This window comes from Kitasatospora sp. NPDC058218 (genome assembly GCF_042882445.1).
Classification (GTDB): Bacteria; Actinomycetota; Actinomycetes; order Streptomycetales; family Streptomycetaceae; genus Kitasatospora.
Window position 1 is genome coordinate 1 of record NZ_JBHVWC010000001.1, and the last position, 57,671, is coordinate 57,671.

Annotated in this window: 46 protein-coding genes (1 of these 46 running past the window's edge); 19 read left to right on the forward strand and 27 right to left on the reverse strand. The window is 73.8% G+C overall.

What is annotated here, in order from left to right; translation table 11 throughout:
• Window positions 1–38 precede the first annotated feature (38 nt).
• The 3 genes from ACFVYI_RS00005 to ACFVYI_RS00015 form a co-directional block, all read right to left on the reverse strand.
• Complete coding sequence (locus ACFVYI_RS00005; protein WP_387879536.1) at window positions 39–542, reverse strand: ATP-binding protein; 504 nt, start codon at window positions 540–542, stop codon at window positions 39–41.
• Window positions 543–794: 252 nt separating this feature from the next.
• Window positions 795–2,444, reverse strand: coding sequence for a CehA/McbA family metallohydrolase (locus tag ACFVYI_RS00010; RefSeq protein WP_387879539.1), 1,650 nt, complete (start codon window positions 2,442–2,444; stop codon window positions 795–797).
• A 117-nt stretch (window positions 2,445–2,561) separates the two neighbouring features.
• Window positions 2,562–3,443 carry an SMP-30/gluconolactonase/LRE family protein gene (locus ACFVYI_RS00015; RefSeq protein ID WP_387879542.1) on the reverse strand — a complete coding sequence of 294 codons (882 nt, stop codon included), beginning with the start codon at window positions 3,441–3,443 and terminating at the stop codon, window positions 2,562–2,564.
• A gap of 221 nt (window positions 3,444–3,664) precedes the next feature.
• Between ACFVYI_RS00015 and ACFVYI_RS00020 the strand changes: the two genes are divergently transcribed.
• Together ACFVYI_RS00020 and ACFVYI_RS00025 are read left to right on the forward strand one after the other, a co-directional pair.
• Window positions 3,665–4,618 carry a polysaccharide deacetylase family protein gene (locus tag ACFVYI_RS00020; RefSeq protein WP_387879545.1) on the forward strand — a complete coding sequence of 318 codons (954 nt, stop codon included), beginning with the start codon at window positions 3,665–3,667 and terminating at the stop codon, window positions 4,616–4,618.
• A gap of 334 nt (window positions 4,619–4,952) precedes the next feature.
• Window positions 4,953–5,180, forward strand: a complete 228-nt coding sequence (locus ACFVYI_RS00025) for a hypothetical protein (protein ID WP_387879548.1) — start codon at window positions 4,953–4,955, stop codon at window positions 5,178–5,180.
• An 81-nt stretch (window positions 5,181–5,261) separates the two neighbouring features.
• On the opposite strand, the gene ACFVYI_RS00030 is transcribed toward ACFVYI_RS00025, so the two are convergent.
• From ACFVYI_RS00030 to ACFVYI_RS00065, 8 genes are all read right to left on the reverse strand, one after another.
• Window positions 5,262–5,927 (reverse strand): 4'-phosphopantetheinyl transferase, encoded by a 666-nt coding sequence (locus tag ACFVYI_RS00030; protein ID WP_387880018.1) that lies wholly within the window; start codon window positions 5,925–5,927, stop codon window positions 5,262–5,264.
• 131 nt (window positions 5,928–6,058) lie between these two features.
• Window positions 6,059–8,434 carry an arylsulfatase gene (locus ACFVYI_RS00035; RefSeq protein ID WP_387879551.1) on the reverse strand — a complete coding sequence of 792 codons (2,376 nt, stop codon included), beginning with the start codon at window positions 8,432–8,434 and terminating at the stop codon, window positions 6,059–6,061.
• Window positions 8,431–10,032 carry a dipeptide ABC transporter ATP-binding protein gene (locus tag ACFVYI_RS00040; protein WP_387879554.1) on the reverse strand — a complete coding sequence of 534 codons (1,602 nt, stop codon included), beginning with the start codon at window positions 10,030–10,032 and terminating at the stop codon, window positions 8,431–8,433. Before ACFVYI_RS00040 ends, ACFVYI_RS00035 begins: the two co-directional genes overlap by 4 nt.
• Window positions 10,029–10,895 carry an ABC transporter permease gene (locus ACFVYI_RS00045; protein WP_387879557.1) on the reverse strand — a complete coding sequence of 289 codons (867 nt, stop codon included), beginning with the start codon at window positions 10,893–10,895 and terminating at the stop codon, window positions 10,029–10,031. The genes ACFVYI_RS00040 and ACFVYI_RS00045 overlap by 4 nt, the downstream gene beginning before the upstream one ends.
• Window positions 10,896–10,898: 3 nt before the next feature.
• Entirely contained in the window at window positions 10,899–11,843 is a 945-nt protein-coding gene (locus ACFVYI_RS00050) for an ABC transporter permease (RefSeq protein WP_387879560.1), read from the reverse strand.
• Between the two features lie 3 nt (window positions 11,844–11,846).
• Window positions 11,847–13,433: an ABC transporter substrate-binding protein gene (locus ACFVYI_RS00055; protein ID WP_387879563.1), complete on the reverse strand. Its 1,587-nt coding sequence runs from the start codon at window positions 13,431–13,433 to the stop codon at window positions 11,847–11,849.
• 69 nt (window positions 13,434–13,502) lie between these two features.
• On the reverse strand, window positions 13,503–14,744 hold the full coding sequence (locus ACFVYI_RS00060) for an ROK family protein (protein ID WP_387879566.1): 1,242 nt from the start codon (window positions 14,742–14,744) through the stop codon (window positions 13,503–13,505).
• A 70-nt stretch (window positions 14,745–14,814) separates the two neighbouring features.
• Window positions 14,815–15,774 (reverse strand): TauD/TfdA dioxygenase family protein, encoded by a 960-nt coding sequence (locus tag ACFVYI_RS00065; RefSeq protein WP_387879569.1) that lies wholly within the window; start codon window positions 15,772–15,774, stop codon window positions 14,815–14,817.
• A 566-nt stretch (window positions 15,775–16,340) separates the two neighbouring features.
• Between ACFVYI_RS00065 and ACFVYI_RS00070 the strand changes: the two genes are divergently transcribed.
• Both ACFVYI_RS00070 and ACFVYI_RS00075 read left to right on the forward strand, forming a co-directional pair.
• Entirely contained in the window at window positions 16,341–17,486 is a 1,146-nt protein-coding gene (locus tag ACFVYI_RS00070; RefSeq protein WP_387879572.1) for a winged helix DNA-binding domain-containing protein, read from the forward strand.
• A 104-nt stretch (window positions 17,487–17,590) separates the two neighbouring features.
• On the forward strand, window positions 17,591–18,421 hold the full coding sequence (locus ACFVYI_RS00075) for an SMP-30/gluconolactonase/LRE family protein (protein ID WP_387879575.1): 831 nt from the start codon (window positions 17,591–17,593) through the stop codon (window positions 18,419–18,421).
• A gap of 79 nt (window positions 18,422–18,500) precedes the next feature.
• On the opposite strand, the gene ACFVYI_RS00080 is transcribed toward ACFVYI_RS00075, so the two are convergent.
• Complete coding sequence (locus ACFVYI_RS00080; protein WP_387879578.1) at window positions 18,501–18,740, reverse strand: hypothetical protein; 240 nt, start codon at window positions 18,738–18,740, stop codon at window positions 18,501–18,503.
• A gap of 291 nt (window positions 18,741–19,031) precedes the next feature.
• Between ACFVYI_RS00080 and ACFVYI_RS00085 the strand changes: the two genes are divergently transcribed.
• Complete coding sequence (locus ACFVYI_RS00085) at window positions 19,032–19,529, forward strand: cysteine/serine endopeptidase inhibitor (RefSeq protein WP_387879581.1); 498 nt, start codon at window positions 19,032–19,034, stop codon at window positions 19,527–19,529.
• Window positions 19,530–19,650: 121 nt separating this feature from the next.
• Here the strand turns inward: ACFVYI_RS00085 and ACFVYI_RS00090 are convergent, their stop codons facing one another.
• Window positions 19,651–20,211 (reverse strand): hypothetical protein, encoded by a 561-nt coding sequence (locus ACFVYI_RS00090; protein WP_387879584.1) that lies wholly within the window; start codon window positions 20,209–20,211, stop codon window positions 19,651–19,653.
• A 213-nt stretch (window positions 20,212–20,424) separates the two neighbouring features.
• Between ACFVYI_RS00090 and ACFVYI_RS00095 the strand changes: the two genes are divergently transcribed.
• The 4 genes from ACFVYI_RS00095 (at window position 20,425) to ACFVYI_RS00110 (ending at window position 24,020) form a co-directional block, all read left to right on the forward strand.
• Window positions 20,425–21,837, forward strand: a complete 1,413-nt coding sequence (locus ACFVYI_RS00095) for an NAD(P)/FAD-dependent oxidoreductase (RefSeq protein WP_387879587.1) — start codon at window positions 20,425–20,427, stop codon at window positions 21,835–21,837.
• Between the two features lie 133 nt (window positions 21,838–21,970).
• A complete protein-coding gene (locus ACFVYI_RS00100; protein WP_387879590.1) occupies window positions 21,971–22,927 on the forward strand; it encodes a DUF6528 family protein in 957 nt (318 codons plus the stop codon).
• Between the two features lie 230 nt (window positions 22,928–23,157).
• Window positions 23,158–23,481, forward strand: coding sequence for a hypothetical protein (locus ACFVYI_RS00105; protein WP_387879593.1), 324 nt, complete (start codon window positions 23,158–23,160; stop codon window positions 23,479–23,481).
• Window positions 23,478–24,020, forward strand: coding sequence for an acyl-CoA thioesterase (locus tag ACFVYI_RS00110; protein WP_387879596.1), 543 nt, complete (start codon window positions 23,478–23,480; stop codon window positions 24,018–24,020). The genes ACFVYI_RS00105 and ACFVYI_RS00110 overlap by 4 nt, the downstream gene beginning before the upstream one ends.
• Before the next feature lie 415 nt (window positions 24,021–24,435).
• Here ACFVYI_RS00110 and manA read toward each other — a convergent pair whose 3' ends face one another.
• The 7 genes from manA to ACFVYI_RS00145 form a co-directional block, all read right to left on the reverse strand.
• Window positions 24,436–25,725, reverse strand: coding sequence for a mannose-6-phosphate isomerase, class I (gene manA, locus ACFVYI_RS00115; protein WP_387879599.1), 1,290 nt, complete (start codon window positions 25,723–25,725; stop codon window positions 24,436–24,438).
• Between the two features lie 81 nt (window positions 25,726–25,806).
• On the reverse strand, window positions 25,807–26,775 hold the full coding sequence (locus ACFVYI_RS00120) for an ROK family protein (RefSeq protein WP_387879602.1): 969 nt from the start codon (window positions 26,773–26,775) through the stop codon (window positions 25,807–25,809).
• Window positions 26,776–26,893: 118 nt separating this feature from the next.
• On the reverse strand, window positions 26,894–29,944 hold the full coding sequence (locus ACFVYI_RS00125) for an alpha-mannosidase (RefSeq protein ID WP_387879604.1): 3,051 nt from the start codon (window positions 29,942–29,944) through the stop codon (window positions 26,894–26,896).
• Window positions 29,945–30,022: 78 nt separating this feature from the next.
• Complete coding sequence (locus tag ACFVYI_RS00130) at window positions 30,023–31,300, reverse strand: glycosyl hydrolase (RefSeq protein ID WP_387880020.1); 1,278 nt, start codon at window positions 31,298–31,300, stop codon at window positions 30,023–30,025.
• A gap of 104 nt (window positions 31,301–31,404) precedes the next feature.
• Entirely contained in the window at window positions 31,405–32,307 is a 903-nt protein-coding gene (locus ACFVYI_RS00135; protein ID WP_387879607.1) for a carbohydrate ABC transporter permease, read from the reverse strand.
• A 4-nt stretch (window positions 32,308–32,311) separates the two neighbouring features.
• Window positions 32,312–33,184, reverse strand: a complete 873-nt coding sequence (locus ACFVYI_RS00140) for a carbohydrate ABC transporter permease (RefSeq protein ID WP_387879610.1) — start codon at window positions 33,182–33,184, stop codon at window positions 32,312–32,314.
• Window positions 33,185–33,399: 215 nt separating this feature from the next.
• Complete coding sequence (locus ACFVYI_RS00145) at window positions 33,400–34,686, reverse strand: ABC transporter substrate-binding protein (protein WP_387879613.1); 1,287 nt, start codon at window positions 34,684–34,686, stop codon at window positions 33,400–33,402.
• A gap of 131 nt (window positions 34,687–34,817) precedes the next feature.
• Between ACFVYI_RS00145 and ACFVYI_RS00150 the strand changes: the two genes are divergently transcribed.
• The 5 genes from ACFVYI_RS00150 (at window position 34,818) to ACFVYI_RS00170 (ending at window position 45,587) form a co-directional block, all read left to right on the forward strand.
• A complete protein-coding gene (locus ACFVYI_RS00150) occupies window positions 34,818–35,894 on the forward strand; it encodes a LacI family DNA-binding transcriptional regulator (protein WP_387879615.1) in 1,077 nt (358 codons plus the stop codon).
• 423 nt (window positions 35,895–36,317) lie between these two features.
• Window positions 36,318–38,759, forward strand: a complete 2,442-nt coding sequence (locus ACFVYI_RS00155) for a discoidin domain-containing protein (RefSeq protein WP_387879617.1) — start codon at window positions 36,318–36,320, stop codon at window positions 38,757–38,759.
• A gap of 33 nt (window positions 38,760–38,792) precedes the next feature.
• On the forward strand, window positions 38,793–43,025 hold the full coding sequence (locus ACFVYI_RS00160) for an NEW3 domain-containing protein (RefSeq protein ID WP_387879620.1): 4,233 nt from the start codon (window positions 38,793–38,795) through the stop codon (window positions 43,023–43,025).
• Window positions 43,022–43,735 (forward strand): hypothetical protein, encoded by a 714-nt coding sequence (locus ACFVYI_RS00165; protein WP_387879623.1) that lies wholly within the window; start codon window positions 43,022–43,024, stop codon window positions 43,733–43,735. Before ACFVYI_RS00160 ends, ACFVYI_RS00165 begins: the two co-directional genes overlap by 4 nt.
• Window positions 43,736–44,018: 283 nt before the next feature.
• Window positions 44,019–45,587, forward strand: coding sequence for an APC family permease (locus ACFVYI_RS00170; RefSeq protein ID WP_387879625.1), 1,569 nt, complete (start codon window positions 44,019–44,021; stop codon window positions 45,585–45,587).
• Between the two features lie 31 nt (window positions 45,588–45,618).
• Here the strand turns inward: ACFVYI_RS00170 and ACFVYI_RS00175 are convergent, their stop codons facing one another.
• On the reverse strand, window positions 45,619–46,074 hold the full coding sequence (locus ACFVYI_RS00175; RefSeq protein ID WP_387879628.1) for a MarR family winged helix-turn-helix transcriptional regulator: 456 nt from the start codon (window positions 46,072–46,074) through the stop codon (window positions 45,619–45,621).
• Between the two features lie 108 nt (window positions 46,075–46,182).
• On the opposite strand from ACFVYI_RS00175, the gene ACFVYI_RS00180 reads away from it, so the two are divergent.
• Entirely contained in the window at window positions 46,183–47,160 is a 978-nt protein-coding gene (locus tag ACFVYI_RS00180) for a zinc-binding alcohol dehydrogenase family protein (protein ID WP_387879631.1), read from the forward strand.
• 12 nt (window positions 47,161–47,172) lie between these two features.
• Here the strand turns inward: ACFVYI_RS00180 and ACFVYI_RS00185 are convergent, their stop codons facing one another.
• Together ACFVYI_RS00185 and ACFVYI_RS00190 are read right to left on the reverse strand one after the other, a co-directional pair.
• Window positions 47,173–47,586, reverse strand: coding sequence for a MarR family winged helix-turn-helix transcriptional regulator (locus tag ACFVYI_RS00185; protein ID WP_387879633.1), 414 nt, complete (start codon window positions 47,584–47,586; stop codon window positions 47,173–47,175).
• Window positions 47,587–47,636: 50 nt separating this feature from the next.
• The gene (locus ACFVYI_RS00190; protein ID WP_387879635.1) at window positions 47,637–48,485 is read right to left on the reverse strand and encodes an NAD(P)H-binding protein; all 849 of its coding nucleotides are present in this window, start codon (window positions 48,483–48,485) and stop codon (window positions 47,637–47,639) included.
• Window positions 48,486–48,585: 100 nt separating this feature from the next.
• Here ACFVYI_RS00190 and ACFVYI_RS00195 point away from each other — a divergent pair, with 100 nt between their 5' ends.
• On the forward strand, window positions 48,586–49,080 hold the full coding sequence (locus ACFVYI_RS00195) for a MarR family winged helix-turn-helix transcriptional regulator (RefSeq protein ID WP_387879638.1): 495 nt from the start codon (window positions 48,586–48,588) through the stop codon (window positions 49,078–49,080).
• Between the two features lie 106 nt (window positions 49,081–49,186).
• Window positions 49,187–49,447, forward strand: coding sequence for a GlsB/YeaQ/YmgE family stress response membrane protein (locus ACFVYI_RS00200; RefSeq protein ID WP_387879640.1), 261 nt, complete (start codon window positions 49,187–49,189; stop codon window positions 49,445–49,447).
• A gap of 73 nt (window positions 49,448–49,520) precedes the next feature.
• Here ACFVYI_RS00200 and ACFVYI_RS00205 read toward each other — a convergent pair whose 3' ends face one another.
• From ACFVYI_RS00205 to ACFVYI_RS00220, 4 genes are read right to left on the reverse strand one after another with little or no spacing between them, the layout of a single operon-like run.
• Window positions 49,521–50,861 carry a GH1 family beta-glucosidase gene (locus tag ACFVYI_RS00205; RefSeq protein ID WP_387879643.1) on the reverse strand — a complete coding sequence of 447 codons (1,341 nt, stop codon included), beginning with the start codon at window positions 50,859–50,861 and terminating at the stop codon, window positions 49,521–49,523.
• Window positions 50,862–50,914: 53 nt separating this feature from the next.
• Window positions 50,915–51,757: a carbohydrate ABC transporter permease gene (locus ACFVYI_RS00210; protein ID WP_387879646.1), complete on the reverse strand. Its 843-nt coding sequence runs from the start codon at window positions 51,755–51,757 to the stop codon at window positions 50,915–50,917.
• Window positions 51,754–52,674, reverse strand: a complete 921-nt coding sequence (locus ACFVYI_RS00215) for a carbohydrate ABC transporter permease (RefSeq protein ID WP_387879648.1) — start codon at window positions 52,672–52,674, stop codon at window positions 51,754–51,756. Before ACFVYI_RS00215 ends, ACFVYI_RS00210 begins: the two co-directional genes overlap by 4 nt.
• 1 nt (window position 52,675) lies before the next feature.
• Complete coding sequence (locus ACFVYI_RS00220; RefSeq protein ID WP_387879651.1) at window positions 52,676–53,989, reverse strand: ABC transporter substrate-binding protein; 1,314 nt, start codon at window positions 53,987–53,989, stop codon at window positions 52,676–52,678.
• A gap of 147 nt (window positions 53,990–54,136) precedes the next feature.
• Here ACFVYI_RS00220 and ACFVYI_RS00225 point away from each other — a divergent pair, with 147 nt between their 5' ends.
• Together ACFVYI_RS00225 and ACFVYI_RS00230 are read left to right on the forward strand one after the other, a co-directional pair.
• Window positions 54,137–55,393: an ROK family protein gene (locus tag ACFVYI_RS00225; protein WP_387879654.1), complete on the forward strand. Its 1,257-nt coding sequence runs from the start codon at window positions 54,137–54,139 to the stop codon at window positions 55,391–55,393.
• A gap of 295 nt (window positions 55,394–55,688) precedes the next feature.
• Window positions 55,689–57,671, forward strand: the 5' portion of a protein-coding gene (locus tag ACFVYI_RS00230; protein ID WP_387879656.1) for a discoidin domain-containing protein. 585 nt of this gene lie beyond the right edge of the window; the window shows 1,983 of its 2,568 coding nt (coding positions 1–1,983); the start codon lies at window positions 55,689–55,691; its stop codon lies off the right edge, out of view.

The following is a 57,671-nucleotide window of genomic DNA, read 5'->3' on the forward strand; positions in this document are numbered from 1 at the left end:
CCGGTCCACCGGGGTGCCGAGGGCCGCGTCCGTCGGGTTCACCAGCCGAGCAGGAAGGCCCCCCGGGCCAGGCCGGTGAGCACGGCCCCGGCCGTCGCCGCGGTGTCCACCGCGGTGTCCACCGCGTGCCGGTCCGGCGGGCCCGGCACCTCGGGGTCGGCGGCCGGCCGCAGTACCACGTAGTGCAGGGGCGCCCCGGTCGTGCGGCTCTCGCGGCGCAGCATGTCCAGGGCCTGCGGAGCGAGCGTGGCCTCCAGCACCACCTGGTAGCCGCCGGTGGCGAAGGCGAACGCGGCCTGGGTGGCGGCCGCCAGGGCCGTCTCGTTCTGCCGGCGCGCCTGCGGCAGGTGCGCCGCGACGAACCCCTGCCGGATGGCCTTGCGGAAGTCGTCCGCCCGCAGGTGCACGCTCGGGTGCAGCGCCTTCGCCAGCAGGGGCGCGACCGTGCCGCTCCCGGCCCCGTCCGGGTCGGCGAGGACGACGACGCCGCCGGCGCCCCGGCCGCCCCCGAGCTCCGTCCCACCTACGGTCGTACGGTTCACAGCTGCTGATCCCTTCGCGGGCCGGGGACGGACGAGGTGCCGGGGGAGGGGCGGCGGCCGCAACGCTCGGGCCGGCCGGAAACGTACGGGCGGCCGGACCCGGGTACGGCAGCCGGACCAGGGTACGGACAGCCGACCGCCTCGTCCCCACGACTGACTGCTGTCAGAGATCAACCTAGTCCACGTCGGTGCCCCGAGTCCTCCCCCCGTCGGTCCTCGGACCGCTCCCCGGCCGGTCCCCCGCCGGTCCTCCTAGCGGTCCTCGGGCCGCTTCGGCGACCGCAGCACGATCGGGTTGGTCAGCGCCGCCATCGGACCCCATGGGAGGTCCGGCCCCATCGCGTTGCCCCGGCCCGGCGTCCCGTCCGCCCGGGGGTGGCGGACCTCGGCCCGGACGTACGCGGCGAGCGAGGCGGTGGTGCGCCAGATCACCGTGCCGGTGCCGTCGGCGGGCAGGGACTCCTGGTGCAGCTGGCCTTCGTCGGTCAGGAGTCGGACGGTGCCGCCCGGCACACCGGACACCGTGAGCCGCACGTCCACCGGCGCGTCCGCCGGGACGGTCAGCTGCTCGCCGATGCCCGCCTGGCGGCCCTGCCCGGTGGCGGTGAGGTCCAGCTGGACGGCGGCCGATTCGGCCAGCCAGCTGCGGCCGGTCCGCAGGCCGTCGAGGATCGCGTCCCGGGTGAGGTCCTCGGCCCGGACGACGGTGTGCGGGGAGCCGATGACCTGCGGGGCGCTGTGCGCGTCGCTGTTGCCGACGGCGGGCAGCCAGGGCCGCCCCTCGCGCAGCGCGACGGCGAGCTGCGCGTCCCAGGTGTCCACCGCCGACTCGTCGTCGTACGTCCAGGGCCCGTTCCAGACCTCCACCGCGTCGGCGTCCTGGTAGCCGAACTTCCACTGGCAGGCGACGTAGGGGCAGTACGGGTGCGCGGGCACCACCAGGCCGCCCTGGCGGCGGACCTGCCGGGCGAACCGCGGGAAGGCCTCGTCGCGCGCGCGGTAGCGCCAGTCGACGAACTGCCCGGGCTCCAGGCCCAGCGCCAGCCAGTGGCCGTTGCGGGTGGTGACCTCCTCGCCGAGCACGATCAGCAGGTCGGGGCCGGCCAGCGGCCCCCAGACACCGTGCGAGGAGGTGGTGTTGTGGTCGGTCGAGACGATGAAGTCCAGCCCGGCCGCCCGGGCGCCCGCCGCCACCTCGGCCGGGAGCCGGCGCCCGTCGGAGTGCACGGTGTGCAGGTGGGAGTCGCCCCGGTACCAGGCGCGCCCCCGCCCGCGAGCCCGCTCCGGCGGGTAGGACGGGGTGAACTCCGGCCCCGGCGCGCCGAACCGGAGCGTGACCTGGACGCGGTAGTCGAGGCCCTGCGGCGCCACCTGGTAGGGGCCGAGCACGACGTGCCACCGACCGGGGCGGATCGGGCCAGGCAGGTAGCCGGGGGTCGCTCGGTCGCGGGCGACGGTGAACTCGGTGCGGAGCCCGCCCGACCAGCCGCGGAAGCCGCGCCCGCCGAGTTCGGTGCCGCGCTCGTCGAAGAGGCCGATGTCGCAGGAGTTGCCGGGCGTCCCGGCGGGGACGGTCGGCCGGTCGTAGCCGTAGGAGACGGCGATCTCCCGGACCCCGGCCGGGACGTCGAACGGCAGGAGGACGAAGTCCGGGGCGCCGGTGGGGAGATGGCCGGCGAGGACGGTCGTCCGGTCGGGTGTCGCGTCGGCTGCCCCGGCGGGGGTGGCGGCCGCCAGACCGAGGGCGGTGACGGCGCCGGTGGCCAGGCCGGTCCGGATCAGGCCCCGCCGGTCGAGCCCGGGCCGGCCGGCCTGCGCCTCGTCAGCCTGCGGTGCGTCGGGCCGGGAGGGCTCGGTGGCCTCGGTGGCCTCGGCGGGGTGGTCGGTGTCGCGGTCGGTCATCGGAGCCTCCGGTCTCGGGCGGACACCGGCGGCGGGCGGACACCCGGCCGGTACGCCCGCCCCCCTACCCCCGCCGGTGAACCCCCGGTGAGCCGGGCCCCACCGGGGTGGGGCGGGTCAGTGAAGGTGCCCCGGGACGTCGACCTCGACGGCCAGCAGCCGGCCGGTGCGGGTGCCCTGCGGTGGCGGCCATCGGGCGGCGGTCAGGAAGAGGGTCCGGCCGTCCGGGCCGCCGAGGGCGCAGGAGAAGCAGCCGCGGTCGAGCTCGATCCGCCGGAGCACCTCGCCGCCCTCGCGGACCCGGACGCAGCAGCGGCCGGGGACGTCGGCGAACCAGACCGCGCCCTCCGCGTCCAGGCAGATGCCGTCCGGTGCCGAGCCGGCCACCTCGGCCCAGATCCGGCGGTCGGTCAGCCCGCCGTCGGGAGCGATGGTGAAGGCGGTGAGCCGGCTCGCGTACGACTCGGCGACGATGAGCGTCGAGCCGTCGGGGGTGACGGCCATGCCGTTGGGGAAGGCCAGGTCGTCGGCCACCCGGCGGACCGAGCCGTCCGGGGTGACCAGGGCGAGCAGCCCCGGGGCGGGGGCCTCGCCGCCCATCAGGTCGAACCCGATGCCGTTGACGTAGGCGTTGCCGCGCCCGTCCACGGCCACCTCGTTCCACGGCCGGTCGGAGAGCGGCCGCAGGTCCGCGTACGGGGCCAGGGTGCCGTCCGCCTCGCGGCGCAGCAGGTGCCGGTCGCCGCCGGCGACGACCAGCAGGCGGCCGTCCGGCTCGGGCAGCCAGTCGATGCAGAACGGGAACGAGGGGACGGTGGCGGCGACGTCGGCCCGGCCGTCGCTCCCGACCGTGATCAGCTCCTGCGCGCCCCAGTCGCAGAGCCAGAGCCGGCCGTCGTGCCAGCGGGGCGACTCGCCGAGGGCGAGCCCGGTCAGAACGGTGCGGACGGTGCGGACGGGGTCGGCGCCGGGCTCGGCGGCCGTGTGCGGTTCGGGCATCGGTGCTCCTCGGTGGGCGGCCCGGGCGGCCGGGCCGCTGGGCTGTCCGGCGTAGGACGTCGGACCGGCCGACTTCCTGTTCCACCCGCGGCCGGGGCTCGCTCCCGGCCGGGGGAGCCGCGCTGGGGCCGGGGTGTGGAGTTGCGGGTGGTGGCCGATCGGTATTCATAGAAGCAGACGGGTGGTTTGTCTGACTTTATGACGAATGCGGAGGCATGGGCATGGGGCTGAGTCGTCGGGCGGTCCTGGTGCTGGCGGCGGGCGGCGCGCTGGCGGGGTGTCAGCCGCTCGCCGGGGCCGGACGCGGGCCGCAGGGCGTCGCCACGGCGGCGGCGTCCGCCGCCTCGGCGGTCGCCGCCGGGCCCACCGCCACCGAGCCCGCCTCCGCACCACCCTCCGTGCCGCCCGCTTCGGCCCCTCCGGTCGTCGCCGAGCCGCCCGCCGCGCCGGAGCGGCTGCCCGCTCCCGCCGTCGGCCGGACCGCGGTGGTGGCCCGGTACGGGGACGCCGCGCCGGAGGACTGGGGCCTGGAGGTGCCCGGAGTGATCACCGCGCTGCCGGACGGGGAGCGGGCCACGGCGCTCACCTTCGACGCCTGCGGGGGGCCCGGCGGCTCCGGCTACGACGCGGACCTGATCGACCTCCTCCGGGCGAACGGCGTCCCCGCGACGCTCTTCCTCAACGCCCGCTGGATCGACGCCAACCCCGCCGAGTTCGAGAGCCTCGCCGGCGATCCGCTGTTCGAGATCGCCAACCACGGGACGGCGCACCGCCCGCTCTCGGTCGCCGGCCGCTCCGCCTACGGGATCAGGGGCACCCGGGACGCGGGCGAGGTGTACGACGAGGTCGCGGGCAACGCGGCGAAGCTGGCCGCACTGCTCGGCCGGCCGCCGCGCTTCTTCCGCTCCGGCACCGCCCACTACGACGACGTCGCCACCCGGATCGTCACCGGACTGGGCGAACGCGTCGCCGGTTTCACCGTCAACGGCGACGGCGGCGCCACCCTCGGCGCCGCGCAGGTCCGGCGCGAGGTGGCGGCCGCGCCGCCCGGCGCGATCGTGATCGCCCACATGAATCACCCGGGCGGCGGGACGGCTCCCGGCTTCGCGGCGGCCCTGCCGACCATGCTGGCGGCGGGCCGCCGCTTCGTCCGCCTCGGTGACGCCCTGGCCTGAGCCGGCGGGCGCGGCTCGCCCGGACGCCGCACCGTCCGGCGCCCGGTTTGTCAAGCGACCGTCCGAACTCTCCCACCCCGTACCGGAAGCGCTCCGGGGGGCAGGGCCGACGACGGCGGCCGCCCCGACGGGGCCGCCCGGAGGCGGGGAGAGGACGGGAACGGCACCGGAACAGGGCCGGAACGCAGCGGGAACGCCATCGGAACGGGGAGCGCCGCTGCCCGCTCCGCCCCCGGCGCCGGTCGGTGCCGTGCGGCCGGGCGGCCCGCCCGGATCCTGGAATTCGGTGACCTGGTGCGGCCCGGGACCGCGAACTGGGCGCATACTTCCAGGGATGACGAAATCACCTGCGCCGAGACGCCACCTGCCCACCAGTCCCTTCCGAACCGAGGTTCCACCGCCGCTCAAGGAGTTCGCCGCCGGTGACCGCGTGACCCACGACCAGTACGGTCTGGGCCGCATCATCAGCACCGAGACGGCCGGCCAGGGCGCGGTCCTGGTCGACTTCGGCTCGCACCAGGTGCGAGTCGTTCAGCCCTACGACAAGCTGTTCAAACTCTGAGCCGGGCCGGCCGCCGGAACCCCAGGCGGCCGATCCGGCCCTTCCCGACCCAGCCGCCCCGGCGGCCCGGGCCGCCGTGCGCTACCCGCGTGCGCCCGGCAGAACGGTGATCGCGGTGGCGAGCAGGCCGTCGCGCACGGCCCACCGCCCGTCGAACCCGGAGAGGCGGTGTCCCTCCACCACCGGGCCCGGGACCAGCAGGACGGCGTGGAAGGTGCCGTCCGGACGCAGCGTGATGTCCGCCTCCGAGAAGTCCAGGAAGATGCCGGTGAGCGGGAACCACGCCTTGTAGACGGCCTCCTTGGCGCTGAACAGCAGCCGGTCCCAGGGCAGCCCCGGGTGGTCCGCGAGCAGCTTGCCGTTCCGCTCCTGCTCGGCGGGGAGCGCGATGGTGCCGAGCACGCCCTCCGGCAGGGCCTCGGCCGGTTCGGCGTCGATGCCGATCGAGACGACCTCGCCCGCGCGGGCGACGGCCGCGCCCCGGAAGCCGGCGCAGTGCGTCAGGCTGCCGACCACCCCGTCGGGCCAGCTCGGTGCGCCGCGCAGGCCGGGCACCAGCGGCCGGTACGGGACGCCGAGCCGGCCGAGCGCGAGGCGGGCGCAGTGCCGGACGGTGGTGAATTCCCGTCGCCTGGTCTCGACGGCGCGGGCGATGACCGCCTCCTCGGCCGGCTCCAGCCGCGCCTGCGGCGGGTCGTCGTAGGCCGTCTCCACCACGACCGATGCGGGAAGCAGTTCGCCGATCACAGGTCCCCCCTGAATGTGTGGCATGCGTACGACGGTGAGCTTAACCCGGCCGGCCCGTCCCGGAGGAGGGCCAGCCGGTGGCCGAAGGCCGCCGTGACGACCCGCCGCAGCGACCCGAGGACCCGCCGCGGCTACTCGAAGGCCGCCGCGGCCTCGCGCAGGGCCCGGGCGACCGTCTCGGGGTCGTACGGCGCCGGGTCGCCCGGCCGGTAGGTGACCGCGCGGAGGCCGCCGGTGTAGCGGAACGAGCGGTGCCGCTCGTACACCGGCCAGGAGACCGGGGACTTGCGGTCCACCCCGACGCTGATGCCCTGGAACGGCGCCATGCCGATCAGTTGGTGGACCGGCCCGAGCCGCCCGCCCTCGGCGCCGTCGACCAGCAGGCGGAACTCCCACCGGAGGTCCGCCACCGCCGTGGCCTCGACGGTGATCAGGTGCGCGCCCGGCGCGAGCGGGCCGCCGTCGGCCTCGATCAGCTCGCCGTACTGGTTGTAGGCGAACCGCAGTCGGCCGTGCTCGACGTACAGGCTGTAGCCGCCGCCCTGGTCGCCGTGCGACACCAGCACGCCCTGGTCGCCGGCGCCGTGCGCGGTCAGCTCGACCTCGATGCGGAAGGAGCGGAAGGAGATCAGCCGGGACGAGCGGTACCGCTCCAGCTCGGGGGTGCCCGCGAGCAGGGTGACCGGCCGCCGCAGCCGCTCGGCCTCCGGGCCGCGCAGGGCGAGCGCGCCGCTGCCGTCGGCCAGCGGGAAGACGCCGTTGCGCCAGGCGGCGGCCTCCCAGGCGGCGGACAACTCCTTGACCAGGTCGGGGTGTTCGGCGGCCACGTCGTGGATCTCGGTCGGGTCGGTGCGCAGGTCGTGGAGCGCCCACTCGCCGTCGTCGTAGGGCGCGCCGAAGCGGTGCAGGGTGACCAGCTTCCAGCCGTCCCGGTAGTAGCTGCGGTTGCCGGTCATCTCGCAGTACTGCTCGGGGTGGGTGGACGCGGCCGCCGGGTCGCGCAGGACCGGCGCGAAGCTGATCCCGTCCAGGGACTGCACCGGCTGCCCGGCGCGCTCCGACGGCCGTTCCACCCCGGCGAGTTCGAGCAGCGTGGGCAGGATGTCGGTGACGTACTGGTACTGCGGCCTGACCCCGGGGTCGTGCTCGGCGCGCGGCAGGCCGGCCGGCCAGGAGAGGACGAAGGGCACCCGCACGCCGCCCGCGTAGGTCTGGCCCTTGTAGAAGCGGAAGGGCGTGTTGGAGGCCATGCCCCAGCCGCGCGGGTAGTGCACCAGGCTCTGCGGGCCGCCGATCAGCTCGATCTCCCGCTCGACGTCGGGGTTCCAGTCGGCCGGCAGGCTCGGGTGGTGGACGAAGCGGCTGAAGTAGCTGCGGGTGCCCTCGGCGCCGCCCTCGCCGGTGCCGCCGTTGTCGGAGGTGAACACGATGATGGTGTTGTCGAGCTCGCCGAGCGCGGCGAGGGTGTCGGTGAGCCGGCCGAGGTTCTGGTCGACGTTGTCGACCATCGCCGCGTACACCTCCATGTAGCGGGCGTACAACTTCTTCCGGACGTCGGCGAGTTCGGACCAGGGGCCGACGTCGTAGCCGGCCTCGGCGTTGCGGTCGGGCAGCTCGGTGCCGGCGGGGAAGTGGCCGGCGGCGAGCTGGCGGGCGAAGCGGGCGGCGCGCAGCTCGTCCCAGCCCTCGTCGTAGCGGCCCCGGTGCCGGGCGAGGTCGGCGGGCTTGGCCTGGAGCGGGCCGTGCACCGCGTTGTGCGCGAGGTAGAGGAAGAACGGCTTGTCGGCGTCGTGCGCGCGCAGCGACTTCACCATGGCGATGGCCCGGTCGGTGATGTCGTCCGTGTAGTAGTAGTCGTCGGGGAACTCGTCGATGTCCAACGGGCTGTTGTCGCGGACGAGTTGGTGCGGGTGGAAGAGGCTGGTCAGGCCTTCGAGGACGCCGTAGTACTGGTCGAAGCCCTTCTGCAACGGCCAGTTGGCGCGGTTGTCGGCGGCGTTGGAGGCGGAGTCGCGGGTCAGGTGCCACTTGCCGACGGCGTAGGTGGCGTAGCCGTTGTCGTGCAGCGTCTCGGCCAGCGTCGGGATGTCCGCGGCCACCTCCATGCCGTAGCCGGGGAAGCCGGGGTCGGCGTTGGCGACGAAGGAGTAGCCGACCCGGTGCGGGTTGAGGCCGGTGAGCAGCGCCGCGCGGGCGGGCGAGCAGAGCGGCATGGTGTGGTAGTTGGCCAGCTTGACGCCGCCGGCCGCGAGCCGGTCCAGGGTGGGTGTGGGGATCTCGGCGCCGAAGGGCCCGATGTCGCTGTAGCCCATGTCGTCGACGAGCACGACGACGATGTTGGGCGCCCCCTCGCGCGGGCGGACCGGCTGCGGCCAGGCGGGGGTGGACGCGTCGAAGGTCCGTCCGACGGTGCCGGCGAATCCGGCGTACGGGTCACGGCGCCCGGGATCGTGCGCGGGCTCGGACCCGGGGGCGGGTTCGTGGCCGGGCTCGGGGGTGGTGCTCATGCGGTGCTCCTGAGGGTGGGGCCGACGGTGTCCAGGCGCGGTACGGCGGCCAGGAGTTCGACGGTGTACGGGTGCTCGGGCGCGGTGACCACCCGGTCGGCCGGGCCGGTCTCGACGATCCGGCCGCGGTGCATCACGGCGATCCGGTGGCTGACCTGGCGGACGACGGCGAGGTCGTGGGCGATGAACAGGACGGCGAGGCCGAGTTCGCGCTGGAGCCGGGCGAGCAGCTCGATCACCTGGGCCTGGACCGACACGTCCAGGGCGGAGACCGGCTCGTCGCAGATCAGCACGCTCGGCCGGGGTGCCAACGCGCGGGCGATGCCGATCCGTTGGCGCTGGCCGCCGGAGAAGGCGCGCGGGTGGCGGTCCGCCGACTCCGGCTCCAGGCCGACCTGTCGGAGCAGTTCGGCGACCCGTGCGGCCCGCTCGGCCGCGGTGCCTAGACCGTGCGCGATCAGCGGCTCCTCGATGATCCGGCCCGCCGTCATCCGCGGGTTGAGCGAGGAGTACGGGTCCTGGAAGACCATCTGCAGCTCCCGGCGGGCGGCCCGGCCGCCGTCGCGCCCGAGCTCCTCGCCCCGGAACCGGATGGTGCCCGACGACGGCGCGTGCACCTGGACGAGTGCGCGCGCCAGCGTGGACTTCCCGGAGCCGGACTCGCCGACCAGTCCGAGCGTCTCGCCGGGGTGCAGCTCCAGGTCGACGCCGTCCAGCGCGGTGACCCGCCGCCGGCGGGGGCCGTACGTCTTGCGCAGGCCGCGGACGGTCAGCAGCGGTTCGGGGCCCGGGAGGCTGTTGGCGGCGGCCTCGGAGGGTGCCTCCAGGCGCGGGACGGCGGCCAGCAGCTGCTTGGTGTACGGGTGCCGGGGCGCGGCGAGCACCTCGTCGGTGTCGCCCCGCTCGACCACCCGGCCGTCGCGCAGCACCAGGATCCGCCGGCAGGTCTGCGCGATCACGCCGAGGTCGTGGCTGATCACCACCAGGGCGGTGCCGGTCTCCCGGTTGATCCGGGAGAGCAGGCGCAGGATCTGCTGCTGGACGGTCGGGTCGAGTGCGGTGGTCGGCTCGTCGGCGACCAGCACCTCGGCGTCGTTGGCCAGGGCGAGCGCGATCATGATGCGCTGGCGCTGACCGCCGGAGAACTGGTGCGGGTGGTCGCCCAGCCGCTCGGCGGCGCCGGGGATGCCGACCAGGTCGAGCAACTCGACGGCCCGGGCGGCGCGTTCGGCCCGGCCGGCCCCGCTGTGGGCGCGCAGGGCCTCGTCGAGCTGCTTGCCCACGGTGAGGACCGGGTTGAGCGAGGACATCGGGTCCTGGAAGATCATCGCGATCCGCCGCCCGCGCAGGCCGCGCAGCGCGGCCTCGGGCAGCGCGGAGAGGTCCTGTCCGTCCAGCTCGACCGAACCGGCGGTGATCCGGCCGCCGGCCGGCAGCATGCGCAGCAGCGCCAGCGCGGTGGTCGACTTCCCGGAGCCGGACTCGCCGACCAGTCCGAGCGTGTCGCCGGCGGACAGCTCGAAGCCGACTCCGTCGACGGCCCTGGTGGCGTCGAACTCGACGGTGAGATCGCGTACCTGAAGGACTGGGCGGCTCAACGGCGGATCCCCCTGTTCAGAGCCTCGGCGATCAGTGTGAAGCCGAGCACCAGCGCGGTGGTCGCGGCGAGCGGGGCGGCCGCGAAGGTGGGGTGGGTGGAGAGGTAGGCGACGGACTGGCTGAGGATGGAGCCGAGGGTGGGCTCCGGCGGGCGGACGCCCAGCCCCAGGAAGCTCATCGCGCCCTCGATGAAGACGCCGATGGAGAGGGCGACGGCGGTCTGCACGATCAGCGGGTCGGCGGCGTTGGGGACGACGTGGCGCAGCAGCACCCGGAGCCGGGACGCCCCGCCGACCCGGGCGGCCAGGGCGTACTCGCGCTCCCGCTGGACCAGGATGCCTGCCCTCAACTGGCGCCCGAAGCCGGGTATTTCGGCGAGTGCGATGACGATGAGCACCGGCCAGCGGCCGGGGCCCAGCACGGCCGTCACGGCGAGCGCCAGGATGATGCCGGGGAAGGCGAGCAGCAGGTCGAAGGCGCGCTGGACGGTGACGTCCGCCCACCGGGAGGAGGCCGCGAGCAGGGCGAAGGAGCAGCCGAGCAGGGCGCCGACCGGGACGGCGCTGAAGGTGATCGCGAGATCGGTGCCGATGCCGTGCAGCACCCGGCTGAAGAGGTCACGGCCCAGGTCGTCGGTGCCGAAGGGGTGGTCGGCGCTGGGGCCGGCGAGCGCGAGGGCGCTCTGTGCGTCGGGGTCGAGGTCGGTGAGCAGCGGCGCGAACAGGCCGGCCAGCGCGATCACGCCGACCAGGGTCAGGCCGGTGAGGCCGCGCCCGGTGAGCAGACCGGCCAGGTAGCGGTTGCGGTGGGCGCGGGCGGTGCGCCTCGGCGCCTCGGCGCTCGGGGTGGTCAGGGCGGTCATCGGTCACTCCCACCGGATCCGGGGGTCCAGCCACGCGTACACCAGGTCGGTGAGCAGCTGGACGGCGACATGGACGGCGACGATCAGCAGCAGGAGGTCCTGCACGACCGGGTAGTCGCGGCGGATCACCCCCTGTTCGATCAGCTGGCCGAGGCCCGGCCAGGCGAAGATCCGCTCCACCAGTACGGCCCCGGCGATGAGTTGGCCGATCTGCAGGCCGAGTACGGTGATCGTGGACGGCAGTGCGTTGGGCAGTGCGTGCTGCCAGACGATCCGCCGGCGGGAGACGCCGAGGGCGGTGGCGGTGCGGACGTAGTCCTCGGCGAGGGCCCGTTCCAGGCCGTCCTTGAGGTAGCGGGCGAGGACGGCGGCGCTCGGCAGGGCCAGGCAGACGGCCGGCATCAGCAGGTACTGCACGGCGAGGTCGGGCTGGTCGAGCAGGGACTCGTGGCCGCCGGCCGGCAGCAGTCCGAGGGTGACCGCGAAGAGCAGCACCAGCAGCACGCCGGTGACGAACGGCGGCACCGCCAGGACGGCGGTGGTGAAGGCGCGCACGGCCGCGGCGACCGGCCGGCGGCGGGTGGTGGCGCCGAGCACGCCGAGCGGCAGAGCGATCACGATCACCAGCAGCAGGGCGCCGAGGGTGAGTTGGGCGGTGGCGCCGATCCCGTTGCCGATCAGGTCGGAGATCCGGCCGCCGATCGCGTAGCTGGGCCCGAGGTTTCCGGTGAGCAGGTCGCCGATCCAGCGGACGTACTGCGTGAGCAGCGGCTGGTCGAGGCCGAGGCGGCCGCGGATCGCGGCGACGGCCTCCGGCCCGGCGTCGGGCCCGGCCAGCGAGGTGGCCGGGTCGCCGGGGATCAGCCGGAGGATGAGGAAGACCAGGAAGGAGGCGAGGAGGAGGACGAGCAGCCCGGAGGGGAGCCGCTTGAGCAGGAAGGAGCGCATCGGTCAGGCCGTCAGGTAGGCGTCGTCGAGGTTGAGGTAGCCGAACTTGTTGAGGTCGGTGCCCCGGGCCTTCTGGCCGGCCACCTCCACCAGGCCGGCGATGGCGAGGTCGATCACGAACTCCTCGTCCAGCAGCACGTCGGTGATCTGCTGGTGGAGCGCCTTGGCCTCCGGGCTGTCGCTGTCCGAGCGGTGCCACGCCTTCTGGACGAGGTCGGTGTAGGCGGGCGAGCTGAAGTGCGAGCTGTTCCTGGCCTCGTTGAACGGGTACGCGCTGACCGTGAGGGTGGCGGGCTGGAGCTGGGCGAACCCGTGGCTGAGCGTCCAGAGGGCCGGCATGGACTGCGCGATGAGCTGCTTCTGCATGGTGGGGGAGTCGGTGGGCTGGAGCACCGTCTCGATGCCGACCTGCTGGAGGTCGTACTGCAGGATCTGGGCGATCGCGGTGTTGCCCGGGTCGTTGGAGTGCGCGAACGGCAGGGTGATCGGGCCGACGCCGGCCTCCTTGAGCAACTGCCGCGCCTTGTCGGGGTCGTGGCGGTAGCGGTTGGCGTTGGCCTCGCTGTACGCGGGCGAGGACTTGGGCCACGGCACGGCCGAGACGGTGCCGTAGCCGCCGAGCGCCTGCTGCACCAGCCGGTCGCGGTCCACCGCCCAGGCGATGGCCTGCCGGACCCGCTTGTCGCTCACGTGCTCGGCGGTGAGGTTGGCGCCGATGTAGTAGGCGCCGGAGCCGGTGTCGTACTGCTTGACCCGGAACTGCGGGTCGCCCTTGAGGGTGGCCACGTCCTTGCCCCGGATGGCGTAGGAGAGGTGGGTCTGGCCGGTCCTGAGCGAGGAGAGCAGCGACTCCGCCTGCGGGACGATCCGGATCTCGACCCCGTCCAGGTAGGGGCGGCCCGGGTTCCAGTACTTGTCGTTGCGGGCGAACGTGATCGAGCTGCCGGGCTTGCGCTCGGTGAAGGTGAACGGGCCGGTGCCGATCAGCCTGGTGCCGGCGACGGCGTCCTCGATGCTGGCCGAGTCGGGGATGATCATGAACTCGAAGAGGTCGAAGAGGTTGCTGACCGGGTGGGCGAGGACGAGGGTCAGCTCGAAGTCGCCGTTCTTGCGGAAGTCGGTGACGGCGGCGGCGGTGGAGCGCAGCTGGGCCGAACGGGCGGGGTTCTGCAGGTTCTTGACGGCGAACACCACGTCGTCGGCGGTGAACCGGCGACCGCTGTGGAAGAGCACGTCCTCGCGCAGCTTGAGGGTGACGCTGGTGCCGTCCGCGCCGAGCTGCCAGGAGGTGGCCAGTTCGGGCTGCGGGCGGAGCTGGTCGTCGTAGCGGGTCAGGGTGTTGAAGACCAGGCGCTGGACGAGGGTGTTGGCGCTCTGGGCGAAGAGCAGGCTCGGGGTGAAGTCGATCCCGGTGCCCACGGTGAGGACGCCGCCGCGCCGCGGGGTCGCCGAACCGCTCGCGGCGGAGGAGGCGGTGTCCGCGGCCGAGCGGCAGGCCGCCAGCGTCAGCAGGCCGGCCCCGGCGAGGCTCCCGCGCAGCAGGGCGCGCCGGGAGAGGCCGGAGGGGGAGGGGGAGGTGAACGCGGTCATGGCGGGTCCTTCGGGAGGGCGGGCGATCGGGAGGAGGGGTGGCGGCGGGAGCGGTCGGTCGGCGGTGGGCTACCGCAGCAGGCCCCGCCCGCTCGGCGGCGTCCGGGCGGCCGCCGCCGTCGCCTGCAGCGGCCGGGCGTACAGCACGCCCAGCACCGCGGCCCCGGCGGCCACGGCCAGCGCGTCCGGGCCGCGCTGTTGGGCGATCACCAGGTCCGCGTCCCGCCGCAGGTGCGAGCGGCGGGCGAACTCGGCGCGCACCACGTCCAGATAGGCCGGGTCGAGCAGGGTGAAGGTCTCGGTCAGCACCACCAGGTCGGGGTTGACCACGTCCGCCAGCAGTGCCAGCGCGCGGCCGATCACCTCGGAGCGCCGGCGGACCAGTCGGTCGGCGCGCGGGTCGCCGACCCGCACCGCGGCCATCAGCTCGGCCCGGTCCGGCCGTTCGGTGACCCCGGCCGCGGCGGCCGCCTCGAACAGCGTGGTGTCCGAGGCGGCCGCCGCCAGACAGCCCAGCCGGCCGCAGTGGCAGAGCGCGTCGCTGTCGGGGACGGGCAGGTGCGCGACGTCCCCGGTGGCCGAGGCCGGCCCGAGGTGGACCACACCGGCCACCGCCAGCGCCGCGTCGACCACATGGCCGACGAAGAGCTGGACCATGCTGCGGCGCGCCGCCGGGTGGCCGAAGAGGATCTCCGCCTGGGTGAGTGCCCGGGCGTGGTTGTCCACCTGGACGGGGAGCCCGCTGGCCCGCGCCAGCAGCTCGCCGAGCGGCATGTCCTGCCAGTCCAAGGGGTCGTGACGGACCGTCATGCCGCGTTCCGGGTCCACCGTGCCGCCGGTGACCGCGCCGAGGGCGATCACCCTGCGGCCGCCGGGCACGGTGGCCAGCAGCCGGGGCAGCCGCTCCAGCAGGGGCTTGAGCACCGCGTACCCGGTACGGCCGCGGTTGCTCGACTCCTGCCGGTACAACACGTTCCCGCGCAGGTCCAGGAGCGCGAAGGTGGTGTACGGCACCCCGATGTGCAGCCCGGCGACGGCGAGCCGGTCGGTGTCGATGTCGACCGGCTGCTGCGGCCGGCCCACCGACCCCACCCCGCCACCGGTCAACTCCGGCCGCTCGCCGAGCAGTCCGAGCCGCAGGAGGTCCACCACCTGCCGGGACACCGCGGAGGCGCTGAGGCCGGTGAGCGCGGCGACCCGGCTGCGCGCGATCGGCCCGTGGTCGAGCACGGTCCGCAGCACGGCGGCGGCGTTGACGTCCCGCCGTTCGTCCCCGATCCGCAGGACGGGGCGCGGGTGCGTGTCCGACATCGACGGGCCTTTCGCAGGTGGTGTGGTGTGGTGTGGTGGGGATGCGGGTCGGCAGGAGCCGGCGGGAGGGTCAGCCCTGGAGGGCCGCGGCCTCCAGCTCCGCCGCCGGCACCAGCCCGGCCACCTTCGGGGGCTCGGTCGGCTCCAGCAGCCGGCTCGGGGTGCCGTCCACGCCCACCGGCAGGTCGCCGTCCAGGGTGATCCGGCGGACCAGGCGCGGCTCGTCGCCGTAGTCGTTGACGGCGTAGTGCTGGGTCGCCCGGTTGTCCCAGATCGCCACGTCGCCGACCTGCCAGTCCCAGCGCACGGTGTTCTCCAGCCGCTCCACGTACCGCTGGAACAGCTCGATCAGGGCCCGGCTGTCGGCCCCCGAGACGCCCTGGACGCGCTGCGCGAACGCGCCCAGCAGCAGGGTCTTCTCACCGGTCACCGGGTGGACGCGGACCACCGGGTGCTCGGTCTTGAAGGCGGTGGAGACGAACACCCGGCGGAAGAGCGCGGCGACCTCGGCGTTGTCGGCCAGCTCGGGCCGCAGGGCCAGGCTCGCCGCGTAGTCGTAGTCGTTGGTGTGAACCGCGCGCAGGCTCTCGGCCAGCACCTTCAGCGGCTCCGGGAGGTCCTGGTAGGCGGCGACGGTGTTCGCCCACACCGTGCTGCCACCGGCCGGCGGCAGCTCCAGCGCGCGGAGGATGGACGCCTTCGGGTAGGACGGCACGAAGGTGACGTCGGTGTGCCAGTTGTTGGCGCGCACACCCTTGGTGGCGTCCAGCTCGAAGATGAACCGGCCGTCGGCGCTGGGCACGGTCGGGTGGCCGACCGGCTGGCCCAACAGCCGGGCGAACGCCTCGTGTTCGGCGTCGTCCAGGTGCTGCTGGCCACGGAAGAAGAGCACCTTGTGGCGGTACAGCGCGGCCTCGACGGCGGCGACGGTCTCGGCGGTCAGGTCGCCGCCGAGGCGGACGTCGTGGACGATCGCACCGATCCGGCCGGCGGCCGGGGTGATGCGGAGGTCGGTGAGGGCAGCGGTCATGGCGGATCCTCGGCTTTCACGGGGCACGGGAAGGGGAGGTGGAACGGGCGGGGAGCGGGGAGGGCGGCCGCCGGGCGCACGGGTCCGTGGCAGGGCGGCGCCGCGGCGCGGGATGCGCGGTGGGCGGCCGGCACGGGACATGCGGGCACGGCGGGCCGTGCGAGGGGGGCTGGTCCGGCCTGCCGGATCAGCTGGTGAGCGCTCCGCGACAACAACGGCGGAGGGCGCCGCAGAAGCGGGAACAGGCAGGGCTCTGGACACGGGGAACGGTGGTCATCGGCCCTCCTTCCGGCGTGCTGCGAGTGGGCTCGGCGCTCATCGTGCTGAAGTCCGAGGCCTGCTGTCAATCACCGTTCTGCCTGCTGGGAACGGGTGTTGCGGCAGGATGAAGCCCCGTTGCGGCCGATGTCCGGGTGATGTCCGGCGCGCTTCCCGACCGTATTCGACCTTGTCGCGGGCGTGTCGCAGTTATTAACTCTCGGAGCGCAAGAAACCCGGCCCGGCCGCCGGGGCCCTCAGGAACCGCCGGGTTCCGGGGGGATCGCACCGGGCGCGACAATCTCCGCATGATGATCACTGCGCGTGCGCTCAACCGTGCCACGCTCGCCCGACAACTGCTCCTCGGCCGCGAGTCGCTCGACGTCGTCGACGCGGTACGACGTGTGGTCGCCCTCCAGGCACAGCAGCCCGCCTCGCCGTACCTCGCGCTGTGGAACCGGCTGAGCGACTTCGACCCGGCCGGTCTCGACGCGGCGCAGGCCGACTTCCGGACGGCCCGGACGACCCTGATGCGGGTCACGCTGCACACGGTCCACGCCGAGGACTACCCGGCCCTCCGTGCGGCCATGGAGCCGGTCCTGCGGGCCTCCAGGCTCGGCGACTCCCGTTTCACGGCGTCCGGACTCACCGCCGACGACGCCCGGGCACTGCTCCCGGACCTCCTGGACTTCGCCGACCGGCCACGGACCAACGCCGAGTTCGGGGACTGGCTGGAGAACCGGCTGGGCGGCCCGCTGGAGCCGGCGGCGTGGCGGATGCTGCGCCAGTACGCCCCGCTGTGGCACGTGCCCACCGCGCGGCCCTGGTCGTTCGACAGCCGGCCGCCGTACGTCGCGGCGAGCCCCCGGCCGGCGCCGGCGGACCCCGACGCCGCGTCCGAGGGCCTCAAGACCCTGATCCGCCGCTACCTGGAGGGCTTCGGCCCGGCGTCGGTGGCGGACATGGCGCGGTTCGCGCTGGTCGGACGGGCTCGGGTCAGGGCGGCGGTGCAGGCGCTCGGCGACGCGCTCGAACAGCTGGAAGGGCCCGACGCCACCGTGCTGTACGACATCCCCGGCGCCCCCCGGCCGGCCGAGGAGACACCCGCTCCGCCCAGGCTGATGGCGATGTGGGACAGCGTCCTGCTCGCCCACGACGACCGGAGCCGCGTCGTCCCGCCCCCCTACCGCAAGCACGTGACCCGCGTGAACGGCGACGTGCTGCCCACGCTGCTCGTCGACGGCCACGTCGCGGGCGTCTGGCGCGCCGTCGACGGAGGCATCGAGGCCGGCGCCTTCCACCCCCTGCCCGACCACGTCTGGAACGGCCTGGCCGCGGAGGCCGCGGCACTCACGGCGTTCCTCGCCGACCGCGACCCCGGGGTCTACCGCCGCTACGACCACTGGTGGGCCAAGCACTTGCCGGCCGCCGAGACACGGCTGCTTCCGGGGTGAGCAGCCGCGGCCCGGGGCGGAGGGGGCGTGTCCCGCGGGGGAGTGCGATGCTTCCCCGGAGTCCTGTCGTGTCGACCCCGTCGCCCAGACCCGAGGAGAAGCCCGTGCGTGCCGAACCCGTTGCCGACACCCCCTGTCTCGCCCTGGGCGAAGGTCCGGTCTGGGACGGGGCCGCCCAGTGCCTGCACTGGATCGGTATCCCGGACCGCCGGGTGCTCACGCTGCACCGGCCGAGCGGCCGGGTCACGGTGCTCGAACTGGACGTCACCCCGGGCACGTTGATGCCGGCCCCGCAGGGGCGGCCGGTCCTCGCGACCGAGCGTGGCTTCGAGGCGCTGGACACCGCCACCGGCCGGACGGAGTTGCTCGCCGCCGTCGAGGCCGACCGCCCGGAGCGCCGGATGAACGACGGCAAGCGGGATCCGTACGGCCGGCCGGTCGCCGGCACCATGCAGCGCACCGAGCCCCGGCAGCCCGGGTCGCTGTACCGGCTGGAGCCCGACGGGTCGGTGCGGCCGATCCTGGACGGCCTGTCCATCCCCAACGGACTGGCCTGGCCCGAGCCGGACCGCCTCTGGCACATCGACACCCCGACCCGGCGGATCGAGCTCCACGAGTACCCCGAACACGGCCCGGTCGGCCGTCGGATCCGCTCGCTGGACGTCTCCCACCTGCCGGGGATGCCCGACGGCATGACGCTGGACGAGGCCGGGAACCTCTGGGTGGCGTTCTGGGACGGCGGGGCCGTGCACTGCCTCTCGCCCGAGGGCCGCCTGCTGGACACCGTGGAGGTCCCGGTGCCGCGCTCGACCAGCTGCGCCTTCGGCGGGCCGGAGCTGGACACGCTGTACGTCACCACCGCCCGCAGCGAGGAGCACCAGCTCTCCGGGGCGTTGTTCGCGCTCGCCGTGCCGGGGGTGCGCGGCCGGGCCTGAGGGTGCGCGGCCGGGTCTGGGGGTGCTCGGCCGCAGCAGTGGTCGGCTGCTGCGGCGGTGGCGCCTCAGGCCTGCGGGCTCACTGGCCGAGCAGGCGGGCGAAGTCCAGCCCGAGGGTGCCGAGCACGGGCAGGGCGCCGAGGTCGGTGACCGCGCCGACCGGGATGCTGTAGCCCTGGTTCACCTCCCGCGGCGCGGGGGCGGGCGTGGCGGCGGCCGTGGTCGCGGTGGTGGCGGTCAGCACGGCGGCGCCGAGCAGGACGGCGCCGAGGGCGGTGCGGAGCGGGGCGTGGATCGCGGTGCGGATCGGGGTGCGCAAGGGGGCCTCCGGGGAGTGAACGCGTGACCTGACAACGCGTCACCCCCTGCCGCGGTCACGTATCGTCCTGCCTTCGGCCGCTTTCGTAAAGCTTCCTGCCTTGTGTCCATGACAACACATCAAAGGTATGGACCTCGCCTCGGGGTGAGGCATACCGTCCTTCCCTGGGCGGGCCGGACGTGCCCGAACTCCACGGCAGCGCAGCCGATTCGGCCTGCTCGGAGGGCTCCCGCAGGTCGTCGCCCCGCCCGTACTCGGTCATGCCGTCCGCACCGACAACCGGAGGGAAACATGCGAGTCGTCAAGAACATCAGGATCCTGGCCGGCGCTCCGCTCGCCGCCGCCGCCCTGATCGCCCTGACCGCGGGCTCCGCCAGTGCCGCGATCCCGATCAACAAGCCGATGACAGGCAAGGCGACGTACTACAACGACGCCGGCTACGGGGCCTGCGGCACCCAGATCAACGCCGGGAACCAGCTGCTGGTGGCGGTCTCGCACACCTGGTGGACCAGTGCGAACCCCAACAACGACCCGCTCTGCAAGGGTATATCGGTCAAGGTGACCTACCAGGGCAAGACGGTCACCGTCCCCGTCAGGGACAAGTGTCCGTCCTGCGACTCCACCCACATCGACCTCAGTCAGCCGGCCTTCGCCAGGCTGGCCCCGTTGGGTCAGGGGGTGATCAACGGCCTGACCTGGCAGTTCGTCAAGACCGGTTTCGCGGGGGAGAGCATCCCGCTGTCCGCGCCCGTCGAGGGCTCGACGATCGGCGCGAGCGCGTCCCGCTGACGTGCGGTGGGACCGGCCGGTGGTGCCGGCCGGTCCCACCCGTGGCGACGGCGCGCCGGCCCGCGCCGGCCCGTGTCGGCCCGTGTCGGCCCGGCGCGCCGTCGGTGGCGCTGCGGCCGGATCAGTCGGCGACCGGTGCGGCGGGAGTCCGGCCCGCCTTCGTGGAGTGCTCCCTCAGGAAGGCTCCCGCGTGGGCGGCGGCCTCCTCCTTCCGGGCGAGAAGGGGGGCGTCCTCCTCCGCGCTGTGTGCCCCGTCGGCGCCCCGGGCGCTCCAGCGCCAGCCGCCCGAGGTCGCGTCGGCGAACAACTCGGCCGTGCCGCCGAACAGGTCCAGGACGCTGCCGTCCCGGCGCGCGGCCGCCTGCCCGTCGACGGCGTCGGGCCACTTCCTGCGGGCGCCCTGCCGGGTGAGGCCCCAGGCCGCGCCGAGCCGTTCGTAGCCCGCGCCGTAGGAGGCGGCGGTCCGGGCGGCCATCGCCGTCAGCCGCTCGACCTCCTGGTCAACCACCTTCCAGGTGCCGAGGACGGCCAGCGCCACCTCGGCGGGGTCCGCCGCCCACATGCGGTCCGCGGAGTACCCGGTCGCCCGGGCGCGCATGGCCGAGGCGAGCGGGTCGAGGGCGTCGAGGAGGATCCGGTCGAGCGCCGTCCGCTCGGTGGTGGTGACGTCAGGTGTCGGCATGGTGGTAACTATAGTTGTCGAAATGCCATTGGGTAACAGTGGTTGTCGATTGGCATATGCCGGATCCGCGTGGGGAGCCGGACCGCCCCGGGCCGCCCGGCGGCTCTGACACTGTGCAGGGCCGGGTGCACGGATCCTGGCACCGTGTCGGTGGCCCGGGCGGTGCGCCGCGGCATAGCGTCCGGGGAGATCACCGAGCGAAGGCAGGTTCCCGTGGGCCGCAGCGGCGACCAATCCCCGGCCGTCAACGGCGGCGTCTCCTTCTGGTACGCGCAGACCGGGCTGCCCGAGCCCCGGCCCGCGCTGCCGGGCGACGCCGACGCCGACGTGTGCATCGTCGGCGGTGGATACACCGGGCTCTGGACGGCGTACCACCTCAAGAAGGCCGACCCCGGTCTGCGGATCACCCTGCTGGAGCGCCGGTTCTGCGGCTACGGCGCCTCGGGGCGCAACGGCGGGTGGCTCTACAACGGGTTCGCCGGGCGCGCGGCCTTCGCCCGCCGGTACGGGCACGGACCGGCCGCCGCGATGCAGCGGGTGATGGACGCGGCGGTCGGCGAGGTGGCCGACACCGTCGCCGCCGAGGGCATCGAGGCGGACCTCGTCCGGGGCGGTGTCCTGGAGGTCGCCCGCACCCCCGCCCAGCTGGCCCGGCTGCGGGCCTTCGCGGAGGCCGAGCGCTCCTACGGCGCGGACCGCATCCACCTGCTGACCGCCGGCGAGACCGGCGAGCGCGTCCGGATCGCGGGCACCCTCGGCGGCACCTGGACGCCCTACGGTGCCCGCGTCCAGCCCGCGAAGCTGGCCCGCGGGCTCGCCGCGGTGGTGGCGGGCCTGGGCGTCCGCATCCACGAGCAGACCCCGGTCACCGCCGTCGAACCGGCCGCCGCCGGCTCCCGCGCCCGCGCCGTCACCCCGCACGGCACCGTCACGGCCGACCACGTGCTGCGCGCCACCGAGGGCTTCACCGCAGGGCTGCGCGGCGAGCGGCGCACCTGGCTGCCGATGAACTCCGCGATGATCGCCACCGAACCGCTGCCGCCGTCCTTCTGGGCCGAGGCCGGCTGGACCGGGCGCGAGGTCCTCGGCGACTTCGCCCACGCCTACATGTACGCGCAGCGCACCGCGGACGACCGGATCGCCCTCGGCGGGCGCGGCGTCCCCTACCGGTACGGCTCGCGCACCGACTCGGACGGGACCACCCAGCCGGCCACCGTCCGCCAGCTGCGCGAGATCCTCGACAGCTTCTTCCCGGCCGCCGCCGACGCCCGGATCGACCACGCCTGGGCCGGGGTGCTCGGCGTCCCGCGCGACTGGTGCGCCACGGTGGACCTCGACCGCGCCACCGGCCTCGGCTGGGCCGGCGGCTACGTGGGCAGCGGCGTCACCACCGCCGACCTCGCCGGCCGCACCCTGCGCGACCTCGTCCTCGGCCGCGACACCGAGCTCACCCGGCTGCCCTGGGTCGGCCACGGCGTGCGCCGCTGGGAGCCCGAGCCGCTGCGCTGGCTCGGCGTCCACGCCCTCTACGCCGCGTACCACGCCGCCGACCGGCAGGAAGCGACCGGCCGCCCCACCAGCTCACCCCTCGCCCGCCTGGCGGACGTGATCTCCGGGCGGCACTGAGCGGGGGCGCGGTGGCTCCCGGACGGCCCGGCGGCCGTTCGGGCGTGCCGCGGTGGCAGCGGCGGTCGCCGCGACGCACGGTGGTCCCGGGGTCGGAGACGGCGGAGGGACGGCGCGGGTGCGCAGATGGCGAGTGGGACTTGTCGGGCTGGCGGTGGCACTGGGGCTCGGTGCGCCGACGGCCTCGGCCGCGCCCGTGCGGCCCGGGTGGGCGGTCGTGGCGGTGGACCAGGAGTCGCGCAGCGTGCTTCTCCTGCAGAGCGCCGAGGAGCTGATGGCCTATCGGCGGCCGGACCGGCTGCCGGTGGTGTGGTCGTGGAGCGCGGACCGCGCGCCGGACCTCGCCGACCTCGCTCCGGCGCACAGCTGGTCGATGCCGGACGAGGCGAAGAGCCGGGTCCGGAACGGGCGCCGCTACCTGCTGACCGCCGCCTCCGGCGGGTTGGTGGCGGCCGTCGACACCGCGACCGGTGGCACGTACTGGGCCGCCGACACCGGCGCCGCCAACCCGCACAGCCTGGAGCTGCTGCCGGACGGGAACGTCGCCGTGGCGGCCAGCGAGGGCGGGTGGGTCCGGCTCTACGCGGCTTCGCAGGGGTCGCGCAGTACCGCCCACGCGGCGTACCCGCTCCCGGGCGCGCACGCGGTGCACTGGGACGGGCGCACCCGACAGCTCTGGGCGGTGGGCACCGACACGCTCACCGCGCTGCGGGTGGGCGGCACGCCGGCCGCGCCCGTGCTCACCGCCGTCCGCAGCGTCGCGCTGCCGGAGCGGGGCGGGCACGACCTCGCGCCGGTGCTCGCCGCGCCGGGCCGGTTCTGGGTGAGCACCGCCGCGCACCTGTGGCAGTACGACCCGGCCGGCGGCCGCTTCACCCGGGTGCGGCTCGGTGACGAGGCCGCGGAGCGCGACATCAAGAGCGTCGGCGACGAACCCGGTACCGGGCGGCTGCTCACCGCCGCCCCGGACCACGCCGGGGCCTGCTCCTGGTGCACCTCCGTCCTGCGGCTCCACCGTCCGGACGGCGTCCGGACGTTGCGCGGTACGCAGGTGTACAAGGCCCGCTGGTGGGCCAGTTGGGGCGGCTGACCGTCGCTCAGGGTGACCACCCGGGGTGGCATTCGGCTGATGCGGCAGATTTTATGCCCCGGCAAACTACTCCAATGGTGGGCAGTTTCCCGTAGGTCAGCGCAAACCTCGGATGCGGTGCCCGCCCTGGGATAGCGTCCAGTCCACCGGGGGGTGCGTGACTGCGTGAGTGCCGCTCCGGTCCGTTCGAACGCATCCGACAAATGCTCTGACTAATTCGGGAGAAACTCGTGGGTAATAGCCTTTCGGAAATCCGGCCGGTCGCCGTGGACGAGCTGCGGCTCGCCGTGGACTCCCTCGCGGCCTTCCCCGCCCGGGGCGGGACCGGGGGCGCCGACGTCCCCGAGCGCTTCGCGGCGGTGGCCGAGCTCTGCCGCGCCGTCGACGGGGTGCTGGACAGCCTGGTCGTCCAGGCCGCCGCCGAGGCCGCCGAGGAGGGGTGGACGGCCGCCCGGATGGCGTCCGAACACGCCGTTTACTACGCCCGGTTGCGGCGGGCGCTGCTGCCCGTCGGGGCGGGCGGCCAGGGCGATGCCGGGCTGAAGAAGCCGTGAGCGCGCCGCACTCCAACGCGCACGTCCTGACCTGCCCCACCCGGTGGAGTGACGTGGACGAGAACGGGCACATCAACAACGCCCGGCTGGTCTCCTACGTCCAGGAGGGGATTTACGACCTCTTCTGCCACCACAAGGTCGCCGTCCGGGAATCCCTCTTTCCCTCCGGATTCCTGATCGCACGGCACGAGATCGATTACCTGGAGCAGTTGCACCACCAGCCGGAGCCATTGCTGGTACGGCTGACGGTGGAGCAGCTGGGCCGTAGTTCCGCCCATGTGGTGGTGAATGTCTGCCGCGATCCGCTCACGTATATGCGGGCGCGCACCGTGGTGGTCGCGCGGGACCGGGAATCGGGCCGTTCCCGCAAACTCAGCCAGTCCGAGCGGCGTTTCCTCTCGGCGTTCGTACCGGGCGAGGCCCCGTTCGAGCCGCTGGCCTCGGCGCCGTCGCAGCGGGTACCGGTGAAGGCGTCGCGCGGCCCGCTGCCGGGCTCGGCGCACCGCGCCCGACGACGCTGTCGCGCCTCGGCGCGCTGACGGCGGCGATGCCGGCACCGATGGCGCTGCCGGCATCAAGGGCGAGGCAGGACCCGCAGGACGCGCAGGAACCGCGAAGCCCGCGGGCACGGAAGGGACGCACCGCCCGCTGGACGGCAGGGCCCGTAGGCCCGTAGAGCCCGCGACGGCCGTGATCGCTGTGGCGGCGTCAGGGGCGACACAGGGATGGCAGGGATGGCAGCGGCGGCAATGGCGCCGCCGACTGCAACGCATCCGCCCGGTGCACGGGCTCGCCGACCGCGACCCCGTTCGCACCCCGGACGCACCTCGAAGGCGGCGGCCGGCGGCATCCGGAGGCGTGCGGGCCACCCGGTGGTCCCCGGCCCGGCGGAGCCCCGCCGGCCCGAAGGGGCCCCCGCCCGCCCCCCGGCTCGCGCGCCGGCCGCCGGCCGCCTCAGCCGGTGGTCGCGCGGAACAGCTCCGCGCCGGCGCCGGTCAGGAGGACGGGCTCGCCGGACGGACGCAGGTACGCCGATCCGCCCGGCAGCAGATCGAGGGTGTGGCCGGCCGTGCTCCGCAGCCGGGCCCGCCCGGCCGTACAGAGCAGGATCTGCGGCGAGGCCAGGTCGGCCCGGGCGGGGGTGGCGGTGGGCCTCAGCCGGGAGAGCCGGAACTCCTCGGCCGGTGAGGGGAACACCTCCTCGATCCCCTCACCGGCCGCGTCGACGGCCCGCGAGGCACCCTGTGCGGCGTCCGGCGAGGGCTCCGTTGAGGAGCCGGCCGGCGCGGCGGTGAGTACGGGGGGCTCGCCGGTCCGGAAGGAGGTCACCGCCAGTAGTCCGTCCACGTCGATGTGCTTGGCGGTGAGGCCGCAGCGCAGCACGTTGTCCGAGTTGGCCATCAACTCGACACCCAGGCCGTGCAGATAGGCGTGCGGCACCCCGGCGTCGAGGGCGAGCGCCTGGCCGGCCCGGAGCCGGACGTGGTTCAGCAGCAGCGCGGCGACCAGGCCCGGGTCTCCGGGGTAGTCCCGGGCGGCCCGCGCGTAGGCGGCGCAGGCGGCGGCGTACGGCCCGCCGTCGGCGGCGACCCGCCGCAGCGCCCCGGCGACGGCGGCGAGCTCGGCCGGGCCGGGTCGGACGTCCTCCAGGACGTGCCGCAGCATCGCCGGCAGCACCTCCCCGGCGGGCCGGTGGCGCAGCGCGGCGGCCCAGGGGGTGAGCGGCGGGACGGCCAGCGCGTCCAGCAGGTCGGCCGTGGCGGACGCCGGGCGGAACCCGCAGAGCGCCTCGAAGTCGCCCAGGGCGCAGATCAGTTCGGGCTTGTGGCCGCGGTCCCGGAAGGTCCGTTGCGGGGCGTCGCGGGGGATGCCGCGGGCCTCCTCGGCGGCGAAGCCGGCCTCGGCCTGGGCCCGGGAGGGGTGCACCTGGAGCGAGAGTGCCCGCTCGGCGGCCAGCACCTTGAACAGGAAGGGCAGTTGCGGGCCGAACCGCTTCACGCCGTCCGGCCCGAGTTCGCCCTCCGGGTCCTCGGCGATCAGCCGGTCCAGCGGGCGCGGGCCGTCACCCGCGCCGTCGTCCCGCAGCGAGGGCGCGGACGGATGGGCGCCCATCCAGAGCTCGGCCTGCGGCTCACCGGTCGGCGGGGTGCGGGTGAGCGCGGGGATGGCGGTGCCGGAACCCCAGGCGTAGGCGCGGACGGGGTTGGCGAGCGGGGCGAAGGGGGGACGGGCGGGTGTGGGCATGCGGGGGTCTCTCGTGAGGGGGCCGAGGGAGGCCCGGGTCGGGTGCCTGACGACCCGGGCCTGGCCAGCCGGACCGGGGCCCTACGACCCGGACCGGGCCTGACGACAGAGCGCCGCCGCGCCGATCAGGCCCGCGTCGGTGCCGAGTTCGGCCCGGCGGACGTCGAGGCCGCGGATGTAGGGCAGCGCGGCGTACCGGTCGAGGTGGCGGGCGAGCGGGTCGAACAGCGGGGCGCCGGCGGCCGCGACCCCGCCGCCGATCACCACCCGGTCGAGGTCGACCAGGGCGGCGGTGGCGGCGATCCCGGCGGCCAGTGCCTGGGCCGCCCGGTCGAAGGAGGCGAGCGCGACCGGGTCGCCGGCCAGCGCGTCGGCCGCGACGGCGCGGGCCGAGCGGTCCTCGTCCGGGCCCGAGGGCCGCCAGCCCTGGGCCAGCGCCCGCCGGGCGATCGCCGGGCCGGCCGCGATGCCCTCCAGGCAGCCGCGCGAGCCGCACGGGCACGGGTCGCCGTCCAGGTCGACGCTGATGTGGCCGAGGTGCCCGGCGTTGCCGCTGGGGCCGGGCCGTACCGCGCCGTCCAGGACCAGCCCGGCGCCGACGCCGGTGGAGACCACCAGGCAGAGGGCGTTGGCGGCGTCGCGTGCCGCGCCGCGCCAGTGCTCGGCCGCGGCCATCGCGACGCCGTCCCCGGCCAGTGCCACCGGGGCGCCGAGCCCGGCCACGGCGGGATGCGCGGCGACTTCGGCCATCAGCGGGAACGCCCGCCAGCCGGGGATGTTGACCGGGCTGACGGTGCCGTGCTGCAGGTCCACCGGTCCGGCGCTGCCGATGCCGACGGCGGTCACCGCGGCCCAGTCGGGCGTGGCGGCCAGATGGTCGAGCACCCGGTGCACGACGGCCAGTACGGAGGTGCCTGACTCCTTGGCAGGGGTGGGCAGTTGGAGCCGGTGGGAGAGTGCCCCGCGCTCGTCGACGAGCGCGCCGGCGATCTTCGTCCCGCCGATGTCGAGGGCGGCGAACAGCGGGCGGGCGGGCGGGGCGGCGGTCATCGCGGGTGGCTCCAGAACCGGGGACGGGGCCCCCGCCCGGGCGGGCGGGGGCAACGGACAGGGTAGAAGAGGTCGGCCCGACACGGACAGGTCGGACAGCGCGGACGGCGCGGACAGGTCAGCCGGCCGCGGCCGTCAGCCGCAGCGTGACCAGTTCGAACGGGCGCAGCGCCAGCTCGACCCCGTCACCACTCACCACCACCGACCCGCGGGTGCCGTCCCACGGCCGCTCCAGCAGGTCGCAGGGCACCGCCCCGGCCAGCGGGAACGAGGTGGCGAGCCGGCCCCGGGCGCGACCGCCGTTGGCCTCGTAGACGCGGACGACGACGTCCCCGCTGCCGTCGTCGGCCAGCTTGACGGCGCTGACCACGAGGGCGTCCTCGGCCAGCTCGACCAGCGGCCGGACGGCCTCGGCGGTGCCGGTCACCCGCCGCTCGGGCAGGCTGATCAGGTAGCCCTCGCGCACCGCGTCGGCGATCCCGGCGCCCGGTACCAGCGCGTGCCTGAACCGGTGCGGGCCCTGGTCGGTCCGCGGGTCGGGGAAGCGCGGCGCGCGCAGCAGCGAGAACCGCACCGTGGTGGTGGTGCCGCCGTCCTCCGCGCGCACCGTGCGGGTGACGTCGTGGCCGTAGGTGGACGCGGTGACCAGCGCGACGCCCCAGCCCGGCTCGTCCAGGTGGACGAAGCGGTGGTTGCAGGCCTCGAACTTGGCCGCCTCCCAGCTGGTGTTGGTGTGGGTGGGCCGGTACAGGTGGCCGAACTGGGTCTCGGCGGCGTACCGCTCGGTGTGCACGTCCAACGGGAAGGCCGCCTTGAGGAACTTCTCCGTCTCGTGCCAGTCCACCTCGGTGTCGATGTCCAGCCGCCCGGTGCCCGCGCGCAGGGTCAGCGTCTGGACCACCGTGGAGGAGCCGAAGGAGCGCGCCACCCGGACGGCGACCGCGTCCGGCGCATCGAGCGCCACCGTCACCGCGTCCGCCTCGGTCAGGTCGGTGACGGTGTTGCGGTAGAACTGGTCCACGTCCCAGGCGTCCCACATGTTCGGGAAGTCCGGGTGCAGCTGGAGCAGGTTGGCGCGGGCACCGGGGGCCACCGTCTCGCGGCCGGTGGCGAGGTCCACCACCGAGACCACCAGGCCGTCACCGTCCACCGTGACGGACAGCAGGCCGTTGTCGAGCACGAAGCCGCCCCCGTCGCGGGCGGTGACCGCGCAGCCGTCCGCCCGCGCCGCCGAGGCGAGCGCCGCACCACCGGCGGGCACCGCCGAGCGGGCGTGCGGGGCGCCGTTGAACACCAGCTCGCGCCCGCCCTCCGCGTCCCCGGCCAGCGCCCGCTGCGCCCGGCCGATCAGCGCCTCCAGCTCCTCGCCGAGCGCCGCGTACGTCGCCTCGGCCTCGCGGTGGACCCAGGCGATCGACGAGCCGGGCAGGATGTCGTGGAACTGGTGCAGCAGCACCGTCTTCCAGATCCGGTCCAGCTCCTCGTACGGGTACGCCAGGCCGGTGCGCAGCGCGGCGGTGGCGCACCACAGCTCGGCCTCGCGCAGCAGGTTCTCGCTGCGGCGGTTGCCCTGCTTGGTCTTCGCCTGGCTGGTCAGGGTGGCCCGGTGCAGCTCCAGGTACAGCTCGCCGACCCAGACCGGCGGGTTCGGGTACTCGGCCTGCGCCTTCTCGAAGAACTCGGCCGGCCGCTCCCAGCGGACCGTGGCCGAACCCTCCAGGTCCCGCAGCCGGGCCGCCTTGGCGATCATCTCGCGGGTGGTGCCGCCGCCGCCGTCGCCCCAGCCGGTCGGGGCGATCGAGTGCCGGGCCACGCCCTTGTCCTTGAAGTTCCGCGCGGCGTGCGCGATCTCCTTGCCCTTCATGGAGCAGTTGTAGGTGTCCACGGGCGGGAAGTGGGTGAAGATGCGCGTCCCGTCGATGCCCTCCCAGAGGAAGGTGTGGTGCGGGAACTTGTTGACCTGGCTCCACGAGATCTTCTGGGTCAGCAGCCACTTGGAGCCCGCGTTGCGGATGATCTGCGGCAGCCCGCCGGTGAAGCCGAAGGTGTCCGGCAGCCACGCCTCCTGGTTCTCGACCCCGAACTCCTCCAGGAAGAACCGCTTGCCGTGCACGAACTGACGGGCCATCGCCTCCGAGCCCGGCATGTTGGTGTCGGACTCCACCCACATGCCGCCGGCCGGCACGAACCGGCCCTCGGCGACGGCCTTCTTGACCCGCGCGTACACCTCGGGCCGGTGCTCCTTGATCCAGGCGTACTGCTGCGCCTGCGACATGGTGTAGACGAAGTCCGGCTCGTCCTCCAGCAGCGCCGTCATGTTGGCGGTGGTGCGGGCGACTTTGCGGACGGTCTCGCGCAGCGGCCAGAGCCAGGCCGAGTCGATGTGCGCGTGGCCGACCGCGCTGATCCGGTGCGCGGACGGCACGGCGGGTGCGGCCAGCACGCCGGCCAGCTGCTCCCGGGCCGCGGCGGCGGTGCCGTTGACGTCCTGCAGGTCGACGGTGTCCAGTGCCCGCTCGACGGCGCGCAGCACGTCCCAGCGGCGGGCGCCGTCGACCGGCAGCTCCGCCATCAGCTCGCCCAGCACCTCCAGGTCCATGACGAGCTGCCAGACCGTCTCGTCGAAGACCGCGAGGTCCATCCGGGCCAGCTTGTACTGCGGCCGGTCGCCGGCGGTCTCCCGGTCGCCCAGCTCCGTCGGCAGGAAGGGGTGGTAGTCGAGGATGACCGGGTTGGCGGCGGCCTCGACTTGCAGCAGCACCTGCTCGCCGCCGGCCGCCGGGGCGGCGATCCGCACCCACTGGTTCTGCGGGTTGAGGCCCTTCACCGGGCTGCCGTCCGGGCGGTAGACCAGGCCCTCGCACTGGAAGCCGGGCATGTTGGCGTCGAAGCCGAGGTCGATCAGGGCCTCGACGGTCCGCCCGGCCCAGGCCTCGGGCACCGTGCCCGCGACGGTGATCCAGCTGGTGCTCCACGGCGCGCCCCAGGCGTCGCCGACGGCGATCGGGGTGCGCGGCGCGGCGAGGCCCTCGGCGACCGGGACGGGCTCGCCGGGCGCGGTCCAGATCGAGACCTCCAGCGGGACGGACTCCGGGTAGAGCGCCGGGCGGATGCGCTCCTCCAGGACGCGGTTGAGGCGGGACTCGACCAGGCTGCGGTCATCGTGCATGTCAGCAGGCTCCGTTGCGTGACTGAGGGGAGGTGACGGGGAGTCGGGTGCGGCTTTCGGAAGGTCGGGAGGGGGTCGTCAGCGTACGTCGTCGGGGCGGACGACCTCGGTGATGCCCCGGGCGGCCAGGTGGGCCCGGTCCTCGGCGCGCTCGGCGAGCACCGCGGTCGGTCGGGCGCCGGCCTCGGCGAGGTGCATGAAGGCCTCGAAGACGGCGCCGCCGGGGCCGCAGACCGAGCGCTTGGGCGAGGTGACGTCGTCGCCGGTGGCCACCACCACGGCGGTGGTGCGCGGCCGGGGCGGCCGCCACCCGCCGCGCAGCTCCTCGACGGCGGCGGCGAGCCGGGCGCCGGCCGGCTTGACCCGGCGGTCGGTGGTGAGCAGGCCGAGGCTGTACTCCAGCTCGGGGAAGTCGGCCAGCGAGCGGTCGACGTCGTGCGAGCACCACCAGGTGACGCCCCAGAGGTCGGGGCAGTCCAGCACGGCCGCCACGGTGTCGCCGGTGAACCGGGCGGCGTCCTCGGCGGTGATGTGCGGGGCCGGTGCGCCGACCTCCTGCAGCCAGACCGGGCGGTGCGGGTCGTCCGCCCAGGCCTTGGAGAGTTCGACCAGGTAGGCGGCGTGCTGCGCGGTGGCGGTGGAGTGCGCGCCGTAGCGCTGGGCGGTGCCGTTGAACACCCAGGAGTGCACGGCGGTGGCGGCGCCGATCCGGGCCGAGTGCCAGGGGGTGAACGGGTGTTCGTCCAGGTACCAGGCGGCGTCGTAGGAGGCGTGCAGGTTGAGCCGGCCGGGCGCGCCCTCCTCGCAGGCGGCGAGCATCCGGCGCAGCCAGGCGTCGACCTGCCCGGGGGTGGCCCGGTCCGGGTCGGGGTGCGGATCGCCGGAGAACTGGTTGACCTCGTTGCCGACCGTCATCCCGAGGAAGTTGGACCGGTCGTTCAGGGCGGCGGCCAGGGCGTGCAGGTAGGCGGCCTGGCCGCCGATCACGTCCGGGTCGGTGAAGAGGTTGCGGCGGTGCCAGGTCTGGGTCCACGAGGGCTGGAAGTCGAAGCTCGACAGGTGGCCCTGGAGGCCGTCCACCGCGACGTCCAGCCCGCGCTCGCCGGCCGCGTCCACCAGTTCCGTCAGCTGCTCGACGGCGCGCGGGCGGATCAGGGTGCGGTTCGGCTGGAAGACGGGCCAGAGCGGGAAGACCCGGACGTGGTCCAGGCCGAGCGCGGCGATCGAGTCGAGGTCGGCGCGGACGGCGTCGAGGTCGAAGTCGAGCCAGTGGTGGAACCAGCCGGCGCTGGGCGTGTAGTTGACGCCGAAGCGCGGGGCGGCGGGGGCCTGCCGGCGGTCCGGTGTGCGGTCCATCGTTCGGTCCATCGTGAGGTCCTGGGCGGCGGTCATGCGCGGTGGGCTTCCTCGGTGGGTGCGGCCGTCGCGAGGTCCGGCGACGGGTCGGGCGGGTGGTTCGGCTACCCCTTGACGGCTCCCTCCTCGACGCCCTTGAAGAAGAAGCGCTGGCAGACGCCGAACACCACGACGATCGGCAGGAAGGCGATCATCGTGCCGGCCGCGATCAGCCGGGGGTTGGCGCTGAACGTGCCGTTGAGGTACTGGAGTCCGACGGTGAGGGTGTACTTCTGCGGGTCGTTGAGCACGATCAGCGGCCAGAGGAAGTCGTCCCAGGCGCCGATGAAGGTGAAGATGACGATCACGCTGAGCATGCCGCGCACGTTCGGCAGACCGACGTGCCACAGGCGCTGCCAGACGGAGGCGCCGTCCACCAGGGCGGCCTGGTCGAGCTCGGGCGGGACGGCCGCGAACGCCGTCCGCATCAGCAGCACGTTGAGCATCGCGATCGCGCCGGGCAGCGCGACCCCCGTCAGGGAGTCGGCCAGGCCGAGGCTGCGGATCGTCACGTACTGGGAGACGATGGTGACCTCGCCGGGCAGGACCAGCGTGGCCAGGAAGAGGCCGAAGACCAGCCGGGCGCCGCGGAAGCGCAGTTTGGCCAGGGCGTAGCCGGCCAGGGTGGTGCCGACCACGTTGCCGAAGATCGCGATCGCGGCGACGATCAGCGAGTTCGCCGCGTACGTCCAGACCGGGATGGTGTCGGCGACCTTGCCGTAGTTGGCGAAGGTGGGGTCCTCGGGGATGAAGCTCGGGCTGCGGGTGTAGACGTCCTCGCCCGGTCCCTTGAGCGAGGTGGAGAGCTGCCAGAGGAACGGGCCGATCACCAGCAGCAGGACGACCAGCAGGAGCAGGTAGCGCAGCGCGGTCTGACCGGGGGAGGGGGTGTTGAAGCTCCGGGCGCGGCGGGTCGGGGCCGGCGTGCTGGGCGTGGTGGGCCTCGCGGGGGCGACGGTGTCGGTCACGGGGTCAGTCCGCCTTCCGGTTCAGGCGCATCAGGAGCAGCATCGGGCCGAGGGTGATGACGAACAGCAGCAGGCTGAGCGCGGAGGCGTAGCCCAGGTGGCCGGTGAAGCCGCGGCTGTACATCTGGATCAGCATCACCACCGACATGTCCCGGCCGCCGGGGCCGCCGGTGCCGTTGGAGAGCACGTACAGCTCGGAGAAGACGCGCAGCGCGGAGACCGAGATCAGCACCGAGATCAGCATCATGGTGGGCCGCACCCCGGGCAGGGTGACGTGCCAGAACCGGCGGAAGGCGCTCGCGCCGTCGACGGCGGCGGCCTCGTGCAGCTCACGGCCGACGTTGGCCAGGGCGGACAGGTAGATCACCATGTAGTAGCCGAGGCCCTTCCAGGTGGTCAGGGCGATCGCGCTGAAGAGCAGCAGCCAGCGGTCGGTCAGGAAGGAGACCGGGGAGTCGGCCAGCCCGGTCTGCTGGAGCAGGCCGTTGACCAGCCCGCGGTCGTCCAGCACCCAGCCCCAGATCAGCGCCACCACGACGGCGGAGGCGATCACCGGGGTGTAGAAGGCGGTGCGGAAGAAGGTGATGCCGGGCAGCTTGCGCTGGACCAGCAGGGCGAGCAGCAGCGGCAGGAAGGTCAGCAGCGGGAGGCAGATCAGCAGGTAGACGATGCTGTTGAGCAGGGCGTCGGCCAACTGGTCGTCGCTGAAGATGCGTTCGTAGTTGTCGAGGCCGGTGAACCGGCCGCCGCCCAGGGGCTTGGCGTTGGTGAACGAGAGGATCACCGTGTTGATCGTCGGCCAGAGGTTGAAGACGACCAGCCAGATGATCGCGGGCCCGGCCAGCAGCCAGGGGGTGAACCAACGCCGGTGGGTCATGCCGATGCCTTCCTGGGGCGGGGCGGGGCGGGTCTTCGGGGGCGGGGCCGTGCGGGAGTGGGTGTGTCCGGGTGCGGCCTCGGCTGGGTGGCCCCGGGCGGGCCGGCCCGGGTGTCCCGGCTCCGGCGGGCGGCGGCTCCTGTGTGTGGGGGGAGTGCCGCCGCGCCGCCGGTACGAGCCGCTTCCGGTGGCCGGATCGCCCCTCGGGGGTGGGGTCAGCCCTTGAGCAGCTGGTTGCAGCGTTCGACGGCGGTGTCCAGAGCCTGCTTGGAGCTCACGTCGCCGCTGATCGCGAGGGCGATCTGCTGCTTGATCACGGTGCTCATCGCGTCGTCGACCTGGACCGGCTGGAGGATCTTCGCCTTGGCCAGCGAGGTGAACGCGACCACCTTGGCGTCACCGGCGTTGGTGCCGTCGCCCTTGCTGAAGAACGGGTCGCCGGCGGACGCCTTGGTGGACGGGAAGATGCTGGTCAGGTGGGCGAACGCGGCCTGGTTCTCCGGGCTGGTGACCCAGCGGGCCAGGGCCACCGCGGCGGCCGGGTTCTTGCTGGTCTTCGGGATGGACAGGCCCTGGACGTAGAGCGGCGGCGTGCCCATCGCGGGGGAGGAGACGATCTTCGGGGCGAGGGTCGGGTTGTCGGTGGCGACGCCGGTGATGAAGTTGGCGCCACCGGTGGTCCAGGCCGCCGTGCCGGAGTTGAAGAGCTTGGAGTTGCCGGCGTAGGTGTCGGTCAGGACGTCCTTCGGCAGCAGGCCCTCCTTGAACGCGGCGCGGTACTTGTCGAGCAGGGCGGCGGCCTCGGGGGTGTTGAAGGTGAAGGACTTGCCGTCGTCGGCCATCACCTTGACGCCGGCGTTGACGAGGTCGCCGAGGCCGGGCTTGCGGCTCATCAGGTAGGTCGAGCCGCCGGACTTCTCCTTGAACACCCTGGCCTGGGCGATGAGTTCGTCCAGGTTGGCGGGAAGTGCCTTCGGGTCCAGGCCGTTCTTGGCCAGCAGCTCCGAATTCCAGTAGTTCACATCGGTGTTGAGGTACCACGGGTAGCCGTAGGTGCCGTCCTGGCCGGTGAAGCGGTAGGCGTCGATGCCGCCGGCGACGTACTCCTCGGCGAGCTTCGGGTCGGCCTTGGCGACGTCCAGCAGCAGGCTCTGCCTGGCCAGCGGGAGGGCGAAGTCCGGGGGGAGGTTGACCACGTCGGGGAGGCTGCCGGCCGCGGCCTGGCTGAGCACCTTGTCCGAGTAGCCGTCGCCGGGCTGGTCGAGCCAGTCGACCTCGACACCGGGGTACTTCTTCTGGAAGCCGTCGATCACGCCCTGCACGTAGTCGGTGAACTTCGGCTTGAGCGCCCAGGTCTGGAGCGAGACCTTGCCCTTGACGTCACCGGTGGCGGCCGCACTCGCCGCGGTGTCGTCACTCTTGGGGTCGGAGCTCAGTCCGCAGCCGGTGAGCGCGGTGGTGGTGACCGCCGCCATCGTCAGTGCCGCCCAGATTCTTCGCATGAGGGTCTCCCGTCCAGAGGGTGGGTGGGGGATTGTGCTGACGTACAGAACCTGACTTACTAAACCGGTCTAGCTGTTGCAGGGACTATGCTCCCGCCTAAACTTGGATGTCAAGAGAGGAGTCGGATTCTGTGGGCAGACCGACCATCGCCGACATCGCGCGCCAAGCCGGGGTCTCGAAGGGCGCGGTGTCCTTCGCGCTCAACGGGCGCCCCGGGGTGAGCGAGGCGACCAGGGCCCGGATCCTCCGGGTCGCCGAGGAGATGAACTGGCGGCCGCACAGCGCCGCCCGCGCCCTGGGCGGCGCCCGGGCCGACGCGGTCGGGCTGGTGATCGCCCGCCCCGCCCGCACCATCGGCGTCGAGCCGTTCTTCAGCCAACTGCTCTCCGGCCTCCAGGCGGTGCTCTCCGCCCACGCGGTCGCGCTGCACCTGATGGTGGTCGAGGACACCGCCGCCGAGATCGAGGTCTACCGCCGCTGGGCCTCCGAGCACCGGGTCGACGGCTTCATCGTGGTCGACCTGCAGGTCCGCGACCCGAGGCTGGAGACGCTGGAGGAGCTCGCGCTGCCCGCCGTCGTGCTGGGCGGCCCCGGCAAGGGCGGCGGCCCGCTGCGGATCTGGGCCGACGACCGGGAGGCGATGCTCTCGATCGTCGACTACCTGGCCGCGATCGGGCACCGCCGGATCGCCCACCTGGCCGGCCTGCCCCACTTCCAGCACACCCAGCGGCGGATCCGCGCGCTGCGCGACGCCTCCCGGCGGCTCGATCTGGAGGAGGCGGTCTCGGTGCCGACCGACTTCAGCGACGCCGAGGGCGCGGCCGCCACCCGCGCCCTGCTGTCCCGCCCCCGGCGGCCCACCGCGATCGTCTACGACAGCGACGTCATGGCGGTGGCCGGGCTGGGGGTGGCCGGCGAGATGGGCGTCGCGGTGCCCGGGGAGCTGTCCATCGTCTCCTTCGACGACTCGGTGCTCGCCCGGATCGTCCACCCGCCGCTGACCGCGCTCAGCCGGGACACCTTCGCGCTGGGCGAGCAGGTGGCGCGCAGCCTGCTCGCGGTGATCGACGGGACCGGTCCCGGCCGGGACCTGCAGATGCCCACCCCGCGCCTCACGGTGCGCGAGTCCACCTCGCCGCCGGCCCCCGGATCACCCGCCGGGGTGGCTGTTGCGCGGACCGTTGACAGGGGATCTGAACCGGTTTAGCCTCGCAGCGCCGAGCTGGTCCCGCTCGGCGCGCCACCGTGGGCGGGGAGCCGGGCCGCTCCCGGCCCCGCGCCGTTCCGGCGGTACCGCCGGGGTGGCGCCCGGGGTACGGCGTCGTGCGGCCGTGCGCTCCGGGCCGGGCCGCCCGGGCTCGTCCTGTGCGGTGCCCGGGTCCGGCCCGGTGCCTCGCACGGCACGGCGACCCGCCCCACCTGCCGCACCCGTCGCACCTCGCACCACCGGCGACGCCCCCTCACCCGGTACCACGCCGGACGAGCAGCGAACCACCGCCGCGATCAGCGCCACGCGCACCTGCACCCGCACCACCACGCGTACCCGCACCACCACGCGCACATGCACCCGGACCGCCCCTCCCGGGCGGCCCCACCCCCCCACCCTCCTCCGCTCGATCGGAGCCACCGCATGTCACGACGCCTCCCCCTGCTGCTGAGCGCCGCCCTCGGGGCCGCCGTCCTCGGCGCCGCACCCACCGCCCAGGCGGATCCCGCTCCCGCTCCCGCGCCGGCGGCCGCGGCTGCCGGCACCCAGCCGTACGCCTCCTACTGGTACCCGAACACCATCCTGAACTGGGACCCGGCCACCGACCCGGACGCCCGCTTCAACCGCTCCCGCGTCCCGCTCCAGCCGCGCACCAGCGACCCGACGCTCAAGGCCAACCCCAACGCCCGGGCCGGCGAGGGCAAGGTCGCCTCCCTGGTCTCCTTCGGTCCGACCTCCAACAACCCCTCGCAGGGCTCGGCCGACCCGAACTACTACGCCTTCGGCTACTGGCAGTACGTCGACAAGCTGGTCTTCTGGGGCGGTTCGGCCGGCGAGGGCCTCATCCTCGCCCCCAACCCGACCGTCATCGACGCGGCGCACCGCAACGGCGTCAAGGTCTACGGCACCGTCTTCTTCCCGCCCGCCGCCTACGGTGGCCAACTCCAGTGGGTCCGCGACTTCGTCCAGAAGTCCGGCACCCGCTACCCCGTCGCCGACAAGCTCACCCAGGCCGCCCAGTACTACGGCTTCGACGGCTGGTTCATCAACCAGGAGACCGGCGGCGGGGATTCGGCGCTCGCCGGCGAGGTCCGCAACCTCATGCAGTACACCAAGGCGCAGACCGGCACCGAGTACATGTGGTACGACGCCATGACCGAGTCCGGTCCGGTCTCCTGGCAGAACGCGCTGACCTCCGCCAACGACGCCTTCCTCCAGGAGGGCGCCAAGCGGACCTCCGACTCGATGTTCCTCAACTTCAACTGGAGCGCCGGCGGCCTGGACTCCTCCCGCACCCTGGCCCGGGGCCTCGGCCGCAGCGAGTACGACCTGTACTCCGGCATCGACACCGAGGCCAACGGCTACAACACCGGTGTCGACTGGAACGCGCTCTTCCCGGCCGGCAAGGCGCACACCACCTCGCTCGGCCTGTACCGCCCCGAGTGGACGTGGAAGTCCGCCACCGACCGCGCCGACTTCTACGCCAAGGACTCCCGCTACTGGGTCGGTGCCAACAACGACCCGTCGAGCACCACGACTTCGTCGAGCTGGAAGGGCCTGTCGACCTACGTCGCCGAGTCCTCGCCGATCACCGCGAAGCCCTTCGTCACCAACTTCTCCACCGGCCAGGGCGACTTCTACAACGCGAACGGCGGCCGGGTCGCGACCGGTGGCTGGAACAACCTCTCGCTCCAGGACGTCCCGCCCACCTACCGCTGGCTGGTCTCCTCCACCGGTACGAAGCTGACCCCGTCCATCGACTTCACCGACGCCTACGAGGGCGGCTCCTCGCTGCGCCTCAGCGGCCGGCTCGACGCGGCCAACACCATTCGGCTCTACCAGACGAAGCTGCCGGTCGCGGCGGACAGCAAGCTCTCGCTGGTGCTCAAGAGGCCGGCCGCCGGGGCGACCGGCCTGAAGGCCACGATCTCGTTCACCGACGCACCGAGCACCTTCACCACCCTCGACCTCGGCGCCAACTCCGGCCCCGGGTGGGAGCGGCACACCCTCGACCTCTCCGCCTACGCCGGCCGCACCATCGCCCAGATCGGCCTGCAGGCCGACGGGTCCGATCCGGCCTACGACGTGAAGGTCGGTCAGCTCGCGGTCTACGACGGCTCGGTGGCCGCGCCGGCCGCGCCGAGCGGTCTCACCGTGCTCGGCGCCAGTGACGTGGTGGCCGGCTCCAGCCAGTCGCTGCGGCTCTCCTGGACGCCCTCGACCGGCGGCTCGGTCCACCACTACGAGCTGTACCGGCGCAACGCCGACGGCAGCCGCGGCTACCTCGGTGCGACCCCGTCCGACGCCTACTTCGTCAACAAGCTGGAGCGGGCCGGTACGGAGAGCAGCACCACCGTCGAGGTGGAGGCGGTCTCCACCGAGTACGGCCGCTCCACCGCCGCCACCGCCACCGTCTCCTGGACGGGCACCCCGCCCGTCGGCGGCAACCTGGCGCTGAACCGCCCGGCCACCGCGTCCGGCCAGTGCAACGGCAACGAGACCCCGGCCAAGGCCGTCAACGGCACCGTGAACGGCGGCAACGGCGACAAGTGGTGCACCACCACGTCGAGCAAGTGGCTGGAGGTGGACCTCGGTTCGGCGCGGCCGCTGAGCAAGTTCGTGGTGAAGCACGCCTCGGCGGGCGGCGAGAGCGCGTCGTACAACACCCGCGACTTCAGCATCCAGGTGCGCAACTCCACCACCGACGCCTGGACCACCGTCGCCACCGTCACCGGCAACACCGCCGGGACCACCACCCACCCGGTGACCACCACGGCCCGCTACGTCCGGCTGGCCGTGACCAAGCCGACCCAGGGCACCGACCCGGCCGCCCGCATCTACGAGTTCGAGGCCTGGGGCGCGTAGCCCTTCCGCACCTTCGTGAAAGGACCCACCCCCGTGCCGGTCACCATCACCGCCGTCGAAAGCACGGACCTCTTCACCGGCCCCGAGGACGCGCCGCGCCAGCTGCTGCGCGTGACCCTCGACGGCGCGCCCGCCCGGATCACCGTCACCGGCCCGGGCGTGCGCGGCGAGGCGGCCGGCACGGGGCTGGTCGAAGTCCCCCTGGAGATCACCGGCGCCGACCCCGGGGCCCGACTGCCGGTCCTCGTACGGGCGGAGGGCGCCGGGGCCGAGAGTGCCGAGGCCGAGGGCGTCGTCGAGGTCGCCGAACCCGGCTGGACCATGTACCTGGTCTCGCACTTCCACTACGACCCCGTCTGGTGGAACACCCAGGCCGCCTACACCTCGCCCTGGGAGCTGCTCTCCGCCGACGCGACGACCCGCCCGCTCTGGGAACGCAACGGCTTCGCGCTGGTCGACGCGCACCTGGACCTCGCCCTGCGCGACCCGGTGTACAAGTTCGTGCTCGCCGAAGTCGACTACCTGAAGCCCTACTTCGACCAGCACCCGGAGCGCCGCGAGACGCTGAGGCTGCTGCTGGAGCGCGGCCAGGTCGAACTGGTCGGCGGCACCTACAACGAGCCCAACACCAACCTCACCGGTGCCGAGACCACCATCCGCAACATCGTCTACGGCATCGGCTACCAGCGCGACATCCTCGGCGGCGACCCGCGGACCGCCTGGCAGCTGGACGTGTTCGGCCACGACCCGCAGTTCCCCGGCCATCTCGCCGCCGCCGGGCTGACCGGCAGCGCCTGGGCGCGCGGCCCGTTCCACCAGTGGGGCCCGATCCAGAAGAACTTCCGCGAGGCCAAGGACGACGCCCGGGTGATGCAGTTCCCGAGCGAGTTCGAGTGGATCGCGCCCTCGGGCGACGGCGTGCTCACCCACTACATGCCGCACCACTACTCGGCCGGCTGGTGGATGGACTCCTGCGCCGACCTCGCCACCGCCGAGCAGGCCGTCCACGAGCTGTACCGCAAGCTGAAGCCGGTCGGCGCGACGAAGAACCTGCTGCTGCCCGTCGGCACCGACTACACCCCGCCGAACAAGTGGGTCACCGAGGTCCACCGCTCCTGGGCGCGGAAGTACCTGTGGCCGCGGTTCGTCTGCGCCACCCCGCGCGAGTTCCTGGACGCCGTCCGTGCCGAGCTGGCCGCGACCGGCCGCCGGCCCAGTCCGCAGACCCGGGACATGAACCCGGTCTACACCGGCAAGGACGTCTCCTACATCGACACCAAGCAGGCCCAGCGCGCCGCCGAGGTCGCCGCGGTGGACGCCGAGAAGCTCGCCGCCCTCGCCGCCGTGCAGGGGCTCGGCCGCTACCCCGAGGCGGCCCTGGACAAGGTCTGGCGCCAACTCGCCTACGGCGCCCACCACGACGCGATCACCGGCTCGGAGTCCGACCAGGTCTACCTCGACCTGCTCGGCGGCTGGCGCGAGGCGTACGACCTGGCCACCGACGTCCGGGACCGGGCGCTGGACGCGCTCACCGCCCGGATCGACACCGCGGGAATCGGCTCGGCGGTCGTGGTCGCCAACACCCTCTCCTTCGACCGCACCGACCTGGTGGCCGTCCGGCTGCCGCAGGGGCAGCCGCGGGCCGTCCGGGTCCTTGACGACACCGGCGCCGTCGTGCCCAGCGCCGTGGACCGGGGCACCCTGCGGTTCCTGGCCGCCGACGTGCCCGCCACGGGCTGGCGCACCTGGCGGCTGGTCCCCTCCGCCGACGGGATCGAGGACACCGCCTGGTCGCTCGCCGACGGCCACACCATCGCCAACGCGCGCTACCGCGCCACCGCCGACCCGGCCCGCGGCGGCGGTCTGACGTCCGTCCAGGATCTGTTGCACGAGCGCGAGTTGATCCAGAGCGGCCGGATCGGCAACGAGCTGCGGGTCTACGAGGAGTACCCGCAGCACCCCGACTTCGGCGAGGGCCCCTGGCACCTCGTCCCCAAGGGGCCCGTGCTCGGCTCCGGGGAGCAGCCGGCGAGCGTACGCCGTGAGACCGGTCCGCTGGGCGAGCGGCTGGTGATCGCCGGCACCGTCGACGGCCTCCGCTACGAGCAGACCGTCACCCTCTGGCAGGGCGTCGACCGGGTCGACTGCCGGACCAGGGTGCTCGACTTCTCCGGCGCCGACCGCCTGCTGCGGCTGCGCTTCCCGGTCGACCTGCCCGGTGCGCTGCCGGTCAGTGAAGTCGCCGACGCGGTGGTCGGGCGCGGTTTCGCGCTGCTCGACGTCGACTCCGCCGAAGCCCCCTGGACCCTCGACAACCCGGCCAACACCTGGTTCGGCCTGGGCTCCACCGCCCGGATCGCGCTCACCGACCCGGCCGGCACGCCGCTCGGCGAACGCGCTCTCGGCGTCGCCGAGGTGGTCGCCCCCGACCTCGACGCCGCCGCCGACGCCCGGGACCTGGTGGTGGCACTCGCCCGGATCGGGGTCACCGCCACCACCTCCGGCGCCGACTGGGCCCGCTACGGCTGGCTGGACGTCGACTCCAACCTGCCGGACTTCCGGATCATCCTCGGCGGACCCGAAACCAACGCTGCCGCGCGGGAGTTGATCGAGCGCGTGGGCGAGGAGTACGCCACCGTGCTCAAGACGCACGGCGCCGTCTGGGTGCCGGCACTCACCCCGCTCACCGAGGTCTGGCAGCCCGGTGCCGATCTGCGAGACCTACGGGCGCTGCCCGCCCTGGTGGTGACGGATCCCGGGCCACTCGTCCGGGACCTCGCCGACGCCCGGGTCACCGCCGTCTGCCCCGGAGCGCTCCACCCGTCCGAGCAACTCACCGACCACACCGTCGGGTTGCTCAGCTTCGGCCTGCCCGGCTTCGCTGTCGACACCACCGGCGCGCTGCACCTCTCCCTGATGCGCTCCTGCACCGGCTGGCCCTCCGGCGTCTGGATCGACCCGCCCCGGCGCACCCTGCCCGACGGCGCCTCCTTCCAACTCCAGCACTGGACGCACGAGTTCAGCTACGCGCTGGTGGGCGGCGCGGGGGACTGGCGGGCGCAGGCGCTCCCCGCCCAGGGACAGGAGTTCAACCACCCGCTGTACGCCCGGATCACGCCCGCCCGGAAGGGGCCGCTGCCCGCCGCGCTCTCCTGGCTGCGGGTCGAACCCGCCCGCGAGGTGCTGGTGGGTACGGTGAAGCCGGCCGGCAACCCGACCGCGCACGGCTCGGCCGCACCGGTCGGTGGGCAGCTCACCGTCCGACTGGTCGAGTCCACCGGCCTCGGCCGCACCGCCCGTCTCGGCGGCGCCCTCGGGCTCACCGATCTGCACCGGGCCGACCTGCTGGAGCGGCCGCTCGGCCCGGTCGGCCCGGAGCTCGACCTCGCGGGCTCGCAGATCGCCACCGTGCTCGCCCGGCCGAGCGTCGTCGCCGCCGCCCTCGCCGACCCGGCCGGGCCGGTGCTCGGTGCGGTCGCCGAGCCGGCCCAGCCCGTCCACGCCCGCTACTGGCTGCACAACCGGGGTCCGGCGCCGCTCGGCTACCTCCCGGTGTCGGTCGGCGCCTCACCCGGCCTGCTGCGGACGGCCGGCCCGGGTGAGCCGGTCGAGCTGTCCGTCGCCCTCTCCTCCCAGCTGCGGGACGCCGCCGTGGAGGGCACGGCGCTGGTGCTGCCCCCCGAGGGGTGGACGGCGAGCCTCGCCGCCCGCCCCTACCGGCTGGAGCCGGGCGGACACCTGCGCTTCCCGGTCACGCTCACCCCGCCGACGGAGGTCGAAGCCGGGCTCCACTTCGCCGCCGTCCGGATCACGCACGACGGACAGCAGATCGAGGACGTCGTCACCCTCGCCGTCGGTGACCTCCCCGACCTCCTCCCCGCCCCCGGCGAGGCCCCCGAGGACTGGACCGCCGCCCAGGGCACCAAGTCCACCGAGGGCCGGGACACCGGCCTCACCGTGACGGTGGACGAGGAGTCGCTGCACCTCGCCCCCGGCGGCCGGACCACCCTCGCCGTCCGCCTGGCCAACCGGACCCGCGGCGAGATCCGCGGCGAGCTCCAGCTGGTCTCGCCGTGGGGCACCTGGGAGGCGGTCGGCGCGCCGGTCCGCGGCTTCACCCTGGCCGCCGGCGCCGAGCAGATCGCCGCCTTCGAACTCGCCGCCCCCGAGGACGCCGACCCGGGCGCGTCCTGGGCGCTGGTCAAGGTGATGTGGTTCGGCCGCTGCCAGTACTCGCCGGCCGTCGCCCTGGTGGTGGAGCCGTGACGGCCGGGGCGCTGGGCCTGCTCGACGGCCGCCCGCTGCCGCGCACCGAACTCGACCGCCGCCTGGCCGCCCTGCGGTCCGGCCCGCGCTCCGCCGCCCTGCCCCGACCCGGCAGCTCCGAGGACCGCCAACTCGCCCGCTGGGTCGCCCAGGTGGTGCTCACGGAAGAGCTGTGCGCGGCCGTCCGCACCGAGCGCGGCCTGCCGCTCGCCGCCGACACCCCCGCCCGGCTCGACCAGCAGGCCGCCGTCGAACTCGGCTCGATCACCGCCGCCGCGTACGAGGGCAGCGCGGCGGTCCGGGCGGTCTACGAGTCGGTCACCGCCGACGTCCGCCCCCGGCCGGACGAGGTGGCCCACTACCGCGCGATGACCGCCACTCACCCGGCACCGGTCCGCTGGCACCTCGCCTTCCCCGACGGCGGCAGCTGCGAGGCCGACCCGGACACCCTCCCGCTCGCCCTCGCCGCCGCCCTGCGCACCGCCACCCCGGGTGAGTGGGTCACCGCCGCCGGCTGCACCGCCGCCCGCCACGCCGACCTCCCCCCACCGCCCACCGACCCCGACCCGACCCCCACCGTCCACGAGGCCGCCCGCCGCGCCGCCTTCGTCCGCTGGCTCGACCACGCCCGCGCCACCCGCCTCACCCTCCTCCCCGGCCTCGAACACCCCGGCGACCCGACCCAACCGGACAACCACCACCGCCACTGAGCCCGTCTGTTGGGTGCCCGCCGGGCCCGCCGCGCTCGGCACCGAGCGCGGCGGGCAGGCCCTGCCTCCGCACGCGCGGGCGACCGCAGCGGGTGACCGAGGACACGACCCCGGTGACGCACCGGCCGATCGGGTCCGGTGCCGGCTCCCGTGCGGGGCCGGCCGCCCCCGGCCGGGCGAGCCGGGGAGGGGTGGCGGCAGTATGGTCGGTTTTAAGGTGGTTTGTCTTGGCCCCGTGACCGCGCCCGAATGCTCGGGTGGGTCAGGGGAGGAGGTGGGATCGATGCCGCACTCCTCCGACGGCCCGGCCCCGAGCGTCGCGCCTCAGGCGACCGGCTCGGGTGCGGGCGAGAAGGGGTTGAAGACCGGCGCGCTCGGTCTGGTCTCCTCGATCGCCATCGGGCTGGCCTCGACCGCCCCCGCCTACAGCCTCGCCGCCACGCTCGGCATCATCGTGGTGGGCGTCGGGTTCCAGGCTCCGATCGTCACCATCCTGGCGTTCATCCCGATGCTGATGATCGCCTACGCCTACAAGGAGCTCAACGCCTCCGACCCCGACTGCGGCACCACCTTCACCTGGGCGGCCCGGGCGTTCGGGCCGCGTACCGGGTGGATGGGCGGCTGGGGGATCATCGTCGCCGACATCATCGTCATGGCGAACCTGGCCCAGATCGCCGGTGTCTACGGATTCCGGCTCGTCGGCCTCGACTCGTTCGCCGAGAGCACGCTGTGGACGTCGTTCGCCGGAGTGGTCTGGATCATCGTGATGACGGCGATCTGCTACGTCGGCATCGAGATCTCCGCCGCGCTGCAGCGCTGGCTGCTGTCGATCGAGGTGGTGATGCTGGTCGTGCTGTCGGTCACCGCCCTGGTCAAGGCCTACGGCAGCAGTGCGCCCGCCACGGCGGCCCACGTCAGCGGCTCCTGGTTCAACCCCTTCGACATCCCCTCGGCCGGTGCCTTCACGGCCGGCATGCTCGCCGCGGTCTTCATCTACTGGGGCTGGGACACGGCCGTCTCGGTCAACGAGGAGACCGCCGACGCGAAGCGCACCCCGGGGCGCGCCGCGGTGATCTCCACCGTGCTGCTGCTGTTGATCTACACGCTGGTGTCCACCTCGGCGCTGTCGTTCGCGGGGATCGGCACGGAGGGCATCGGCCTGGGCACCGAGGAGAACTCCGGGGACGTGCTGTCCGGTCTCGGCGACGCGGTCTTCGGCACCGCGGGCTTCGGCGGCTTCCTCAGCAAGTTGCTGATCTTCATGGTGCTGACCTCGGCGGCGGCCTCCACCCAGACCACCATCCTGCCCACGGCCCGGACCTCCTTCTCGATGGCCACGCACAAGGCCGTCCCCGCCGCGTTCGGCCGGGTGCACCCCCGCCACCTCACTCCGACCTGGTCCACCATCGGCATGGGCCTGGCCTCCATCGCCTTCTACGTGCTGCTGACCGCGATCAGCGGCAATGTGTTGGCGGACTCCATCGCCTCGGTCGGGCTCGGTATCGCCTTCTACTACGGCCTGACCGGTTTCGCCTGCGTCTGGTACTACCGGCGGGTGCTGACCAGGAGCGTCAAGGACTTCGTCTTCAAGGGGCTCGTGCCGCTGGCCGGCGGCGTGGTGCTGCTCTACTTCTTCTGCTACGCCGCCTTCGACGTCTACGCCGACCCCGACTACGGCTCGACCTCGATCGATCTGCCGCTCATCGGGGAGACCGGCGGCGTGACCGTGATCGGTATCGGCGCGCTGGTGCTGGGTGGTGTGCTGATGCTGGTCCAGTGGGCGGTCCAGGGCTCCTGGTTCCGCCACCCCGACGTGCCGGTGAGCGCCGCCGACCCGGCCGACGCGCCGTAGCCGGCCGGGGCACCCCGATCGACGACCTCGGTCAGCGGCTCCGGCTGGCCGGGGTCTGGTCGACGAGGACGGCGGTGGCGCGCTCCATGAGCTCGACGAGCGAGGCGTGCTCGGCCGGCGTGAACGCGGCGGTGAGGGCGCGTTCGAGGACGATCACCTCGTCGTACGCGCGGTCCAGGACGGCTCGGCCCTCGTCGGTCGGGGTGGCGACCTGGACCTTGGCGTGCGTGGGGGAGGGCGCGCGGTCGATGAGCCGCTTGCCTTCGAGGTTGCTCAGCACGCTGGCCATGCTCTGCTGGGTCACCCCGCAGGCGCGCGCGAGCTGGGCGGCGGACATCCCGCCCTCGCGGGAGAGGGTCAGCAGCACGGTGTACTGCGTCATGGTCAGGCCGTGACCGCGCAGGACCGCCTCGTGGTGCGCCATCAGGGCCTGTTCCGCGCGCCGGATCCGGGTGCAGAGGTACTCGTCGACCGGGACGTCCGGCATGTTCCCACTCCTTGGACTCAGCTTCCTGGGTTGACACAGGATCCTGTGATACCTAGTGTCGGCCGTGCTGTGAAACAGGATACTGAGTCAACGCAGGGGGCTGTCACCATGAAGGCAATCATTCTCGACGCCGACGACACGTACCGGGTCGACGATGTCGGCGAGCCCGTACCCGGCCCCGGCGAGGTGGCGGTCCGGGTGGCCTTCGCCGGCATCCAGTGGGGGGACACGATGGTCCGGGACGGCCACTTCGCCGTGCCGCGCCCCTTCGTCCCCGGTTTCGAGGCGTCCGGCCGCATCAGCGCCGTCGGCGAGGGCGTGGCGCGGAGCCGGGTGGGCGAGCGGGTCGTCGCCCTGGCCACGGCGGGTGCGTACGCCGAGACCGTGCTGGCGCCCGCGGTGCTGGCCCTGCCGATCGGCGACATCCCGCTGCGGACGGCGGCGGGATTCGGCTGGGGGACGCCCACCGCCCATGACCTCGTCAACGACGCCGCCCGGGTCCGGCCCGGCGAGAGCGTGCTGATCCACGCCGCCGCCGGCGGGGTCGGCACGCTCGCCGCCCAGTTCGCCCGGCTGGCCGGTGCGGCGCGGATCGTCGGCGTGGTCGGCAGTGCGGCCAGGGCCGAGTACGCCGCCCGTTTCGGCTACCACCGGGTGGTGCTGCGCGACGCGTTCCCGGACGGGCTCGGCGACGAGCGGTTCGACGTGATCCTCGACCCGGTCGGCGGCCGGACCCGCCACCACAACCTGCAACGGCTCGCACCGCACGGCCGGCTGGTGGTGTTCGGCAACATCGGCAGCTACGAACCCGTCGAGGTCGATGCCAGCGGCCTGCTCATGGACGGGAAGTCGCTGGTGACCCACAACAGCGACCTGCTGGCGCGCACGCACCCCGAGCGGCTCGCCGCCACCGCCCGCCGGGCGCTGGACCTGCTGGCCCGGGGGGAGGTCCGCCTCGACATCACCGCCGAGTACGGGCCGGACGAACTCGGCACCGCCGTCCAGCGGTTGCTCGACGGCCGGACCAACGGGAAGAGCATCCTGCGGGTCGAGGGCTGGGGCGACGGCGCGGCGGCGCAGAGGTAGGCGCGGGCCGGCCTACCGGCGAGCGCCGGTCTCCAGGTTGCGGGTCATCCGCTCCAGGACCGTCACGGCGGTGCGGTACTCCTCGGGGGAGACGCCGGCCGTCGACCGGGCGCGGAAGGCCTCGACGCGGACGGCGACCTCGGCGAGCCGGGTGCGGCCGACCTCGGTGAGGGCGAGGCGGCCCGGGGCCGGGCGGGCGGCCCAGCCGTCGGCGAGGACGGCCGTGACGGCGGCGGTCAGATCGGCGGTGCGGGCGTTGGCGGCGAGCACGGTCAGGACGGTGGCGTCGCCGGCCCGCGGGTCGTCGTCGACGACGTTGAGGACCTGCCAGCGGAGCCGGGTGAGATCGAACTCGGCCAGCAGGGTGTCCATGGCGCCGGTGAGGGCCCGGTCGGTGCGGTTGAGCCAGTAGCCGATGGGCTTCATGGGTGCTCCCGGAGGTGTCGCGGGCGGGGGTGGGGGGCGTCCGGCGGGGGTCAGTGCGCGGGGGTGAAGGCGCCGGCGTTCTCGCGGGCCCACTGCCGGAACGGGCGCGCGGGCCGGCCGAGCAGGGTCTCGGTGGTGTCGGCGACGGTGGCGGGGCCGTGGCGGTCGGCGGCCTCCCACAGGTCGAGCAGCGAGGAGACCATCGGCGCGGGCATGTGCTGGCCCAACTGCTGCTCGGCCTCGGCGCGGGTGATGTGCTCGACCGGGATGTCGCGGCCGAGGACGTCGGAGAGGACGGCGAGCTGCTCGCGGAAGCTGAGCGACTCGGCGCCGGTCAGGGTGAGGGACTTGCCGGTCAGGGCCCGGCCCGTCAGTGCGGCGACGGCGATGTCGGCGATGTCCTCGGGGTGGATCGGCGCGATGTGCGCGTCCGGGTAGGCGAGCTGGACCGGCATCGACCGGCCGATCGGCCGGGCCCAGCCGAGGGCGTTGCTGGCGAAGGCGTCCGGGCGCAGGAAGGTGCAGGTGAGCGCCGAGGCGGCGAGGGCCTGCTCGACCCGGAGGCTGTGGCTCGCGAGCGGGTCGTTCGCGGCGTCGGGGCCGAGGACCGAGGAGGAGGAGAGCAGGACGACGTGCTCGACGCCGGCGGCCTCGGCGGCCGTGACCAGCTCGTGGATGCCGGCGGGCTGCGGGTAGAGGAAGACCTGGTGGACGTCGCGGAGTGCGGCGGCGAAGGTCTCGGGCCGGTCGAGGGCGAGCTCGGCGACCTCGACGCCGGCCGGAACGGTCAGTTCGGCGGGGGAGGCGCTGGCGGCGCGGACGGTGTGGCCGGCGGTGTGCAGGCGGTCGACGACGGCTCGGCCGATCGTGCCGCGGGCGCCGGTGACGAGGGTCTTCATGAGGAGCTCCATTCGTTGCTGTAGACATATGCATGCTGGCATGCATGTAATTTCATGTCAACACATGTCTTCGAAAGGTCATCCGGATACGATGAGAAGCATGACGAAGCACGAGCCGCAAACGGCCGATGAGCTGCTGAACGCCGTCGGCCCGGCCTTCGGGAAGCTGCGCCGGTCCTCGCTCCTGGAGGTCGAGAACCCGATCTCCCAGAAGGACCTGAGCCGCACCCTGGTGCTCAACATCGTCCTGGAGGCCGAGCAGGGCGACGCGCGTGAGGTCACCGTCGGCGCGGTGGCGGAACACCTGGGCGTGGACCCGTCGGTGGCCAGCCGGATGGTGTCCGACTCCATCTCCGCCGGCTATCTGGTCCGCGCCGCCTCCCAGCAGGACGGCCGCCGTACCGTCCTGCACCTCAGCCCCGAGGGCCGGGAGCTGATGAGCCGCTTCCGCCGGCACCAGCGCGCGGCCTTCGAGCAGGTCACCGAGGACTGGACCGAGGGCGAGCGCCTGGAGTTCGCCCGCCTCATGCTGCGCTACGTCGCCGCCCAGGACGGGCTCCGCCGGCGGGCCGCGGAACGGGACGCCGCGCGCTGAGCCGCCCGGCCGAACGACGGGCAGGCATGAAGGGGGTGCGGCGGGGCAGGCGAGGGGGCGTCCCGGTCGACCGGCCGGGAGCCCTGCCAACAGGGAGGTTGTTCCCATGACGCTGATCTGGGCGCTCGTCGTCGGACTCGTCGTCGGTCTGCTCGCCAAGCTGGTGCTGCCGGGCCGTCAGCCCGTTCCGCTCTGGCTGACGATGCTGCTGGGGCTGGTGGGCGCACTCATCGGCAACGTGCTCGCCTCCGCGCTCGGGGTACGGCACACGGGCGGCGTCGACTGGATACGGCACCTTCTCCAGGTGGCCGTGGCCGCCGCCCTGATCTCGGCCGTCACCCCGGCCTACCTCGGCCGCCGCCACTGACGCCGCAGCCGCCGAATGCCCGAGGGGGCGGCCCGGCCGGGCCGCCCCCTCGGGCATGCGGTGACGCGGTGGTTCACCGCCCCCGGTGGGCGGTGATCAGGTCGGCGTAGCGTCGGCCGCTGGTCTTGACCGTCCGGCGTTGGGTGGCGTAGTCGACGTGGACGAGGCCGAAGCGCTTGTCGTAGCCGTACGCCCACTCGAAGTTGTCCAGCAGCGACCAGGCGAAGTAGCCGGCCAGCGGGGCGCCCTGGGCGGCGGCGCGGGCGCAGGCGGCCAGGTGCTGCTCCAGGTAGGCGGTGCGCTCCGGGTCGTGGACGGTGCCGTCGGGGGCGACGCTGTCGCGGTAGGCGGAGCCGTTCTCGGTGACGTAGATCCGCCGCGCGCCGTACTCCCGGGTGAGGCGCAGCAGCAGTTCCTCCAGCCCGGGGGCGTGCACCTCCCACGGCATGGCCGTGCGCTCGGGGTTGGGGCCGGGCAGCTGGCGGAAGTGCGGGGCGGGGCCGGTCGGGTCGTCGGCGACGATCTGGCGGAAGTAGTAGTTCAGGCCGAGCCAGTCGAGCGGGGCCCCGATGAGGTCGAGGTCGCCGTCGCGGACGGGCAGGTCGACGCCGTAGGCGTCCAGCATGTCCTCGGGGTAGCCGCGACCGAGGACGGGGTCGAGCCACCAGCGGTTGATGTGGCCGTCGGCGCGGACGGCGGCGGCCCGGTCGGCCTCGGAGTCGGAGGCGGGGGCCACCGGGCTGAGGTTGTTGACGATGCCGATCCGTGCTCCCGCCACGCTCTCGCGCAGGACCTGGACGGCCAGGCCGTGGGCGAGGTGCAGGTGGTAGGAGGCGCGGACGGCCGCGGTGAGGTCGGTCAGGCCGGGGGCCATCGCGCCGTCCAGGTGACCGATCCAGGCGGAGCAGAGCGGCTCGTTGAGGGTGGCCCAGTCGGTGACCCGGTCGCCGAGCCGGGCGGCGACGACGGCGGTGTACTCGGCGAAGCGCTCGGCGGTCTCCCGGGCCGGCCAGCCGCCGCGGTCCTGCTGGGCCTGCGGGAGGTCCCAGTGGTAGAGGGTGGGGAAGGGCGTGATGCCGGCGGCCAGCAGGGCGTCGACGAGGCGGTCGTAGAAGTCGAGGCCGGCGGGGTTGACCCGGTCGTCGGCGAGCGGGACGACCCGGGGCCAGGCGATCGAGAACCGGTAGGCGCCGAGGCCGAGGCGCCGCATCAGCGCGACGTCCTCGGGCCAGCGCCGGTAGTGGTCGCAGGCGGTGTCGCCGGTGTCGCCGCCGGCGACCTTGCCGGGGGTGTGCGAGAAGGTGTCCCAGATGGAGGGTGCGCGGCCGTCGGCGTCCACCGCCCCCTCGATCTGGTAGGCGGCGGTGGCCGCGCCCCAGAGGAAGTCGTCGGGAAGGGCGCTGAGGTCGTTCACGGCGGGCCTTTCGATCGGGTCGGCTGGAGGGTCCGGAGGGGGCGCGGGCAGGGTCACTTGACGGCCCCGGCGGTGAGCCCGGCGACCAGGTACCGCTGGAGCAGCAGGAAGCCGGCGACGACGGGCACGCTCACCACCAGCGACGCGGCCATCACCTGGTTCCAGTACACGTCGCTGAGCGTGGCGTAGCCCCGCAGGCCCACGGCCAGCGTGCGGGTCTCGTCGTTGGTGAGCACGGAGGCGAAGAGCACCTCGCCCCAGGCGGTCATGAAGGCGTAGACCGCGACCGCCACGATCCCGGGCACCGCCGCCGGGACGATGATCCGCAGCAGCGCCTGGAGCGGCCCGCAGCCGTCGACCAGGGCGGCCTCGTCGAGGTCGCGGGGGATGGAGTCGAAGTAGCCGACCAGCATCCAGATCGAGAACGGCAGCGAGAAGGTGAGGTAGGTGAGGATCAGGCCGCCGCGGCTGCCGTACAGCGCCACGCCGGTCGCGTTGCCGACGTTGACGAAGATCAGGAAGAGCGGCAGCAGGAAGAGGATGCCGGGGAACATCTGGGTGGAGAGCACGGTGACGGTGAACAGCCGGCGGCCGCGGAAGCGGTAGCGGCTCACCGCGTAGGCGGCGAGGATCGCGACCAGCACCGAGAGCAGGGTGGCGCCGCCGGCCACGATCAAGGAGTTGACCAGGTAGCGCCCCAGCGGGATGGTGCGCCAGATGTCCAGGTAGGGCCGGAGGGTGACGGTGCTGGGGATCCACCGGAACGGCCCCTGGACGTCCTGCAGCGGCTTCAGCGAGCTGCTGAGCATCACCAGCACGGGCGCGGCGGCGAAGAGGCCGAGCGCGGTCAGGACGATCAGGCGGAGCCGGCGGAAGGACGCGGGCGGGTCGATCATCGTTCATCCCTTCGGCGCGAGGTGAGCAGCAGGTAGCCGGAGGTCACCAGGAGCAGGAAGAGCAGCAGGAGCACCGACATCGCGGAGCCGGCGCCGAAGTTCCAGGTGACGAAGGAGGACTGGTAGATGTGGACGGAGACGAGGTCGGCGGCCTCCGGTGCCGATCGGCCGAACAGGATGTACGGCGTGTTGAAGTCGTTGAACGTCCAGAGGAACAGCACCAGGACGAGCACCAGGTTGACCGGGCGCAGCGAGGGCAGGGTGATCCGGCGGATCTGCTGCCAGACGCCGGCGCCGTCCAGGGCGGACGCCTCGTACAGCTCGCGCGGGATGTTCTGCAGGCCCGCGGTGAGGGTGAGGAAGGCGAACGGCCAGCTGCGCCAGACCGAGACGGTGACCAGGGCGGTGAAGCTGTTGTCGCCGAGCAGCCAGAAGGGCTTGTCGTCGACGAGGTGGAGCTGGTCGTGGAGCAGGTGGTTGATCAGGCCGGTGTCCCGTTGGAACATGAACGACCAGGTGATGACGGCCGCGTAGACCGGCAGCGCGTAGGGGAGCAGGAACAGGGCGCGCAGCAGGCCGCGGCCGCGGAAGGTGTCCTGCATCATGATCGCGGCGGTGGTGCCGAGCAGCCAGGAGAGGCCGACCGCGAGGGCGGTGAAGGCGCAGGTGACCCAGAAGGAGTGCAGCAGGGCCCGGCCGACGGGGGCGTGGAAGTCGACCGCCAGGCGGTAGTTGGAGAGCCCGGCCCAGGGGGCGGCGGTCCAGTCCCGGAGGAAGAACTGGGTGAGCTGTTTGAAGCTCATCACGATGCCGACCACCATCGGCACCAGGTGGATGAGCAGTTCGAGGACGAGGGCGGGGAGCAGCAGCAGGTAGGGGAGTGTGCTGCGACGGGGGCGGAGGCGCTTGCGGATCACCTCACTTGGCCGGCATCTGCTGCTGGGCCTTGGTGAGTTCGGACCTGACGGACTCGTCGGTGACGGCCTTGCCGGCGGCGGCCGCCGCGAGCAGGTTCTTCACGGCGGTGCCGACCAGGGTCTCGAACTGGCTCTCGTCGGCGACCTGCGGGAGCGGCTTCGCGCTCGCCGCGAGGACGTCGGTGAGGGCCTTGAGCTCGGGGGTGGCGAAGGCCGGATCGGCCTGGGCCTCCTTCACCGGCGGGATCGAGCCGTACGTCCGGTTGAGCTGGGTCTGCTCCTCGGTGCCGGTCATGAACTTGACGAAGGAGAGTGCGCCGTCGGTGTTCCTGGTGTTCTTGAAGACGGCCAGGTTGATGCCGGCGACCATCGAGGTGGTGGCGCGGTCGCCGGTGGCGCCGGCCGGGACGGGGACGGGGGCGACGCCGTAGTCCTCGGGGTTCATGCCGTGCGACTTCAGGTTGGCGCCGGCGGCCTGCCACATCAGCATGGCGGCCTTGCCGGTGGCGAAGTCGGTGACGGACTGGTTGTTGGCGTACTCGGCGTTGCCGGGGGCGGCGATCTTCTCGGTGCCCAGCAGGGCGACGTACTGCTTGACGGCGGCGACGGCGCCCGGGCTGTCGAAGGCGGGTTTGCCGGCGGGGTCGAAGAAGTCGGTGCCCTGCTGCTTGGCGAGCACGAAGGCGTGGTGGACGTTCTCGGAGACGTTGCCGCCCTCCAGGGCGAGCCCGAAACGGCCGCCGGTGGTGAGCTTCCTCCCGTCGGCGACCAGCTCCTCCCAGGTGGCCGGGGGCTTGTCGATCCCGGCCTCGGCGAAGAGCTTCTTGTTGTAGTACAGGCCGTAGGCCATCGAGTAGAGCGGGACGGCGGCCGGGTCCTGGCCGGCCGCGCCGGCCGAGGCGAGGGCGGCGGGCAGGAAGCGGTCCTTGCCGCCGATCTTCGCGAGGGCGGCCGCGTCGAAGGGGAGCAGCGCGCCGGTGGCCTGGAGCGAGGCGGACCAGGTGTTGCCGATGTTCAGCACGTCGGGGCCCTGGCCGGAGCTGGTGGCGGCGAGGATCCGGTTCAGCAGGTCGGCCCAGGGGATGACCTCCAGCTTGACCTTGATGCCGGTCTGCTGCTCGAACTTTCTCAGTTCCGGCTCCAGGACCTGGCGGTCGTTCTCCAGACTGGTGCCCTGGTTGGAGGCCCAGTAGGTGAGCGTGCCGGGGCTGCTGTTGTCGCCGCCGCCGGACGTGGAACCGCCGCCGCAGGCGGTGGCGGTGAGGACCAGGGTGGCGGCCAGGGCGGTGGCCGCGGCGGCTCGGCTGATGGGCACGATCGATTGCCCCTCTCGGGCGGGGTGGGCGGGTTCCGGGGTGAAGTGCCGTGATGCACGGCTTACTTCAGGCCGTGATTTAACGTGTGAGAAAAGCTTCCGTCAAGGGTTCGGACAGCGATAGATTCGGATCAGGAGGACGATGCCATGACCGTGCGAGGCAAGACGACGGTGCGTGACCTGCGCAGGGGCAGCCGGTCGGCGCTGCTGCGACGGCTGTATTTCGACGGGCCGCTCAGCCGGCAGGAGCTCGGCGTGATCACCGGGCTCAGTGCCGGCTCGATCAGCAACGTGACCGGCGAACTGCTCGCCGACGGGCTGATCGAGGAGTGCGGCTCGGTGGAGTCGGACGGCGGCCGCCCCCGGATCCTGCTCCAGGTCGCCGCCGGGCGGGCCCGGCTGGTCGGCGTGGACGTCGGGGAGACCCAGGTGCGGGTCGCCCTGTTCGACCTCGCCCGGACCGAGCTGGCCGCCAGCGACCGCCCGCTCTCCGACTGCGGCCACGACGTGGACCACGTGGTGGAGCTGATCCTGGCCGGACTGGCCGAGGTGCTGGCGCGCACCGGCACCGACCCGGCCACCGTGCTCGGCGTCGGCATCGGCGTCCCGGGCATCGTCGACCAGGGCGACCCGGCCTCGGACGGCCTCGGGATCGTCGTGCACAGCCAGACCGTCGGCTGGGAGGCCGTCCCGCTCGGCCGGCTGCTGCGGGCCGGCACCGACCTGCCGCTGTTCGTCGACAACGGCGCCAAGACGCTCGGCCAGGCCGAGATGTGGTTCGGCGCGGGGCGCGGCGTCCGGCACGCGGTGATCGCCCTGTTCGGCTCCGGGGTCGGGGCCTGCGTGATCGCCGACGGCGTCCGCTTCCGCGGGGCCACCAGCAGCGCGGGGGAGTGGGGGCACACCAAGGTCCACGTCGGCGGCCGGCGCTGTCGGTGCGGCGCGCGCGGCTGCCTGGAGGCGTACGTCGGGGCCGAGGCGCTGGTGGAGCGCTGGGGTGCGGCGCCGCCGGGCGACGGCGAGAAGGCGGGGCTGGCCGCGCTGCTCGCCGCCGCCGAGGCGGGTGAGCCGGCGGCCACGGCGCTGCTGGCCGAGGCGGCGGAGTACCTCGGCGCGGCCATCGCGGACCTGGTCAACCTGTTCAACCCCGAGCGGATCGTGATCGGTGGCTGGGCGGGCCTGCTGCTGGGCCCCCGGCTGCTGCCCGAGATCCGCGCCGCGGCCACCGAGTACGCGTTGCGCTTCCCCCGCGAGCAGACGTCGATCGTGCTCGGCACGCTCGGGCCGGAGGCGGTCACGGTCGGCGCGGCGACGCTGCCGCTGACCGACTTCCTGGACTCCGGGGGAGCGTTCCCACGCCGTGCCGAACCTCCGGCGCGTCAGGCGCGGGCCACCCCCGCCTGACCTGGCATTTCCGGCTGAATCGTTACCACACAAGCTAGTTCACGGTGTGAGGAAAGTCGGCACGAAGGGTTGACACCCCCGATCGGCAGCCCCGAGACTCCCGGTCGGGGGCGCTCCCCGAGCCCGAACGGCGGGCGGTGGCGCTCCGTCGGCCCCCGCCGACCCACGGTCGGCCGACCGCCGACCGCCGTGCCGCCCTGTCGTTCCCCACCGCCCGGTACCTGCGCCGCACCGGGTGCGGGCAGCGGCGTGCGCCCCCGCACACCCCACCCACCCCCACCCGCAGGAGAAGCCCATGAGGCTCGCTTCAGCACGCCCCCGCAGGGCCCCGGCCGCACTGGTCGGCCTGGCCCTGCTCTCGGGCGCCGTCCTGGCACTGCCCGCGCCGGCCGCCCATGCCGCCGACGCCCTGATCTCCCAGGGCCGGACGGTCACCGCCTCGTCCACCGAGAACGGTGCCACCCCGGCCGCCTACGCCGTGGACGGCTCCACCGGCACCCGCTGGTCGTCCGCGGCGAGCGACCAGCAGTGGCTCCAGGTCGACCTCGGCGCCACCGCCGCCCTCACCAAGGTGGTGCTCACCTGGGAGGCGGCGTACGGGCGTTCGTACCAGATCCAGACCTCGGACGACGGGTCGACCTGGCGGACGCTGTACAGCACCACCACCGGTACCGGCGGTACCGAGACGCTCGCCGTCTCCGGCAGCGGCCGCTACGTCCGGATGAACGGTCTGGCCCGCGCGACCGGATACGGCTACTCGCTCTGGGAGTTCCAGGTCTACGGCAGCTTCACGCCCGGCGGCGCCGACTGCGGCACCGCCGACGCCGCCCAGGGCCGGCCCGCCACCGCCTCCTCCGCCGAGAACGCCGGCACGGCGGCCGGCAACGCCGTGGACGGTTCCACCGGCACCCGCTGGTCCTCGGCGGCGAGCGACCAGCAGTGGCTCCAGGTCGACCTCGGCGCCGTCCGGCAGCTCTGCCGCGTGGTGCTGAACTGGGAGGCCGCGTACGGGCGTTCGTACCAGATCCAGACCTCGGACGACGGGTCCTCGTGGCGGACGGCCTACGCCACCACCACCGGTACCGGCGGCACCGAGACGCTCGCCGTCTCCGGCAGCGGCCGCTACGTCCGGATGAACGGGCAGGCCCGGGGCACCGCCTGGGGCTATTCGCTCTGGGAGTTCCAGGTCAACACCACCGACGGGCCTACCGTGCCGCCGGTGCAGGGCGGCGGCGACCTGGGCCCCAACGTCCTGGTCTTCGACCCCGCCACACCCGACATCCAGGCCAAGGTCGACGCGGTCTTCGCCCGGCAGGAGTCCAACCAGTTCGGCAGCGAGCGCTACGCGCTGCTCTTCAAGCCGGGCAGCTACCAGAACCTCAACGCCCAACTGGGCTTCTACACCTCGATCGCCGGGCTCGGCCTGAAGCCGGACGACACCACCATCAACGGCGACGTCACCGTGGACGCCGGCTGGTTCAACGGCAACGCGACGCAGAACTTCTGGCGCTCCGCCGAGAACCTCGCGCTCAACCCGGTCAACGGCACCGACCGCTGGGCCGTCGCCCAGGCCGCGCCCTTCCGCCGGATGCACGTCAAGGGCGGCCTCAACCTGGCGCCCGACGGCTACGGCTGGGCCAGCGGCGGCTACATCGCGGACAGCCGGATCGACGGCGCCGTCGGCAACTACTCCCAGCAGCAGTGGTACACCCGGGACAGCGCGATCGGCGGCTTCTCCAACGGCGTCTGGAACCAGGTGTTCTCCGGCGTCCAGGGCGCACCGGCACAGGGCTTCCCCAACCCGCCCTACACCACCCTGGACAGCACGCCGGTCTCGCGCGAGAAGCCGTTCCTCTACCTGGACGGCACCGACTACAAGGTGTTCGTCCCGGCCAAGCGGACCGACGCCCGCGGCGTCTCCTGGGACGGCACCCCGCAGGGCACGTCCCGGCCGCTCAGCCAGTTCTACGTGGTCAAGCCCGGTGCCACCGCGGCGACCATCAACGCGGCGCTGGCCCAGGGACTCGACCTGCTCTTCACCCCCGGCGTCTACCACGTCGACCGGCCGATCGAGGTCACCCGGCCCGACACCGTGGTGCTCGGCCTCGGCCTGGCGACCGTCGTCCCGGACAACGGGGTGACGGCGATCAGGGTGGCCGACGTCGACGGCGTGCGGCTGGCCGGCCTGCTGGTCGACGCCGGACCGGTCAACTCACCCGTCCTCGTCCAGATCGGCCCGGACAGCGCCGCCGCCGACCACGCGGCCGACCCGACCACC

Coding starts and splice junctions, on each gene's coding strand:
- ACFVYI_RS00010 (WP_387879539.1), bottom strand. CDS start 2,444: ATGACCGACCGCGACACCGACCACCCCGCCGAGGCCACCGAGGCCACC.
- ACFVYI_RS00015 (WP_387879542.1), bottom strand. CDS start 3,443: ATGCCCGAACCGCACACGGCCGCCGAGCCCGGCGCCGACCCCGTCCGC.
- ACFVYI_RS00020 (WP_387879545.1), top strand. CDS start 3,665: ATGGGGCTGAGTCGTCGGGCGGTCCTGGTGCTGGCGGCGGGCGGCGCG.
- ACFVYI_RS00025 (WP_387879548.1), top strand. CDS start 4,953: ATGACGAAATCACCTGCGCCGAGACGCCACCTGCCCACCAGTCCCTTC.
- ACFVYI_RS00035 (WP_387879551.1), bottom strand. CDS start 8,434: ATGAGCACCACCCCCGAGCCCGGCCACGAACCCGCCCCCGGGTCCGAG.
- ACFVYI_RS00045 (WP_387879557.1), bottom strand. CDS start 10,895: ATGACCGCCCTGACCACCCCGAGCGCCGAGGCGCCGAGGCGCACCGCC.
- ACFVYI_RS00050 (WP_387879560.1), bottom strand. CDS start 11,843: ATGCGCTCCTTCCTGCTCAAGCGGCTCCCCTCCGGGCTGCTCGTCCTC.
- ACFVYI_RS00055 (WP_387879563.1), bottom strand. CDS start 13,433: ATGACCGCGTTCACCTCCCCCTCCCCCTCCGGCCTCTCCCGGCGCGCC.
- ACFVYI_RS00060 (WP_387879566.1), bottom strand. CDS start 14,744: ATGTCGGACACGCACCCGCGCCCCGTCCTGCGGATCGGGGACGAACGG.
- ACFVYI_RS00065 (WP_387879569.1), bottom strand. CDS start 15,774: ATGACCGCTGCCCTCACCGACCTCCGCATCACCCCGGCCGCCGGCCGG.
- ACFVYI_RS00070 (WP_387879572.1), top strand. CDS start 16,341: ATGATGATCACTGCGCGTGCGCTCAACCGTGCCACGCTCGCCCGACAA.
- ACFVYI_RS00085 (WP_387879581.1), top strand. CDS start 19,032: ATGCGAGTCGTCAAGAACATCAGGATCCTGGCCGGCGCTCCGCTCGCC.
- ACFVYI_RS00090 (WP_387879584.1), bottom strand. CDS start 20,211: ATGCCGACACCTGACGTCACCACCACCGAGCGGACGGCGCTCGACCGG.
- manA (WP_387879599.1), bottom strand. CDS start 25,725: ATGCCCACACCCGCCCGTCCCCCCTTCGCCCCGCTCGCCAACCCCGTC.
- ACFVYI_RS00120 (WP_387879602.1), bottom strand. CDS start 26,775: ATGACCGCCGCCCCGCCCGCCCGCCCGCTGTTCGCCGCCCTCGACATC.
- ACFVYI_RS00125 (WP_387879604.1), bottom strand. CDS start 29,944: ATGCACGATGACCGCAGCCTGGTCGAGTCCCGCCTCAACCGCGTCCTG.
- ACFVYI_RS00130 (WP_387880020.1), bottom strand. CDS start 31,300: ATGGACCGCACACCGGACCGCCGGCAGGCCCCCGCCGCCCCGCGCTTC.
- ACFVYI_RS00140 (WP_387879610.1), bottom strand. CDS start 33,184: ATGACCCACCGGCGTTGGTTCACCCCCTGGCTGCTGGCCGGGCCCGCG.
- ACFVYI_RS00145 (WP_387879613.1), bottom strand. CDS start 34,686: ATGCGAAGAATCTGGGCGGCACTGACGATGGCGGCGGTCACCACCACC.
- ACFVYI_RS00155 (WP_387879617.1), top strand. CDS start 36,318: ATGTCACGACGCCTCCCCCTGCTGCTGAGCGCCGCCCTCGGGGCCGCC.
- ACFVYI_RS00170 (WP_387879625.1), top strand. CDS start 44,019: ATGCCGCACTCCTCCGACGGCCCGGCCCCGAGCGTCGCGCCTCAGGCG.
- ACFVYI_RS00175 (WP_387879628.1), bottom strand. CDS start 46,074: ATGCCGGACGTCCCGGTCGACGAGTACCTCTGCACCCGGATCCGGCGC.
- ACFVYI_RS00180 (WP_387879631.1), top strand. CDS start 46,183: ATGAAGGCAATCATTCTCGACGCCGACGACACGTACCGGGTCGACGAT.
- ACFVYI_RS00185 (WP_387879633.1), bottom strand. CDS start 47,586: ATGAAGCCCATCGGCTACTGGCTCAACCGCACCGACCGGGCCCTCACC.
- ACFVYI_RS00190 (WP_387879635.1), bottom strand. CDS start 48,485: ATGAAGACCCTCGTCACCGGCGCCCGCGGCACGATCGGCCGAGCCGTC.
- ACFVYI_RS00195 (WP_387879638.1), top strand. CDS start 48,586: ATGACGAAGCACGAGCCGCAAACGGCCGATGAGCTGCTGAACGCCGTC.
- ACFVYI_RS00200 (WP_387879640.1), top strand. CDS start 49,187: ATGACGCTGATCTGGGCGCTCGTCGTCGGACTCGTCGTCGGTCTGCTC.
- ACFVYI_RS00210 (WP_387879646.1), bottom strand. CDS start 51,757: ATGATCGACCCGCCCGCGTCCTTCCGCCGGCTCCGCCTGATCGTCCTG.
- ACFVYI_RS00225 (WP_387879654.1), top strand. CDS start 54,137: ATGACCGTGCGAGGCAAGACGACGGTGCGTGACCTGCGCAGGGGCAGC.